The following is a 57671-nucleotide window of genomic DNA, read 5'->3' as shown; positions in this document are numbered from 1 at the left end:
CTGCCGCTGGACGTGCTGATCGGCCTTGGCGCCGGTTCCGAAGAACACATCGACAGTCGCCACAGCCACCATGATCATCACCACGGTGAAGGCGATGACGACCACGATGACCACGATCACGACGCCTTCGATTCGATCTCCATCGAACTGCCGCAAGCCGATGAAAGCCTGCTGCTCGACGCCCTGACGCAACTGGTGGTCAAGCACGGCATCCTCCGTGTCAAAGGTTTCGCCGCCATCCCGAACAAGCCAATGCGCTTGCTGATTCAAGGCGTCGGCACGCGTTTCGACAAGCACTTCGACCGTCAGTGGGGCGCCGATGAAGCGCGCGTCACGCGTCTGGTGTTGATCGGTCAGGAACTCGACGCCGCCCAACTCGAAGCGCAACTGCGCGCTGCGCTCAGCGTTTAAACCATGCACCTGCTCAGGACTCAGCCCGGCGGATTCGTCTCGGATGACAACATTGCCGACCTTGGACAAACCCCCGCCGAGCTGGTGATCCTGTGCAGCGGCGACTCCAGCCTGGCGCTGCTCGCCGAAGCCGCGCAGCAGTTGCCGGAAGATTATCCGAGCCTGCGTCTGGCCAATCCGATGCAGGTGCAGAATCACGCCTCGGTCGATCTGTACGTCGATGAAGTGCTGCGCCACGCCAAGGTGATTCTGATTTCGCTGCATGGCGGCATTGCCTATTGGCGCTATGGTGTCGAGCGGCTGGTCGAGCTGTCCGAGCGTGGTGTGCAGTTGATTCTGGTACCGGGCGATGACCGTCCCGATCCGGAACTCAGCGACTTGAGCACCGTCAACGCCGAGGAACGCGACCGGCTCTGGCAATTCCTGCGTCAGGGCGGCATGGGCAATGCGCTGGATTTCTTCCGCTGTCTGGCCAGCCGTTGGCTCTCCCGCGATTACGCCTGGGAAGAACCGCAGACCCTGCCGCGCACGGCGATTTACCACCCGAATAAAACCAGCGCCGCACTGAGTGACTGGCAAGCCGAATGGCTGCCGGAAAACCCGGTTGCGGCGGTGCTGTTTTACCGCTCGCATTTGCAAGCGGCGAACACCGCGTTCATCGATGTGTTCTGCCAGCGCTTGCAGGCAGCGGGGTTGAATCCGCTGCCGATCGCCGTGGCCAGTCTGAAAGAACCCGGCTGCCTGGCGGTGGTCGAGGATTGGCTGGATGAAGTCGAGGCGGGGGTGATTCTCAACACCACCGGATTCGCTCAGTCCAGCCCCGAAGCGCCGCATCTGCGGCCGTTTCGCCGCAATATTCCGGTGATCCAGGCGATCTGCGCGCAGGACAACGAGCCCGGCTGGCGCGACAGCGAGCAAGGCCTCGGCCCGCGCGATCTGGCGATGCACATTGCCTTGCCGGAACTCGACGGGCGCATCATCAGCCGGCCGATCAGCTTCAAGGATCTGGCCTGGCGCAGTGAGCGCAGTCAGTCCGATGTGGTCTGCTATCGTGCGCAACCCGAACGCATGGATTTTGTCGCCGAACTGGCGCGGCGCTGGATCGATCTGGCGCGGGTGCCGAATGGCGAAAAACGCATCGCGCTGATCCTCGCCAACTACCCGACCCGCGACGGACGCATCGGCAACGGCGTCGGCCTCGACACGCCGGCGGCGGCGCTGAATATTCTTCGCGCGTTGCAGGCTGAGGGTTATCCGATCACGGCAGAGCTGCCGAATAGCGGCACCGAGTTGATCCAGCAATTGCTCGGCGGCGTCAGCAACGATCTCGACACGATTGACCTGCGCCCGTGCCAGCAAAGCCTGGCGATGGACGCTTACCTGACGATGTTCAACGCGCTGCCCGAGGCCAATCGAACCGCAGTGATCGAGCGCTGGGGCGCGCCGCAAAACGATCCAATGTGCCGCGACGGGCGGATGATGATTGCCGGTCTGCGCTTCGGCCTGACCTTCGTCGGCATTCAACCGGCGCGCGGTTATCAGGTTGACCCGAGTGCGGTCTATCACGACCCGGATCTGGTGCCGCCGCACGCGTATCTGGCGTTCTATTTCTGGCTGCGCAATACCTACGGCGCGCACGGCGTGATCCACGTCGGCAAGCACGGCAACCTTGAATGGCTGCCGGGCAAAGGCGTCGGGCTTTCGGAAAACTGCTGGCCGGATGCGTTGCTCGGGCCGCTGCCGAACATCTATCCGTTTATCGTCAACGACCCGGGCGAGGGCGCCCAGGCCAAGCGGCGCACGCAAGCGGTGATCATCGACCACCTGATGCCGCCGCTGACCCGCGCCGAAACCTACGGCCCGCTGCGCAATCTGGAGCTGCTGGCCGACGAGTATTACGAAGCGCAACTGCTTGATCCGCGCCGTGCCCGCGAGTTGCAACGCGACATTCTGCAACTGGTGCGCGAAACGCAGATCGACCGCGAACTGCAACTCGATGCCGGGCTGGACAGCGATGCTGATGCGGCGATCTGGCTACCGCGTCTCGATACGTATTTGTGTGATTTGAAGGAATCGCAGATTCGCGATGGCTTGCACGTCTTCGGTGAGTCACCGACGGGGCGTTTGCGGATTGATACGTTGCTGGCGTTGCTGCGCATTCCACGCGGAGACGGGAAGGGCGCGCAATCGAGCCTGCTGCGCGCACTGGCCAAAGCATTCGAACTCGGATTCGATCCGCTCGATTGCGCACTAGCCGATCCATGGGCAGGCCCACGCCCCGAGCACCTGCAATCGCAAAGCGACGAAGTCTGGCGCACCGCTGGCGATACCCGCGAACGCCTCGAACTGTTTGCCACTGAACTGATTTTCCAGACGCTGCAATCCCCTTGTAGGAGTGAGCCTGCTCGCGATAGCGGAGTGTCATGCGATACAGATTTGCCTGACACACCGCTATCGCGAGCAGGCTCACTCCTACAGGGACCGCGTTGGGCTGAAGTCGGCGCAATCATCGACCACCTGCGCGAAGTCGTCGCCCCACGCCTGGATGCCTGCGGCCCCGCCGAAATGCGCGGCCTGCTCGACGCCCTCAGCGGCCGATTCGTTCCCGCCGGCCCGAGCGGTGCGCCCAGCCGTGGTCGCCTCGACGTGCTACCGACTGGCCGCAATTTCTATTCCGTGGACGTGCGCAACCTGCCGACCACCACCGCATGGCGCATCGGTTTCCAGTCAGCCACGTTGATTCTTGAGCGACACCTGCAAGATCACGGCGATCACCTGCGCCAGCTCGGTTTGTCGGTCTGGGGCACGGCAACCATGCGCACCGGTGGCGACGATATCGCTCAGGCGATGGCGCTGATGGGCGTGCGGCCGGTGTGGGCTACCGGCAGTCAGCGTGTCGACGATTTCGAGATCCTGCCGCTGAGTCTGCTCGACCGCCCGCGCGTCGATGTCACGCTGCGAGTTTCCGGGTTTTTCCGCGATGCGTTTGCCAACCTGATTCGTCTGTTCGACGCGGCGGTGCAGGCAGTAGCGGCACTGGATGAACCGGACGATCTCAATCCGCTGGCGGCAAAAGTGCGCGCCGAGCGTGAGTCTCTGCTGCAATCGGGTCTTGATGAAGAAACGGCGCGGCGTCAGGCCGGTTGGCGAATCTTCGGGGCCAAGCCCGGTGCCTACGGTGCGGGCGTGCAGGGCGCTATCGACGGTCGTTTATGGCAGAGCCGCGACGATCTGGCCGAGGTTTATCTGAATTGGGGCGCCTACGCTTACGGCGGTTCCGACGAAGGCACCGCCGCCCGCGAGCAATTCGTTCAGCGTCTGAGCCAGGTGCAAGCGGTGCTGCAGAATCAGGATAACCGCGAGCACGACCTGCTCGACTCCAACGACTATTACCAGTTCCAGGGCGGCATGCTCGCCGCCGTGGAAAGCCTGCGCGGTGAAGCAACGGCCAGTTATCACGGCGATCACAGCCAACCGGATCTGCCGAAGATTCGCACGCTCAAAGAAGAGCTGAATCGGGTGATCCGCTCGCGGGCGGCCAATCCGAAATGGATCGACGGGGTCAAGCGCCACGGCTATAAAGGCGCGTTCGAAATGGCGGCGACGGTTGATAACCTGTTTGCGTTTGACGCGACGACGCAGTTGATCGATGACCACCAGTACGCGTTGTTGGCGGATGCCTATTTGCTCGATCCGGCGACGCGGGATTTTGTACGTGAGCATAATCCGCATGCGCTGCGCGATATGACCGAACGCATGCTGGAAGCGCAGCAGCGGGGGATGTGGCAGGAACCGGGGGCTTATAAAGAGGCGCTGGAGAATCTGCTGCTGGATATTGAGGAAGATATGTAGCGTCCTCAGGAAAGTCACCCCCTCACCCCAGCCCTCTCCCCCAAGGGGGCGAGGGGGAAAGGGAGCCGATTTGTGTGCTGTTCAGAATCGAAGTCAACTCGATAATTCAGGTCGGCGTACCTTGAAAGAACACCTCGGTCAGTTCCCTCTCCCTCCGGGAGAGGGCTAGGGTGAGGGCCACCCCAACTGACACGCCACCACACCAAGTACACCCACGACCACGACAGAGAAACCCCAAATGACCGACACCCCACATTTTCCCCTCTCCGCCGTGGTCGGCGCCGATGACCTCAAGCTCGCCCTGTGCCTCACCGCCATCGACCCGAAAATCGGCGGTGTGCTGATCGAAGGCCCGCGCGGCATGGCCAAGTCCACCCTGGCCCGTGGCCTGGCTGATCTGCTCGCCAGCGGCCAGTTTGTCACTTTGCCACTGGGCGCCACCGAAGAACGTCTGGTCGGCACCCTCGACCTCGACGCCGCGCTCAGCGAGGGGCGCGCGCAGTTCTCGCCGGGCGTGCTGGCCAAGGCTGACGGCGGCGTACTCTACGTCGATGAAGTCAATCTGCTGCCTGATCACCTGGTGGATCTGCTGCTCGACGTTGCCGCCAGCGGCACCAACCTGATCGAGCGCGACGGTATTTCCCATCGGCATTCGGCGAGGTTCGTGCTGATCGGCACCATGAACCCGGAAGAGGGCGAGTTGCGTCCGCAGCTGCTCGACCGCTTTGGCCTGAACGTCGCCCTCAGTGGCCACACCGCACCGACCGAGCGCGGGCAAATCATTCGTCGGCGTCTGGATTTCGACAGCGATCCGCAAGCGTTCTGCGCACAGTGGGAAGCCGAGCAACAAGCCCTGCGTGTGCGTTGCGAAAATGCTCGCGCTGTCTTGGCCAATATTGCGCTGGACGATGCCGCACTGGCGCAGATCACCGAGCGTTGTTTTGCCGCTGGCGTCGACGGTTTGCGTGCCGATCTGGTCTGGTTGCGCGCGGCTCGCGCCCATGCGGCTTGGCGCGGCGCTGAGGAGATTGGCGAAGAGGATATCGACGCTGTGGCCGAGTTTGCCCTGCGCCATCGTCGGCGTGAGCAAGCGCCATCGAGTCCGCAGCAACCTGCCCAGTCGCCTGCCGAAACCCAGGCCTCGTCGAGCGAAGGGCAGGGCCAGTGGGGCGACCTGCCGGCGCCTGCTCTTGCCACCGGCGCTCGCCGTGAAGTGCCGAGCTGGCCAAAAAAGCCTTAGGCATTCGCCCCCGATCCGACGCGGGGGCGAATGCCAGACCCCGCGCCGGACAGCTGGACAACGGACGCCAAGGCAAGCGCCATAAGGCGCGCAGCGGTACGGTGAATTGGCCGGGTTCGTTACTCAACGGGCGGCCTCGAACGCGCGAAGATCTGCTGTTTCAACTGCGCACGCGCTCACCGCATGAATTGTGGCTGGTGATCGTCGATGCCTCCGCCTCGACCCGCCGCCATCAGGCCTTGAGCGATGCCAAAGGTTTGCTCGCGCAATTGTTCGATGATGCTTACCGGCAACGGGCGCGACTCGCATTGTTGACGGCCAGTGGCTCGGTGCCGAAATGGCAGGTGCAGGGATTGAAGGCGTCCAGCGGCTTGCGGGTGTGGCTGGAAGCTTTAGGTGCAGGCGGTGGCACGCCGTTGCTGGCGGCGCTGGAGCAGGCCGGGCAGTGGCTGACGGTGCGGCGCAAGCGCTTTCCTGCCGAGCAGCAACGCTTGCTGGTGGTGACCGATGGGCGTCTGAAACAGTGGGCGGGATTACCGGCGCTGGCGTGCCCGGGGTTGTTGATCGATATCGAGCGTGGGCCGATCCGGTTGGGCCGGGCCAAGGATCTGGCGACGGCATTGGATGCGCAGTATCGACATATCGATGAACTGATTTCCCTCTGATACTTTCTGTGTCTGGTCGGGCCTCATCGCGAGCAGGCTCACTCCTACAGGGGAACGCATTCCAAATGTAGGAGTGAGCCTGCTCGCGATTGCATCGACCCGGTCTAGAGCCGAACACTCAAAACCCGAATCACTGCTCTATGCTGCACCCAGCCCCAATCACAAGGAGTGAGCGATGCGCGTTGTGGTCAAAAACCCTCAGGACGATTTCCGTGTAAAGGCCTACGCCGGCACCAACGGCGTGCTGCTGGCCATGGATCTGGCCGAATCCCGGCGCAAAGGCCTGTTGGGTTTCGCCATCGAAAAGCAGCAGGGCGGCAAACCCTGGTTGTTCCTGTTCAACAGCCTCACCTTCCCTGGCAAGGCGCATACCTTCCCCCAGTTCCACGCCACCCCAAGCGATAAAGCCCCGCTGCAGAAATTTCGCTGGGCCGATTATGCGGTCAATCCGGGCATGACCCTTCACTATCGCGTGCATCTGGCCTACGGCACCGCGGATGCCGTGTACTTGGGAGAGTCGTTGGAACTGACGATCACCCCCGATGACGGTCACCCGAGCAATCAAAGCGTGATATTCAACCGTGCGGTCGCCGCCAGTCAGGCGTTCCAGCGCAAGTTTCCCGATCTCGACGCGCAGATCAGCGCCAACAAAAACATGCCCATCGGAGCCTGGCCCGATGCGCCGCGGCAATGGTTGGAAAACGGCTTGCTCGCACGATTGCGCGGGTTTATCGAGCGTGCGGTCGATGGTCAGTGGGCGCTGGATATCGCGATTTACGAGTATCAGTTGCAGGCAATCGTCGATGCGGTGAACGCGGCGTTCATGCGTGGCGTAAAGGTGCGGGTGCTGTATCACGCCCGGCCCGATGATGAAGACACCAGGATCAACGAAGCGAGCCTGGCGGCACTGCCTCTCGCGAGCAAACGCGGGCGAGTGACCCACAATATCTTTCACAACAAATTCATGGTCCTCAGCCGCGTTGATGCCAGCGGCACTCATCAGCCTGAAGCGGTTTTATGTGGCAGCACCAATTTCACCGCCAACGGAGTTTATCGTCAGGCCAACGTGGTGCATGTGCTGGACGATGCATCGATTGCCGCCAGTTATCTGCAGACGTTCGAGCAGATCTGGGCGCAGCCGGATGATATCGGCGTTACCCGTGACTGGATTACTGAACACAACCCGATGAATCCGCAGCAACCTTTGTTCGCCGGGTTCTCGCCGCGCACCGGCGGGGCTGATCTGCAGGCGTTCGTGCAGATCATCAGCGCGGCGAAAAAGGACGTGCTGTTCGTCACCGCGTTCTCGCTGCCGGACGCGATTCTTAACGCGTTACTCGGCCAGCCCCACGACGACATTTTGCGTTATGGCCTGCAGAACACTGCCAGCCGCATCACCGGGTTCCACGCCGACCGCAGCGCCGAATTCGCTGCCACCGCGTTGCTCAACACCGGTCTGGAAGGCTGGCTGCGCGAGAACATGAAAGGCCAGAAAGGCAATCTGCTGGTGCACACTAAAGCGGTAGTCACCGACTTCACCACCGACACGCCGACGATCATCAGCGGCAGCCACAACCTCAGTGCCTCAGCGAGCAACGGCAACGACGAAAATTACCTGATCATTCGTGGCGACACCGATCTGGCGGATCGTTACGGCCTGGAGCTGTTGCGATTTTACGAGCATTACCGCTTTCGTTATTTCGCAAAAAAACTGGCGTTGAAGCAGGTGAATCCATTGGCGGTGGATGACAGTTGGACTAACGATTACTACGTCGAAGGGGATTTACGGCAGTTGTCGCGTTTGCGTTTTGCCGGCCGTTGACACGAAGTTGCAATACGCCCCCCGTAGGAGTGAGCCTGCTCGCGATGAGGCCAGCACAATCAACACATCTCTCCAGACTGTACAGATTTTGAAATGATTTGCCGCTGTAGGAAATGTTCCCAAAGCCTGTACGCTCCAAGGCCATTTTTCATTCAGGATTTGCATGAACACCCTCTCGGAGCCTCCCAGTCGCACCTTCCCCTCGCGCCATGGCGCGGTCTTGACGCACTCGCAGCATCCAGTTTTCCGACATCCGACTATCGTTGTTAACGCGGCTCCAGAGCCTTCGCGTTGCGCTTTGCCGTGTCCGGCAGCCTGAATCAACCGAGAGAGATAGAGACGTTTTATGGAATGGTTAGCGGATCCCACGGCCTGGTTAGGCTTGTTGACTTTGATCGTGCTGGAACTGGTGTTGGGTATCGACAACCTGGTGTTCATCGCAATCCTCGCGGACAAACTGCCACCGCATCAGCGTGACCGTGCGCGGATCATCGGCCTGTCGCTGGCGCTGATCATGCGCCTTGGCCTGTTGGCGAGTATTTCCTGGCTGGTGACCCTCACGCAGCCGTTGTTCGAGGTGTTCGACAAGAGCTTCTCCGGCCGTGACCTGATCATGCTGTTCGGTGGTGTGTTCCTGTTGTTCAAGGCGACCATGGAATTGCACGAACGCCTTGAAGGCCATGTCGGCGAACGCACGACCAACGCCGCTTATGCGATGTTCTGGCCGATCGTTGCGCAGATCGTGGTACTCGACGCGGTGTTCTCGCTGGATGCGGTGATCACGGCCGTGGGCATGGTCGATGAACTGGCAGTGATGATGATCGCGGTGATCATCTCGATTGGCTTGATGATCGTCGCGAGCAAGCCGCTGACGCGCTTCGTCAACGCGCACCCGACGGTGATCATGTTGTGCCTGGGCTTCCTGATGATGATCGGTTTTGCCCTGACCGCCGAAGGTCTGGGCTTCCACATTCCGAAAGGTTATCTGTACGCCGCCATTGGTTTCTCGATCCTGATCGAGGTGTTCAACCAGATCGCCCGGGCCCGACGCAAGCGTTCGATGCAAGGCTTGCGACCGATACGCGAGCGCACGGCTCATGCGGTCATGCGCTTGCTGGGCGGGCGCAAACTGGCGGCGGAAGAGTTGGGCGAGGAGATCTCCGACCTGCTCGACGACGGTGACGCGCCAAGTGCCGAACTGTTCGACCGTCGCGAACGGGTGATGATCAGCGGCGTGCTGCAACTGGCCGAGCGCCCGATTCGCGGGCTGATGACCGTGCGCGCCGATGTCGACACGCTTGATCTGGCCGATGACCGCGAGGCGCTTCGTACCCGCTTGATGCACTCGTCCTACTCGCGTCTGCCGTTGATTCGTAATGGTGCGGTGGATGAGCCGTTGGGCTTCGTGCACAAGAAGGAACTGCTCAAGGAATACCTGGCCGGCACCGAGCCGAACCTGGAACATCTGGCGCGCAAGACCATCAACCTGCTCGACAGTTATTCGATCCTCAACGCACTGGAGCAGATGCGCGCAGCCTCGACGCACATTGCCTTTGTGGTCAACGAATTCGGTGATTTTGTCGGCGTGTTGACCATGACCGACATCCTCGAATCGATTGCCGGTGAGTTGCCGGATGCCAGCGAAGTCGAAGGCCCGGACGTGGTCGAGGAGCAGGGCGGGTTTATCGTCAGTGGTGCATTGAACCTGTCGCGCGTGCGCCAGCGCACCGGGTTTGGTGCGCAGCCGACCGAGGACTATCAGACCATGGCCGGGTTGGTGATGAGCCTGCTGGATCGATTGCCGGTGATCGGTGACCGTCTGGAGCTGGAGGGCTGGCAGATGACGGTCAAAGCCGTGGAAGAGCGGCGGGTGACTCGGGTGTTGTTGGTGCGTGCTGCCGCGTAATACTTGAGTTCTCTACTGACTGTCCCGGCCTCTTCGCGAGCAGGCTCGCTCCCACAATGGAATGCGTTTCAAAGGGGGGCGAGCCTGCTCGCGAATGCTTGGGTTCAGGCACCGCAGTATTCACTGATGAAAAGTGTAGCGATCCTTCCCGATATGCTTTGACGCAAACAACGCCCCTTACGCCTTGAGCGCCGCCTGATTCAGCGAATCGCAATCCTCGACCCGGGTCTCACCGATACTGGTGGTCACCGGTCGAGGAATTTCCGCAAGCGAGCACGTGCAACAGTGCGCAGAGTACGAAGTGTCTGACGCAGCCAAGGCAGGTCATGCAGCTGTTTGCGAGGCGCAACGGGCGCTTTGGTCTTGCCGATATGCTCGGCGAAATCCCGTGCGAGGGTTTCTTCGGTGCCGATGCCTTTGAGTTTTTTCACCAGTCTACCGTTCTTGTAAAACAGCACGGTGGGCGTGCCGGTGACCAGCGGATGGCGCGGGGACTCGCTGGTATTGAGCATGTAGATATTGGCGCGATGCCGGTATGGCTCGGCCGTCTGGCGAAAAATCGGCCCGGCCCATTCGCAGGCGGGGCAATGTTCGTTGGCGAAATACAGGATTACCGGGCGCCAGGTTTTCAGGGCTTTGCGGTAGGTGGGCGGCAAAGTAGCGAGAGGGATATTCGCGCTCATCAGAATCTCCGTTTCAGGTGTAGCTGTATCTCTTGACGGTAATCCAGCGCGAGGCGTCCGCCTACTGTCAGACCTGACAGGTGCAACGCGCCTTGTTTTGTGCAGGGCGCCTCGAAATGTGGCGCGAATACCCGGCGTGTGTAGCCTACGGTAGCGAGTCTACTTGGCGTCTCTGGAAGCAGCGGCGCTGTCTGTTTCTGCATCTCTTTGATTTCGAAAACATTTCATTGCACTACAGATTCTCCAACAATCCTGTGGCACACTTTCTGCTGTCTATTCCGTAGTAGCAAACCGTGTTCCGGTATAGCGGAATAAACACAATTCTGGAGTGCTTGCCATGCATCGCCGTCCTTCGTTGTTCAAAGCATGTGTTTTTGTTCTTGCGGCTTCGTCCGCTGTCATGGGTATGGCCCAGGCCGCCGACAGCAAGCTCGACAGTGTTCTGGCCCGTGGCAAATTGATTGTCGGCACCGGCAGCACCAATGCGCCGTGGCACTTTCAGGGCGCGGACGGCAAGTTGCAGGGCTTTGATATCGACATCGCCAGAATCGTCGCCAAGGGTCTGTTCAACGACCCGAGCAAGGTCGAGTTCGTGGTGCAGTCGTCCGATGCGCGGATTCCCAATCTGCTCACCGACAAAGTCGACATGAGCTGCCAGTTCATCACCGTTACCGCCAGCCGCGCGCAGCAAGTCGCGTTCACCTTGCCGTACTACCGCGAAGGCGTTGGCCTGCTGTTGCCGAACAACAGCAAGTACAAGGAAATCGAAGACCTGCAAGCCGGCGGCGACAGCGTCACCGTGGCGGTGCTGCAAAACGTCTATGCCGAAGAGCTGGTGCATCAGGCACTGCCAAAAGCCAAGGTCGATCAGTACGACAGCGTCGACCTGATGTATCAGGCTGTTAACTCCGGCCGCGCCGATGCCGCCGCCACCGACCAGTCTTCGGTCAAATACCTGATGGTGCAGAACCCCGGCCGCTACCGCAGCCCAAGCTATGCGTGGAGCCCGCAGACCTACGCGTGTGCGGTGAAACGCGGCGATCAGGACTGGCTCAACTTCGTCAACACCGCATTGCATGAAGCCATGACGGGCGTTGAGTTCCCGACCTACGCGGCGTCGTTCAAGCAATGGTTCGGTGTAGATCTGCCTTCGCCAGCGATCGGTTTCCCAGTCGAATTCAAATGATCCCGTGAGGGTGGGGCGACCTCACATCGCCCCGCCCAAGGTACTGCTGACCATGAACTATCAGTTGAACTTTGCCGCCGTGTGGCGCGATTTCGACACCTTGCTGGCGGGGCTCGGTCTGGGGCTTGAGCTGGCCTTGGTGTCGATCGCCATCGGCTGCGTGATCGGCCTGCTGATGGCGTTTGCCTTGCTCTCCAAGCATCGCGCCTTGCGGGTGCTGGCTTCGGTGTACGTCACGGTGGTGCGTAACACGCCGATTCTGGTGTTGATTCTGTTGATCTACTTTGCCTTGCCGAGTCTTGGCATTCGTCTGGACAAGATTCCCTCGTTCATCATCACGCTCTCGTTGTATGCCGGGGCGTACCTGACCGAAGTGTTCCGTGGTGGTTTGCTGAGCATCCCCAAGGGCCAGCGCGAAGCCGGGTTGGCCATCGGTCTCGGCGAGTGGCAGGTCAAGGCGTACGTCACCGTTCCGGTGATGCTGCGCAATGTCTTGCCAGCACTGTCGAACAACTTCATCTCGCTGTTCAAGGACACCTCGCTGGCCGCCGCAATTGCAGTGCCGGAGCTGACCTATTACGCGCGCAAGATCAACGTCGAAAGCTACCGGGTGATTGAAACCTGGCTGGTGACCACGGCGTTGTATGTCGCGGCCTGTTACCTCATTGCCATGCTGCTGCGTTACCTCGAGCAGCGTCTGGCGATCCGCCGATAGGAGGCTGCGATGTACGAATCTCCAAGTTGGTTACATGAATTGTGGGTCGCGCGCGAACCGCTGTGGCAGGGTTTTTTGACCAGTGTGCAAGTGTCGGCGCTGGCGATTCTGCTCGGCACGATGCTCGGCGTGGTTACCGGGCTGGTGCTGACCTACGGCAAGTTCTGGATGCGCGCGCCGTTCCGTTTTTACGTCGATCTGATTCGCGGCACACCGGTGTTTGTATTGGTGCTGGCCTGCTTCTATATGGCGCCGGCACTCGGTTGGCAGATCAGCGCATTTCAGGCCGGGGCCTTGGGCCTGACGCTGTTTTGCGGCTCTCACGTCGCCGAGATTGTTCGCGGTGCGCTGCAAGCGTTGCCGCGCGGGCAAATGGAAGCGAGCAAAGCCATCGGTCTGACGTTCTACCAATCCCTCGGCTACGTGCTGTTGCCTCAGGCATTGCGGCAGATCCTGCCGACCTGGGTCAATTCGTCCACCGAAATCGTCAAGGCTTCGACCTTGTTGTCGGTGATCGGCGTCGCCGAATTGCTCCTCAGCACCCAACAGATCATCGCCCGGAACTTCATGACCCTGGAGTTCTACCTGTTCGCCGGTTTTCTGTTTTTCGTCATCAACTACGGCATCGAATTACTCGGCCGGCACATTGAAAAGCGGGTGGCCCTGCCATGACTCAAGCTCAAGTTTCCCCTCAGAATCAGGCGTTGCTGGACATCCGTGGCCTGCACAAACAGTACGGCGCGGTCGAAGTGCTCAAGGGCGTCGACCTGAGCATGCAGCGCGGCAACGTCGTGACGCTGATCGGCTCCAGCGGTTCAGGCAAAACCACGCTGCTGCGTTGCGTGAACATGCTCGAAGAATTCCAGGGCGGGCAGATCCTGCTCGACGGTGAATCCATCGGCTATGACGAGGTCAACGGCAAGCGTGTGCGGCATGCGGAAAAAGTCATCGCCCGCCATCGTGCAATGACCGGCATGGCGTTCCAGCAGTTCAACCTGTTCCCGCATTTGACCGCTTTGCAGAACGTCACCCTGGGCTTGCTCAAAGTGAAGAAAATGCACAAGGACGAAGCCGTCGTCCTCGCGGAAAAATGGCTGGAACGCGTCGGCCTGCTGGAGCGGCGCAATCACTTTCCCGGTCAGTTGTCCGGCGGTCAGCAACAGCGCGTGGCGATCGCCCGGGCCATTGCGATGAACCCGAGTCTGATGCTGTTCGACGAAGTCACTTCAGCCCTCGACCCGGAACTGGTCGGCGAAGTGCTCAACGTCATCAAGGGCCTGGCCGAAGACGGCATGACCATGTTGCTGGTGACCCACGAAATGCGTTTCGCCTTCGAGGTCTCGGACAAGATCGTTTTCATGAATCAGGGGCGAATCGAAGAGCAGGGGGCTCCCAAGGAGCTGTTCGAACGCCCGCAATCGCCGCGTCTGGCTGAGTTCCTCAAAAGCACGCGGTTTTAATTTTTCACTTTTTCAATCAGGAGAAACACCCATGAGCATTACGCGTTACGGCACCGGCAGCACCGCCGCTGGCGGTCAGCCACGCCCATTCGCCCGCGCCGTTGAAGCGGATGGCTGGCTGCATGTGTCCGGCCAGGTGCCGGCGGTGGATGGCGAGATCATTGTCGGCGGCATCGTCGAGCAGACTCACCAGACCATGAAAAACCTGATCGCGATTCTCGAAGAGGCCGGTTACGGCCTGGAAGATGTGGTGCGTGCCGGCGTGTGGCTGGACGATCCGCGGGATTTCAGCAGTTTCAACAAGGTTTTCGGCGAGTACTTCAAACCCGAGTACGCCCCGGCGCGGGCCTGTGTGCAGGCGAGCATGATGGTCGACTGCAAGGTCGAGATCGACTGCATTGCGTACAAGAAAAAGGCTTGAAAATTGCTGCGTTGCTTAGGCCGCAGCCCCTCACCCTAACCCTCTCCCAAGGGAGAGGGGACTGATCTGTATCGATGCGGATTTTGCGTATGACGCTTACATTTACATCGATACGGTCAGGCTCTTTCTCTCTGGGAGAGGGCGGGGGGTGAGGGCAGCAATCCAACTGACACAACACCAAGGGCCAGTTACCATCCGGCGACTTTGAATGGGAACCCACTGAAATGACCGAAGACACCATCAAACGCCGGGCCCGCGGTCTGGACCGGGCGTTCGATATCCTCGATTTCCTCAAGGAGGTCGGCCAGCCGCTGCGTCCGAACGACATCGCCAACGGCATCGGCAGCCCGAAATCCACGGTCTACGAGCTGGTCGCTTCGCTGCTGGAACGACGGATTCTGGAACCGGTGGGCAAGGACGGTCACGTCTATCTCGGCCGGCAGTTGTACTTTCTCGGTCAGGCGCACCTGCGACATTTCGACCTCAGCCGCGAGGCCGATCACGCCTTGCAGGAGATCGTCAGCCAGACCCATGAAACCGCGCAGATGTGCCTGCTCAACGGGCGCAAATACACGGTGGCATTGATGAAGGAGGGCGAGCGGCATTTCCGCATTTCCTCAGACATCGGCGAAAACGCGCCAATCCCGTGGACGGCTTCCGGACGCCTGCTGCTCGCGCACTTGAGCGATCAACAGATCATTGACCTGATCGACGAAGACGACTTCATCCTGCCCGATGGCGAGCGTTTGCCTCTAGAACGTTTTCTCGCGGAAATCCGTCAGGCCGGCATCGACGGATTCTTCTCCTTCGACAGTGTTGCCGACACCTTTACCCATTGCTTCGCCGCGCCGGTAAAAGATCCGCAAGGCGTGGCCATTTGCACCTTGTGCATCGTCGCCCCTCGGGCCGATGCGAAGAACAATTACAACGACTATCGCCGGGTGCTGATCGAGAGCGCCAACAGCCTCGCCCGGCGCATCAACGAATAACCGCGGCTGCCTGCGGCCGCAAAAGTGAGGAGTTCGACCATGACCACTGCCATCAATACTGCCGGGGACAAGGGCGACGCCGCCATCGGTGCGCACCTGACGCGTGACGTCAGCCTGCCGGCGCTGGTGCTGCATCGCGAAGCGCTGGAGCACAACATCCGCTGGATGCAGAAGTTCGTCAGCGACAGCGGTGCGGAACTCGCGCCCCACGGCAAAACCAGCATGACGCCGGTGCTGTTCAAGCGCCAGCTCGACGCTGGCGCCTGGGGCATCACCCTCGCCAGCGCGACCCAGACCCGCGCCGCTTACGCCCATGGTGTGCGCCGCGTGCTGATGGCCAACCAATTGGTCGGCACGCCGAACATGGCACTGATTGCCGATCTGCTGGCCGATCCGTCGTTCGATTTCTATTGCATGGTCGATCATCCGGACAACGTCGCTGACCTCGGCGCCTACTTCGCTTCGCGTGGGGCGAAGCTGAACGTGATGATCGAATACGGCGTGATCGGCGGGCGTTGCGGTTGCCGCAGCGAGCAGGAAGTCATCGAGCTGGCCAAGGCGATCAACGCGCAACCGGCGCTGGCCCTGACCGGAATCGAAGGCTACGAAGGGGTGATTCACGGCGATCACGCGGTCAGCGGCATTCGTGAATTCGCCGCGTCGCTGGTGCGTCTGGCGGTGCAGTTGCAGAACAGCGGCGCGTTCGCGATCGCCAAGCCGATCATCACCGCCTCGGGTTCGGCGTGGTACGACCTGATTGCCGAATCGTTCGAAGCGCAGAATGCGGCTGGGCGCTTCCTTAGCGTGTTGCGTCCGGGCAGTTACGTAGCGCATGACCACGGTATCTACAAAGAGGCGCAGTGCTGCGTGCTCGACCGTCGCAGCGATTTGCACGAAGGATTGCGCCCTGCGCTGGAAGTCTGGGCGCACGTGCAGTCGTTGCCCGAGCCAGGCTTTGCGGTGATCGCCTTGGGCAAACGCGACGTGGCGTACGATGCCGGGTTGCCTGTGCCGTTGCTGCGCTACAAGGCGGGTGTGGTGCCGGCGCTGGGCGATGACGTCGGTGCGTGCAAGGTCACGGCAGTGATGGATCAGCACGCGTTCATGACGGTGGCGCCGGGCGTTGAATTACGCGTTGGCGACATCATTTCCTTTGGTACGTCGCACCCGTGCCTGACGTTCGACAAGTGGCGCGTGGGGTTGTTGGTGGATGAGCAGTTGTCGGTGATCGAGAGCATGGAAACTTGTTTCTAAAGCTTGAGACCGAGTCGCGGCCATTCGCGAGCAGGCTCGCTCCCACACTTGGAATGCATTCCCCTGTGGGAGCGAGCTTGCTCGCGAAGGCGCCAGTCCAGACACCATCGATCAACTAGAGACAGCACAAGATGAACACCCTTAGCCCCTTGGGCCCGAACACCCCGCGCATCGCCCTGATCGGCGAGTGCATGATCGAACTGCAGCAGCGTGCCGACGGCAGTCTGCAGCAAAGCTTCGGCGGCGACACCCTGAACACCGCGGTGTACCTGTCCCGCGCGATGGGTGACAAGGCCCAGGTCGACTACGTCACCGCATTGGGTGACGACAGCTTCAGCGATGCCATGTGCCAGATCTGGTCCGACGAGGGCATTGGGCTCGATCTGGTACAACGTCTACCGGGTCGCCTGCCGGGCCTGTATTGCATTCAGACCGATGCCAATGGCGAGCGGCGTTTTCTCTATTGGCGCAACGAAGCAGCGGTTCGCGACTGTTTCACCACCCCGGCAGCCGAACCGATTCTGGCGGCTTTGCCGGATTACGATGTGCTGTATTTCAGCGGCATTACCCTCGCTGTGCTCGGCGCATCGGGCCGGGAAAAACTGATCCAGACCCTCATCGAGGCGCGGCAGCGTGATGCGCGCATTGTTTTCGACAACAATTACCGGCCACGCCTGTGGGCCACTGTCGAAGACGCGCGGGCGGCGTATCGCAGCGTATTGCCCTACGTTGATCTGGCGTTATTGACGGTGGATGACGAGCAGGCGCTGTTCGGTTTCACCGATTGCGCGGCGGTGTTTGCCGCTTATGCGCAGTTCGGAACGCCGGAAGTGGTGCTCAAGCGTGGCGGCGAAGCCTGTTTGATTCGCTGTGATGACGAGTCATTCGAGGTGCCGGCGCAGAAGGTCGAAAAAGTGGTGGACACCACGGCGGCGGGGGATTCGTTCAGTGCGGGGTATCTGGCCAGTCGATTGCTGGGCGGGAGTCCGGTGGAGGCTGCCGAGGCGGGGCATCAGTTGGCGAGCCGGGTGATTCAGGTGCCGGGGGCATTGATTCCGAAATAGGTTTTGTGTGGCCGCTTGCTGCGCAATCGATCGCGAGCAGGCTCACTCCTACAATTGAAATGCGTTCCCCTGTAGGAGTGAGCCTGCTCGCGATAGGGTCTTAAAGCCAAACACTAATCCCGATAAAACACCTGCACCAGGTGATACCCGAACTTGCTCTTGATCGGCCCATGCACGGTACGCAACGGCTTTTTGAAAATCACCGCATCTATCGCGCCGACCATCTGCCCCGGCCGCACTTCACCCAGATCGCCGCCGCGCTTGCCGGACGGGCAGGTCGAAAATTTCTTCGCCAGCACATCGAACGCTTCACCCTTGGCGATGCGTTGTTTGAGCTGTTCGGCCTCTTCGGCGGTTTTCACCAGAATGTGGCGGGCTTGGGCTTTCATCGTGCGGTACCTGATAACGGGGTGACGGCGGGGCGCGGATTATGCCTCAAGTCACGGAGTTTGGCTGATCATCGTGCGGATCTTGCTGGCCAGCAGCTCAATGGCAAACGGTTTGGCGACCATGTCCATGCCATCCTCGAGAAACCCCTGACGCTCGGCGGCTTTCTGCGCATAACCGGTCATGAACAGCACCTTGAGACCCGGCCGATGCTGACGGGCGACTTCCGCCAGTTGCCGGCCATTCATGCCGGGCAGGCCGACGTCGGTGACCAGCAGATCCACGCGCAGATCGGACTCCAGCAGGGGCAGGGCGGTCTTGGCATCTTCGGCTTCGTAGGCTTGGTAACCCAACTCCCGGAGCAGATCGAGCACCAGCATGCGCACTGCCGGGTCATCTTCAACGACCATCACGGTTTCGCCAGTCGCCGTCGCCGGCGCTTGTTCAACGGGCACTATTGCCGGCCGTTCCGCCTCGACGCCGTACAAGCGCGGCAAGTACAACCGCACGCAAGTGCCTTGGCCCGGCAGGCTGTCGAGGCTGACGTGGCCACCTGACTGCTGGGCAAAACCATAAATCATCGACAGCCCCAACCCGGTGCCCTGGCCAATCGGCTTGGTGGTGAAGAACGGATCGAAGGCCTTGGAACGCACGGACGGCGTCATGCCGGTGCCGTTGTCGCTGACCGCCAGCATCAGGTAATCGCCGGCCTTGACCGGTTCGAGCGTGGTGATATCGCTGCCGTCGAGATAGACGTTGGCCGTCTCGATCAACAATTCACCGCCATCGGGCATGGCATCGCGGGCATTGATGACCAGATTAAGCAGGGCGTTTTCCAGTTGACTGACGTCGGTGCTGACCGGCCATACATGCTCGGCCAGGCGCAGAGTGAGTTCGATCGGATCGCCTTTGGTCCGACGGATCAGGTCCTCCAGCGAATGCACCAGTTCATTGACGTTCAGGGTTTTGCGATCCAGCGACTGTCGCCGCGAAAACGCTAACAGACGATGGGTCAACGCTGCCGCCCGGTTGGCCGATGACACCGCTGCTTCGGTAAAACGACCGATCTCGTCCGCCCGGCCATTGGCAATGTAGCGCTGCATCAAATCGAGGCTGCCGATGATCCCGGTGAGCATGTTGTTGAAGTCATGGGCGATACCACCGGTGAGCTGACCGACAGCTTCCATTTTTTGCGCGTGGCGCAAGGCATCTTCGGCGCGCTCGCGTTCGAACATCTCGTTCTGCAAACGCTGGTTGGCCTGGGCCAATTGTTCGGTGCGGGCGCTGACCCGTTCTTCGAGGGTTTCGTTGAGATTGCGCAAGGCCTCTTCGGTTTTCTTGCGCTCGGTCTCGTCGATCACAAAGATATAGAAGCCGTTGACGGCGCCGTCCGCCCCGTAGCGTGGCAGGTAATTCATCAGCGCGTGACGACTGCTGCCATCGCGATGCGGGGTATACAGGCTGAACGAACACGGCCTGCCGGCCAGCGCCTCGGCAATGTAAGGCAGACGGAGGAAATAGGCTTCTTCGCCAATGACGTCGCGAATCGTGCGTCCGTAGAGTTCCTGTGGCGTGAGGCCATACCAGTCGAGATAAGCCGCGTTGTTCAGACGGAAGCATTCTTCGCGGTCGACATAACTGATCAGGATCGGCATGGCGTTGATGATCAACTGCAGTTCGGTCTGGCTCTGGCGCAACGCCTGTTCGGTGTGTTTGCGCTCGGTCAGATCCAGCGCTGCCCCGAGGAAACGCATGGGCCGGCCATGGTGATCCTTGTAGCAACGCCCGCGAGCGAACACCCAGCGCACCTCGCCATCGGCTTGCAGCAAGCGATATTCCTCAGCGTATTCGGTGCCGTAGGTGATGCAGTGTTTGATGCTGCGCGCGACCATTGCGCGGTCTTCAGGGTGCACGCCTTGCAGGTAATCGCTGATCGGCAATCGGCCAGACAGGCCGGGATCAACGCCATGCAGTTGGGCGAAATGCGCGTCAGCGATAAAGCGATCTTCGCCGATGTCCCAATCCCAGGTGCCGACGGCATCGGTCGCGGCCAGGGCCAGTTGCAGACGTTCCTCGGTTTCGCGTTGCGCCTTGAGGCTTTCTTCGGAGCGTCGTTGCAGCTCCAGGGCGATGCGCCGGCGCTCGTTGGTTTCGATGGCGGTGACGAGGATGCCGGCGACTTGCGCGGTTTCATCACGGATCGGGCTGTAGGTCAGATCCAGCCAGAAGTCGGACTCTTTGCCGTCCCGTTGCAGGGTGAAACGTCTTTCGCTGTAGGTACGTACCTGGCCTTGTAGGACGGCGCTGTAAATCGGGTCGGTAAAGTCGCGCAGCTCCGGCCAGATCTGGTGTGCAGGCTGTCCGAAAGCGTGCGGATGCTTGTGGCCGGCGAGCAGAGCGAAACCGTTGTTGTAGATCTGCGTGAGCTGTGGCCCCCACAGCAACAGCATCGGCATGGGCGAGTGAATCACGATGTCCACCGCGGTACGCAGACTCTGCGGCCAGTTGCCGGCAGCACCCAGCGGTCCGCGACTCCAGTCGGTGCGGGCGATCAGTGCCTGAGCGTCGTCGGTGTTCGGTACAGCATTCATTACATCAGTCCTGAGCGTGGTTCGGTGAGGCGACGTCTATCATTGTTGCAGTTGATCTGCGCCAGGCGCAGGCCATTTTCTGTTCATTGAATGCTTCGCGGGTGCTTTTTGCCATGGAAATCGATGCACTGTTGTCAATTTTGTCCAATAAAAATGGTTCGGACTTGTTCCTTTCCACGGGTGCTCCGCCCAGTGCGCGTTTCGACGGCGTGCTCACGGCGCTGAGCGAGCGTCCTTTCAAGAACGGTGAGACCGCCGCCATCGCCGCCTCCCTGATGGACGCCGAGCAGCGGCGGGAGTTCGACCGGGATCTGGAAATGAACCTGGCGATTTCGCGAGCGGGCATTGGTCGCTTTCGCGTAAACATCTTCAAGCAGCGCAACGATATATCGATCGTCATTCGTAACGTCAAACTCGACATCCCGCGTTTCGCCGATCTGAAGCTGCCAGCGGTACTGCTCGACACTGTCATGCTCAAGCAAGGGTTGATTCTGTTTGTTGGCGCCACCGACTCGGGGAAATCAACCTCGCTCGCCGCGCTGATCGATCACCGCAACCGCCACAGCAGCGGGCACATCATCACCATCGAGGATCCGATCGAGTACATCCATCGGCACCAGCGTTCGATCATCAATCAACGTGAAGTCGGGGTCGATACGCGCAGCTTTCATGCGGCGTTGAAGAACACTTTGCGCCAGGCGCCGGATGTGGTGCTGATCGGTGAAATCCGTGATCGCGAAACCATGGAACATGCTTTGGCGTTTGCCGATACCGGGCATCTTGTGTTGTCGACGTTGCATGCCACGAATGCCAACAAGGCGTTGGAGCGGATTATCAATATGTTTGCGGAAGAGCGGCGGCCGCAGTTGTTGCAGGTGCTGGGCAATAATCTGAGAGCCTTTATTTCGCAGCGCTTGGTGCGCACTGTCGATGGGCAACGAAGGGCCGCAGTGGAGGTGCTGTTGGGTACGCCAACCATCGCCGATCTGGTTCGGCGCGGTCAGTTCGAGGAACTGAAACCAATAATGGAAAAATCCACCGGTCTGGGTATGCAGACGTTTGACGGAGCCCTGTTCGCATTGGTCGCTGAAGGTGTAATCAGTGCGCAGGAAGCTTTGAAGAATGCAGATTCGGTTAATAACTTGAAGTTGCGGATGAAACTGTCCGGAGAGGAAAGTAGTAGCCGTGGTTCAACGCCAGAAGGCTGGGGATTAATGGACTGATTGATGGTTAATCAAGGATGTCGTTGTATTGTTGGAAACAGTGGCTAATGTTTTTAAGGTGGCTTGGCTGTATCAAAGAAAGTAGAACGTCATCGGGCTGAAAATTTCAGTTGGTTTATTTGATGAGGTTCTGGTTGTGAGTGGGAAAGTTAAAAATAAAATATTCTGGTCTTCGGCTGTTGCTCTTTCTGAATGGAAACACAAGGCTGAAGCCGATGGCATCGAGCGTGAATTGGTTCTAGCCCATCTTGAGAATGCGTTGATCAAATACACAGAGAATCAAAAGATCAATTGGTATGCGCATGAGCTGGAGTTGCAGGCGGGATCGTCGTTGTACGAGATATATAACCCTGGCCGGCTTCTGCTCGATGAGTTGCTGAATACCGGCCCGGTGAGGGGGGCGCTTGCCCGGGAAGAAGCGCGCGAACATGATGGGCTGTTACGCGTTACCTCTGAAGGCAAGATGGAAGTCCGTGCCGTCAGAGGCTGGGTGGATCTAGTGGCGGCGCGGCATTTTGAACACAGCGTTCCCACTCGGTCAGCATTGAAGTTGATTGCGGATATAGCAGGCGTGGCCGGTGGTTACATATGGCCTGATAACGATATAACACTCGATCAATGGTTTCGATTTCATGATATTAGCCTGCCCGAGAACACGTTAAAGGTCAGGGAACTTATCGCCTTGTTCAAGTTTGATCCTCAAGCCTATGAGCCTGGCAGCTACTGGGAACACTTTGAAACCGATAATAAAGAATTAATAGCGTTATCCGAGGAACAGTTTTCGGCCATCCGCAATGCCACTGCCAAGTTGATGCCAAGGAAAAAACTCCTGACGGCTCTACACAATGTGACCGGTCGTGCGGCTGTCACGCATGAAAGCGCGGCCCAACGAATCAGCGAATTTGTCAATTATCCGGTTGCGCTGATTCTTGCAGGCGACTATCTGAAGGAACTCGGCTGGTTCGGTGTGAACACAGGGCAGAAGGTCTCCGATGACATCCTCCGGCAATTGCTGATGACGGCAATATTGCTTGATCTGGATCCGTCCATAGGTCATGGCGTGCGGCGCAATTGCGTCGCCGGGATTGATCTGTATGCGCCAAAAAATGTTGATCGTCATCCCTCGCAGATGCTTGAGGAGGTCACGGCTTCTCTGCGAACCAGAAAATGGGTTGACGTTGGCTTGGAGCCGTTGGCGGCTCACCTGCTATTGGCACGTAATGCACCCGAGTTTCTGGTCCGGGAGATTCCATCGTCGATTACCCTGGGCTCGATTGGCTGGATCAATTTGTGTCGTGCCGTGATGCTGATCGAGACTGTAAAAAACGGCGCGACGCGCGTCATGTCCTATGCGCAGATCATGGCTTACGGCGAACTTGAACCGGTCAGTGACGAGCAGAAGCATAAACGTGATCTAGCCTTGATCGACCCGATTGTCGACTGGGCGCTGATCAATCAGATTGTGACGATCGCTGAGCTCGAACAGACGGAGGAAGCCTGCACTCGACGTGCGATTGATGCATTTGACCAGCACTCGGAACAATTCGCGCAAATCGCCAAGGCATTTTCGACACCGTTACCTGACAGAGCAGAGATTGCCCGTGCGGCGTTGAAAATCGCCGCACCGGGTTGTGACACTTTGGACGAAAAAGCACTTTCCGAGAAAGGTGGGCAGCAGGTCATGTCCATGGTCGACCTGCATCAGTCGGGTGATCTGGTCACCGGCCAATGGGATAGGCGTACAGTGCGCCTGGTGACTAACGGGGTGCCCAAGCCGGCCATCAACTACAATCCGTCCGGTGTCAGCCTATACACGCGCTATCCGAACTTGTTGAAACTGGGCTCCTGTGACGTGGAGATGGATCGTCAACTGGCTGTGCATTTCAATGAACTGAAGAGTGCCATGTTGTCCACCGTGAAGCTGGCTCTGGCGCAGATGCCGGAGGCGGATCTGCAAGTATTCATGAATGCCGATATCCATTTTTTCACGGTACGCGAGTCCGCAGTCTATTCTAAGTCGCGTCGGCTGAGTGGCCCCTTGAAAATCGATCTCGATCAAGAAACACGACAAAGCAGAGACGCGGCGACGGGACGTTTTGGCATTGTGATGTATGCAACTTACGAGAATGCTGTCACCTGCTACGAGCTGTTCACATCGCGCGCAGAGTCTCGAAAAAATGACGCCTTGGCCGCTTTCATCAAGCGCGAGCGAAAACTGCAACAACGTTCGAGAATGAGTGCCAGCGGGGATGCAACGTTCCCACTGAGCATCACCGCGACGCAAAGCCTTCCGCTCGATGTAAAACGCTATACCCATGCGTCTGCTGAAGATTCTTCGATTACCAGCAGTATGGCCATCCTCGATTACTTTGGCAGGCTGAAAGAGCCAGAAACCACTTCGACGCCAAAGCAAGGGTTCTATCAAAAATTCAACGATCCGGATATCGCACGTATTGCCGAGTTTCTGGTAGAAAACCGGCCCTATCTGAACAAAAGGGAATTGAGGGAAATAGTTCGTCTACCCACCCCACTCGAGCTCTCCAAGGAGGAGGGCGAGCGATTGCTGACTTATTTCATCGACTTGTTGGTGCCTTTCAAAAAATGCATCGAGGACATCGCCTCGGGTGAGCACGACAAGATGGTTGATGGGTTTTACGGGTGTTTGATGGATGGTATCGGTCTAGTGGGAACGGTGGCGGGCGCCAGCTCAAAAGTGCTGAGCATTTCTGCCAAGGCTATCTCAACGACATCCAAGGCTGCGCGTTTTACCAAGTTGGCATTTACCTCGGCCGTTTCACTTTTCAATCCGCTTGACGGAGTGCCTTCCGGGATACAGGCAGGCGGCAAACTGGTGCATAAGGGCTTGTTGCGTTTTAACAAAAACAGCCATGAACTCGTTGCCAAGGCCAACAGCCAGTTGCACAGACTCAGTGGTCGCCGTCAATCCTATGATCTGATCAGTGCATCCGATAATGTGCATTTGGGGTTGGGTAACTGGAAGCCACATGGCACCACTGGCAACGTCGTTGCTGTTCTGGCAGCACGCAGTGGCAACAAATGGTATGCCTTGAATCGCCGCGGCAATTTGTGGGGCAACCCGTTGAAAGGCTTCACGTATCAAGCCCCCCTACAGTTACCGTACTCACCCAAGACCCTACCAGTGAGTTACACACGCAATTTCATCGAGAAAAGTCTGCCCCGCGCTCGGGAAAAGATCGACAACGCCATCGATGTGATCAGTCGCCATGAGTTCAAGCGAGATGGCGATCTGCTGATGAAAGCCTTGTTTGGTAACACCTCCCAAGTGGCTACTGATCGACTGGTGAATTATCTACGGTTGATTCGCTTTGATTTCGCTGGCTTCTCGATGAGCAATACCATTCTTGATGCTTTTAAAAATAATGAATCCATCGCCTCGTTCGATGTGAACAGCTACAAGCGTTGGAAGAACGCGAGTTCCAGCGACGCAAAAGATATTGCGTTCGTTGAAATCCATACTCGAAACCTGAACAAGCATTTCGTCAATCTGGGGTTCAACCATGATGTGGTGGCAGATGACCTGATCCATGAACTGTTCCACGGCAGTGCGCAGACCGTGGATGTCGGCTACGCCACCGATACGGAGTACACCAGCACCACTGGACAGCGACTGGATGTGGCGCCGTTGTTGAATCTTGCATCTGGTTCCCTGGCTTTGGCGGGCGCTGTCTCAAGCTACAGTTTTCATGAGGTATCCGAAGCCTTTGAGAATGCCGACACGCTTGCACTGGCGACCTCGTTACTGAGCCAGAGGGCGACGGACAAAGACACCTTCGATCGCAACATGACGATCATTCGCAGCGCACTCGACGCCAGTGGCGGTAAAGCGATTGTTCAGCCGGTCGTCATTACGCTAAACAAGCCCCGCTAACGCAGGCGCTGCCGCCTGCGTTTGTTATCAGAGCGTCAGCGTCGGGCTCAAATGCTCAGCTCCAGCCGATCCCGGAACTGCTCCAACGCTTCGGGATTGGCCAGCGCATCGGTGTTTTTCACCGGCCGGCCGTGCACGACATCGCGCACGGCCAGTTCCACCACCTTGCCGCTGATGGTGCGTGGAATGTCCGTCACCGCCACGATCCTCGCCGGTACATGCCTTGGGGTGGTATTGGCGCGGATCACTTGTCGGATACGCTGCTCGAGCGGGTCATCCAGCACCAATCCTTCACGCAATCTGACAAACAGCACAACCCGCACATCGTCCTGCCACTGCTGGCCGATAGCGACGCTGTCCAGCACTTCAGCGACTTTCTCGACCTGACGATATATTTCTGCCGTGCCAATGCGCACGCCGCCGGGATTGAGCACGGCGTCCGAACGCCCGTGTATCAGCATCCCCCCATGCGGCCGTTGTTCGGCGTAATCACCCTGTGCCCAGACACCGGGAAACAGACTGAAATACGACTGCCGCAGTTTTGTTCCGTCCGGATCATTCCACAGACCGATCGGCATCGCCGGAAAATGCCGGGTGCAGACCAGTTCGCCTTTTCCGCCAACCACCGGCTGACCGGCGTCGTTCCAGACTTCAACCGCCATGCCCAGACTCTTGCCCATGTTCTCACCGCGTCGCACGGCGTTCATCGGGTTGCCATTGACGAAACACGAGACGATATCGGTGCCGCCAGACATCGACGCCAGGCACACATCCGGTTTGACGTCACGATAGACGAAATCGTAGCTCTGCGGCGACAGCGCCGAACCGGTGCACAGCAGCGTCTTCAGGGTGCCCAGATCATGACTTTCGCGGGGTTTGGCACCGCTGCTCTCCAGGGTCGCGAGGAACTTGGGGCTGGTGCCGAACACGCTGATACGTTCATCGTCGATCAAGTCGAGCAAGCGCTGATTGTCCGGGTGGAACGGTGAGCCGTCGTACAGCACCACGGCACTGCCAACCGCGAGCGCCGAGACCAGCCAGTTCCACATCATCCAGCCGCACGTCGTGTAGTAAAACAGTCGATCACCAGGACCAAGATCGCAATGCAGGCCGTGTTCCTTGACGTGTTGCAGCAGTACGCCGCCGGTGCTGTGAATGATGCATTTCGGCACGCCAGTGGTGCCGCTGGAATACAGCACGTACAGCGGATGGTTGAAGGGTACCGCGACAAAGTCCGGTTCGCCGCCGATTTGATAAAAGTCATCCCACAAAGTCACTTCGGCGTGAGTCTTGTAAGCCTCGACATGGGCGTGCGGGTGGGCATAAGGCACGATGATCAACTGCCTTAACGTTGGCAGTTGTTCGAGTATTCCGTTGATCTTGTCGGTCTGGTCGATGGTCTTGCCGGCATAGCGATAAGCGGCGCAGGTGATCAACACCTTCGGCTCGATCTGACCGAAGCGGTCGATTACGCCGTGGGTGCCAAAGTCCGGCGAGGAGCATGACCAGATTGCACCGAGGCTGGTGGTAGCGAGCATCGCCACCAGTGTCTGCCAGGTATTCGGCATGCACGCCGCGACGCGATCGCCGAGGCCAACGCCGGCGGCTTGCAGGCTGGCTTGAAACCCGGCGACGTGTTCGGCGAGTTCGGCCCAGGTCAACTGCTCGCGCTGGCCATTCTCCGCCACGCTTACTACTGCCACGGCATCGTCGCGACGACGCAGCAGGTGTTCAGCGAAGTTCAGCGTGGCGCCTGGAAACCACTCAGCGTCGGGCATTTGTGCGCCTTCGCGCAGTACGGCGTCGGGCTGGGTGTGAAAGCGGATATCGAAGGTATCGACGATTGCCTGCCAGAACTCCGCGCGCTGATCGACGCTCCATTGGTGCAGGGCAGGGTAGTCGTCGAGTTTCAGATGATGACGTTGATTGACCGCGCGGCGGAAGGTGTCCATGCGCGATTGGGCGATACGGTTGGCGTCGGGTTGCCAGAGGATGTCGGACATTGTTTGCCTCTTGTTTTATTCATGCAAAAGGTCGAGCGCACACATGACACCTGTGGGAGCGAGCCTGCTCGCGAAGACGTCCGTGCACTCAACGACTTCTTTGGCTGACCCAGCGCTTTCGCGAGCAGGCTCGCTCCCACAGAGGGGGATGGCCGTGCTATTGGGCCAGCCAGCCACCATCAATATTCCACGCCGCCCCGCGCACTTGGCTGCCAGCCTCGCTGCACAGGAACAGCACAAGTTCGCCCAGATGCTGCGGTGTGACGAACTCCAGCGACGGCTGTTTCTCGGCGAGCAGATCATGCTGCGCCTGCTGCGGATCGACACCCTTGGCCGCTCGGTCATCGATCTGCTTCTGCACCAGCGGCGTCAGCACCCAACCCGGGCAGATCGCGTTGCAAGTGACGTTGCTGGTGGCGGTTTCCAGGCCGACCACTTTGGTCAAACCGATCACACCATGCTTGGCGGCTACGTAGGCCGCTTTGCCGGTCGAACCGACCTGGCCATGCACCGAGGCGATATTGATGATCCGCCCCCAACCTTTGGCGCGCATCCCCGGCAGGCTCAAACGTGTGCTGTGAAACACCGAAGACAGGTTGATCGCGATGATCGAATCCCAGCGCTCGACGGGGAATTCTTCCACTGCCGCCACATGCTGGATGCCCGCGTTGTTGACCAGAATATCGACACCGCCGAACTCACGCTCGGCATACGCAATCATGTCGGCAATTTGCGCCGGGTCACTGACATCGGCCGGATGATGACCGACCTTGCCGCCAAACCGGGCGACCTCGGCGATGACTGTCGATGCATCACCAAAACCGTTGAGAATCAGATTCGCCCCAGCCTTGGCCAGGCTCAGCGCGATACCCAGGCCGATGCCGCTGGTGGAACCGGTTACCAGTGCAGTCTTGCCGGAAAGAGTGGTCATGAATACCTCACACAATGCCAGTGGCGTAGAAAGTGCCGATCACTACGAAAACCGCCAGGGTCTTGATCAGCGTAATACAGAAAATGTCTTTATAGGCTTCGCGGTGGGTCAGGCCAGTGACGGCCAACAGGGTGATGACCGCGCCGTTGTGCGGCAGTGTGTCCATGCCGCCGCTGGCCATCGCGGCGACGCGGTGCAGCACTTCCAGCGGAATGTTTGCGGCGTGGGCAGCGCTGATGAACTGCTCGGACATCGCCGCCAACGCAATGCTCATGCCACCCGATGCGGAGCCGGTGATGCCGGCCAGCAGCGTCACGGTGATAGCTTCGTTGACCAGCGGATTGGGAATCTGCTTGAGCCAGTCCGCCAATACCAGGAAGCCCGGCAGCGACGCGATCACCGCGCCGAAACCGTACTCGGAAGCGGTGTTCATCGCTGCCAGCAAGGCACCGCTGACCGCGCTTTTGCTGCCTTCGGCGAGCTTGCTGCGAATGGCCTGAAAGCCGAACGCGAGCACCATCACAATGCCGACCAGCAACGCCGCCTGCACCGCCCAGATTGCCGTCAGTTTGGCGATCTCGGTGGTGACTGGCGTGGCCATGCCCGGCAGTGCGAGGCTGTGGGTCTTGCCGTACCACTGCGGAATCCATTGGGTGAACAGCAGGTTCATGATGCCCACTGCCAGCAGCGGCGACAGCGCAATCCATGGGTTTGGCAGTTTCAGGTCTTCAGCGGTTTCCGGCTCGTTGCGCAGTTCAGTGCCGTAGCCTTCACCGGCGCGCTGCGCCTTGTTGCGTTGACGCTGGAGAAACAGCATGCCGGCGCAGAACACGAAAATCGTGCCGATCACGCCCAGCCACGGCGCCGCCCACGCGGTGGTATTGAAGAACGTGCTGGGGATGATGTTCTGGATCTGCGGCGTGCCGGGCAGGGCGTCCATGGTGAACGAAAACGCGCCGAGGGCGATGGTCGCCGGGATCAGCCGTTTGGGAATATTGCTCTGGCGAAACATCTCGGCGGCAAACGGATACACCGCAAACACCACGACGAACAACGACACGCCACCGTAAGTGAGCAGGGCGCAGACCAGAACGATTACCAGCATCGCCTGTTTGGTGCCGAGCAAGCGAATGGCGGCAGCAACGATCGAGCGGGAGAACCCCGACAGTTCGATCAACTTGCCGAACACCGCACCGAGCAGGAACACAGGGAAATACAGTTTGATGAAACCGACCATTTTCTCCATGAACACCCCGGTGAACGCAGGGGCAACGGCAGACGGATCGGTGAGCAGGACAGCGCCGAGGGCGGCAATCGGGGCGAAGAGGATAACGCTGTAGCCCCGGTAGGCAGCCAGCATCAGCAGCGTAAGGGCTGCCAAGGCAATGATCACACTCATGGTGTGTCTCTCCAGAATTGTTATTTTTGTGGGTGGAACGGGTGTGGGAGAGGCTTTAGCGAGATCTGTGCCAGTTATCTAACACGTTGAAATATAAAGATATTGTCGTGCGGGTAGGGCAGGCTTCAAAGTTTTTGTCTCACTATAGAGACGGCATTAAGTCGAAAAGATCGCAGCCTTCGGCAGCTCCTACAGTGCGGACCCGATATTCCCCTGTAGGAGCTGCCGAAGGCTGCGATCTTTCGATCTTGACGAAGTTTCTAATTAATGAGATCCGCGTCTCTTTATAGAGACTCAAGCAATCCCCAGCGCCACCATCTTCTTGTACAGCGTCGACCGACCAAGCCCCAGCCGAGCAGATGCTTCCGGTACATTTCCGTTGCATTGCGCGAGGGCAGACTGAATCAACTGCCGATCAAACCGCTCGCGTGCCTGGGCGAATGTTTCCTCTGGCACCACCTCAGCCAGTGGGCCAGAACCACGCTCAACCGGCGTCAGTGTGCCAATCGCCGCACGAATATCCTGCTCGCTCAGCATCAAGTCATCACTGAGCAATGCTGCCCGCTCCAGCACATTACGCAGTTCGCGAATGTTCCCCGGCCAGGCATGTTGCCCGAGCAGTTCCAGTGCATCCCGATGCAACTCATGCTGACTGCGCAGCTTCAAGGATCGCTTCGCTGAGTGCAGGCAGATCATCAAGACGTTCACGTAATGGCGGTACCTGGATTGGCAGCACATTGAGGCGATAGTACAAATCGGCGCGGAATTCACCGCGTTTGATCGCCACTTGCAGATCGGTCGAGGTGGCGGCAATCACGCGCACGTCACTCTGAATGACGTCGTTGGAACCGACCGGTTCGAATTCCTTTTCCTGCAACACGCGCAGCAGTTTGCTTTGCAGGGGCAGCGGCATGTCACCAATCTCATCGAGAAACAGCGTGCCGCCCTGGGCGATCTGCAACTTGCCGGTGCGGCCCTTGCGGTCGGCGCCGGTGAACGCGCCGGGTGCGGTGCCGAAAAACTCCGCTTCCAGCAATGCTTCGGGAATCGCCGCGCTGTTGATGCTGACAAAGGCCTTGTGTGCTCGTGGTGAGGCACTGTGAATCGCTTGGGCCAGCAGCTCTTTGCCGGTGCCGGTTTCGCCGAGCAGCAACACCGGCGACTCGGCGCTGGCACTGCGTCGGGCACGGCGTTTGACTTCGAGGCTGGCGGCGCTGGTGCCGATAAAGTGGGCGAAGTTGTATTTGGTCTGCCGGGCGCGCAGCAGGGAGCGGGTCGAAGCCAGTTCTTCCTGCATGCTCAAATACCGTTTGAGCATCGGCGACAGGGTGCGTAACTCGTCGAACAGGGCAAATCCGATCGCGCCGATCACCGTGCCGACGTCGTCATGGATGGGCAGGCGCATCACCACCAGCGGCTCTTTCGGGGTGTCCTGCATGTCCAGAAGGATAGGGCGCCCGGTGCGCACGACTTCGCGCAACAGACTGCCCGGGATCACACTTTCACAAGGCTTGCCGATGGCACCTTCAGCCGATTCGAGACCGAAACGTCGGGCGTAACGTTCGTTCATCCAGACGATATTCGCATCGCGATCGACGATCACCGTACCTTCGCTGGACTGCTCAATGATCTCGAACAGCGAGCGGATCGCCAGGGAGCGAACCCGTTGGTAGTCCTTGAGGCTTTCGGTGGTGTTCATGGAGGCTGATCCTGATTGTGTATGGCCTGTGCCGGCCCCTTCGCGAGCAGGCTCGCTCCCACAGTAGATTGGGTCTTTCCCAAATTTTGTGTCCGGCGTGAACCTTGTGGGAGCGAGCCTGCTCGCGAAAGCCTCGACCCGGTTTCACGCCGAACACATATGACGCCTACCCCGGATGCGCCGCCGCCAACAGCTCTTTGGTATACGGATGCTGCGGCGCATCAAACACCTCATGACTGGCGCCACGCTCGACCACTTTGCCGTCCTTGATCACGATCATGTCGTGGGCCAGGGCGCGCACCACCGCCAGATCGTGGCTGATGAACAGATAGGTCAAGCCGTGTTTTTCCTGAAGCTGGCGGAGCAAGGCGACCACTTGTTTCTGCACCGTGCGATCGAGTGCCGACGTCGGCTCGTCGAGCAGAATCAGCGCCGGTTTCAGCACCAGTGCCCGCGCGATGGCAATGCGCTGGCGCTGACCACCGGAGAACTCGTGGGGATAGCGATGGCGACTCTCGGGATCGAGACCGACCTCTTTAAGCACACGGATGACTTGCTCGTCGCATTCATCGGCCGTCGACTCGCAGTGCACTTCGAGGCCCTCGCTGATGATTTGCGCCACCGACATGCGCGGGCTGAGGCTGCCGAACGGATCCTGAAATACCACCTGCATCTGTCGACGCCACGGCCGCATCTGTTTCTGATTGAGGCCGTCGAGCGCCTGGCCCTGAAAGCGGATACCGCCCTCGGAGTCGAGCAAACGCAGGATCGCCTGGCCCAATGTCGACTTGCCGGAACCGGATTCGCCGACGATGCCGAGGGTCTTGCCACGCTGGATGCTCAGACTGATGCCGTCCACCGCCCGCAGGTATTGCTTGCGCTGGAACAGCCCGCCACCGACGACAAACTCAACCTTAAGATCCTCGACCTCAAGCACGTTTTCGCGCTCATCCCGGGGCAGGGCTTCGCCTTCGGGTTCGGCGTTGAGCAGCACGCAGCTGTAAGGATGCTTCGGTTCGGTAAACAGGGTTTCGCAGGGCGCCTGTTCGACGATTTCCCCGGCTTTCATCACGCACACGCGCTGGGCAATACTGCGCACCAGATTGAGGTCGTGGCTGATCAGCAGCAGCGACATGCCCAAGCGTTGTTGCAGGGATTTGAGCAGCAGCAGGATCTTGCGCTGCACCGTCACGTCGAGCGCCGTGGTCGGTTCGTCGGCGATCAACAGCTCCGGTTCGCAGGCCAGCGCCATGGCGATCATCACCCGTTGCCGTTGTCCGCCAGAGAGTTGATGTGGATAGGCCTTGAGGCGTTCCTTGGGTTTCTGGATGCCCACCAGACCGAGCAGTTCGAGGATCCGTGCCTGCGCCGCTTTGCCGCCGAGGCCACGGTGCAGCAGCAGCGTTTCGCCAATCTGTTTTTCGATGGTGTGCAGCGGATTCAGCGAGGTCATCGGCTCCTGGAAGATCATCGCGATGCGGTTGCCGCGCAACTCGCGCAAGACCTTGGGATCGGCGCCGATCAGTTCCTGCTCGCGATAGCGAATGCTGCCAGTGGTTTGTGCTTCGCTTTCAGGCAGCAATTGCAGAATCGAATGGGCAGTCACTGATTTGCCTGAGCCCGACTCGCCGACCAGCGCCAGACACTCACCGGGGCGAATGTCCAGGCACAGCTCGCGCACCACGGTCTGGCCGTGGAAGGCGACGTTGAGATTACGGATTTCAATCAGGTTGTCAGTCATGGTCACGCTTCAGGATCGAGGGTCGAACGCGTCACGCAACGCTTCGCCGATGAACACCAATAGAGAAAGGATCAGCGCCAGGGTGAAAAACGCCGTCAACCCGAGCCACGGAGCTTGCAGGTTTTGTTTGCCCTGACCGATCAATTCACCCAGCGAAGCACTGCCGGCGGGCATGCCGAAGCCGAGAAAATCCAGCGCAGTAAGGGTGGAAATCGCCCCGGTGAGAATGAACGGCAAGTAACTCAGTGTTGCGTTCATCGCATTGGGCAGTATGTGCCGGAAGATCACCTTGCGATCGCTCAGGCCCAGCGCGCGGGCGGCTTTGACGTACTCCAGATTGCGTCCGCGCAGGAACTCGGCGCGCACGACATCCACCAGTGCCAGCCATGAAAACAGCGCCATGATCCCCAACAGCCACCAGAAATTCGGCTCGACGAAACCGGAGAGAATGATCAGCAGGTACAGCACCGGCAGCCCCGACCAGACTTCCAGCAAACGTTGCCCGAGCAGATCGACCCAGCCGCCGTAGTAACCCTGCAATGCCCCGGCGGCGATGCCGATCAGGGCACTGACAAAGGTCAGCATCAAGGCAAACAGAATCGACACCCGCGCGCCGAAAATCACCCGCGCCAACACATCTCGCGATTGATCGTCCGTGCCCAGCCAATTGACCGATGTCGGCGGGCTGGGAGCCGGTTTGTTGAGGTCGTAGTTCGGCGTATCGTCACTGAACGGAATCGGCGGGAACAGCAGCCAGCCACCGTCCTTGCGAATCAGGTTCTGCACATAATCGCTACGGTAATCGGCCTGAAACGGCAGTTGTCCGCCGAACTCCTGCTCGGTGTGGCGCTTGAATACCGGGAAGTACCATTGGTCCTGATAGCTGACGACCAACGGCTTGTCATTGGCGATCAACTCACCGCCCAGTGTGACCACAAACAGACCGATAAACAGCCACAGCGACCACCAGCCACGGCGGTTTTTCTTGAAGCGCTCGAAGCGCCGACGACCCAGAGGCGAGAGCTTGAACATCAGGCGTTCCTCGCGGCGAAGTCAATACGCGGATCGACCAGCGTGTAACACAGGTCACCGACCAGTTTTATCAGCAGGCCGAAGAGGGTAAAGATGAACAATGAACCAAACACCACCGGGTAATCCCGGGAAACCGCGGCTTCGTAGCTCATGCGTCCGAGACCGTCGAGGGAGAAAATCACTTCGATCAGCAAGGAACCGGCGAAGAACACACTGATGAATGCCTGCGGGATGCCCGACACCACCAGCAACATCGCATTGCGAAACACATGGCCATAGAGCACGCGGCGCTCGCTCAGGCCTTTGGCGCGCGCGGTGACCACGTACTGGCGAGTGATTTCATTGAGAAACGAGTTTTTGGTCAGGATCGTCAGCGTGGCGAAACCACCAATCACCAGCGCCGTCACTGGCAGCACCAAGTGCCAGAAATAATCGGCGATTTTGCCGAGGTTCGACAGCGATTCGAAGTTGTCCGACACCAGGCCGCGAACCGGAAACCAGTTCAGCGACGTGCCGCCGGCAAACAATACGATCAGGAACATCGCAAAGAGAAACGCTGGCATCGCGTAACCGATGATAATCGCCGTGCTGCTCCAGATATCGAAATGACTGCCATGGTGCACAGCCTTGCGGATCCCCAACGGGATCGACACCAGATAGGTGATCAGCGTCGCCCACAACCCGAGGGAAATGGTCACCGGCATTTTTTCCAGGATCAGGTCGGTGACCGTCGCGCCACGGAAGAAGCTCTTGCCGAAATCCAGTTGCGCGTAGTTCTTCAACATCAGCCACAAGCGTTCGTGGGCCGGTTTGTCGAAGCCGTACTGTTTTTCGATGTCCTTGATCAGTTGCGGATCGAGGCCGCGACTGGCACGGGAGGTGCCACTCATGGTTTCGCTGGCGCCGCCACCGACACTGGCGCCGCCGATCCCTTGCAGGTGGGCGATGGCCTGCTCTACCGGGCCGCCGGGTGCGGCCTGAATGATCACGAAATTGACCAGCAGGATGATCACCAGCGTCGGGATGATCAGCAGCAGGCGCCGCAGTATGTAACCCCACATCAGTGCGGCCCTCCGGGTCTGCCACGCGCGATTTTCTCGGCCGTCATCTGTTGATTGGTCAGTGGCGTGCTGCTGATTTCCCACCAGCTCTCGATGGCTTCGTCATTGCTGGCTTGTACTGAGGGTATGCCGAAACGATTCCACCACACCGTCGACGTGCCCGGCGGATAGTAGTTGGGAATCCAGTAGTAATTCCATTGCAGCACACGGTCCAGAGCATGCGCGTAGTGCAGCATGTCGGACTGCGTGGACGCGCGGATCAGACCGTTGATGAGCGTATCCACTGCCGGGTTTTTCAACACCATGTAGTTGTTCGCGCCCGGGTCGTTGGCCGACGCCGAGGCGAAGTAATTGAGCAACTCGCCCCCCGGCGAAGTGCTGACCGGGTAGCCGGTGACGATCATGTCGTAGTCACGACTCATCAGGCGATTGACGTATTGCGAGGAGTCGATACGGCGAATGTTCAGGTCGATGCCGATCTGTTTCAGCGTGCGTTTGTACGGCAGCAGCAAGCGATCCATACCGTTCTGGCTGACCAGGAAGGTGAAGCTCAGCGGTTCGCCCTGGGCATTCACCAGCAGATCGCCATCCGGTTTCCAGCCCGCCTGTTCGAGCAATTCGAGTGCTTGCAGCTGCTTGTCGCGGATCAGGCCACTGCCATCGGTTTTCGGCGCTTCAAAGACTTTGCTGAAGACTTCGTCGGGAACCTGACCGCGCAGCGGTTCGAGGATTTTCAGTTCCTGCGCATCGGGCAGCTCGCTCGCCGCCAGTGGCGTGTTGGAGAAGTAGCTCTGCTGGCGGATATACATGCCGCGCATCATCTGCCGGTTGCTCCACTCGAAGTCCCAGAGCATGGCCAGAGCCTGGCGCACGCGGCGATCGGCGAACATCGGTTTCTGCAGATTGAACACAAATCCCTGGGCCGACTGGGGCGCCTCGGTGGCCAGATGCGCTTTTTGCAGGCGGCCGTCACTCAGTGCGGGGCTGTCGTAGCCGATCGAGTAGCCGGTGGCCGAGAACTCGCGGTTGTAGTCATAGGCGCCGCCACGCAGCACTTGCCGGGCGACGTCGGTATCACCAAAGTACTCGATGCTGAAATGATCGAAGTTGTACAGGCCACGACTGACCGGCAAATCCTTGCCCCACCAGTCGGCGTTGCGCTCAAAGGTGATGCTGCGCCCTGAATCGACTTTACCGACTCGATAGGGGCCGCTGCCCAGAGGTGGTTCATAGCCGCCACCCCCGGCGAAATCGCGGCTCTTCCACCAATGCTCGGGGAACACCGGCAAGGTCGCGATATCCAGTGGCAGGGTGCGGTTTTCATTGCTCTTGAAGTCGAAACGCACGGTCAACGGGCCTTCCACTTCGACGCCTTTGACGTCAGCAAACTGGGTGCGATAACGCAGGCTGCCCTGGGTCATCAATAAATCGTAGGTGTAGCGTACGTCTTCGGCGGTAATCGGCTTGCCATCAGCAAAACGTGCCTTGGGATTGATGAAGAACCGCAGTGACAGACCATCGTCCGAGCGCTCCATCTTTTGCGCGACCAGTCCGTAAACCGTGTAAGGCTCGTCCAGCGAACGCTGAGCCAACGGCGAATAGAGCAAACCATCAATCTGCGTGACGCCGATGCCTTTGTCTATATAAGGAAGAACATGATCGAAGTGGCCGATCTCGATGGCCGAGCGGCGCATAGTTCCGCCCTTGGGCGCTTGCAGGTTGGTGTAGTCGAAGTGACTGAAGCCGGCAGGGTACTTGGCGGGTTCGCCATAAACAGTCAGCGCGTGTTGCGGTGCAGCGTTCGCGCCGGTGGCGCCCGTCAGCAGGGCGAGGGCGGTGAGCATCAATGTGGGGAAAACCAGTCGCATTGTCAGCCTTGGAACCGGGAAATCGATAAGCGCAAGTTGTACGCGAGAGGCGCGCCAGTCGCCAGCCGTATATGTAACTGAAACACAACGGCCCACCAGAAGGCGGGCCGTTGGTAGGCAATCAGGCGACGGATCAGTCCTGACGGCTGGTGACTTCCAGCAGGTGATAACCGAACTGGGTTTTCACCGGACCTTGCACGACGTTGATTGGCGCGCTGAAGACCACGGTGTCGAATTCCTTGACCATCTGGCCAGGACCGAACGAACCCAGATCACCGCCCTGACGGCTGGACGGGCAGGTGGAGTTGGCTTTGGCGACATCGGCGAAATCAGCGCCGCCTTCGATCTGGGCCTTGAGTTCGTTGCACTTGTCTTCGCTGGAAACCAGGATGTGGCGGGCAGTGGCTTTAGCCATGGGGAAACTCTCCAATCTATTTCAGTAAAGTGTGGAGCCTACCGGATTCAGTGGGCGAATTCTCGGCAAAGTTCCGTTCGATTGTCCGTGGCTTTGCTCAGAGATTCGCGGCGTGCAGACGTTCGGCGTGTTCAACGTACAGTTCAATCGGGTCGGGCAGGGTAGTGATGGTGCTGTCTGTGCGGCGCAGGCTGCCCAGATGGTCCAGCGGATAGTCGGAGCGGATAACCTGCCCCAGATGAGAACTGAAGCGGCCGACGAAACCGTCATTCTGCTGCGTCTCGGTCATGAAGTATTGCGATAGCGCATGGCAAATGTTCCGTGTCGGATCGAGTGTTGAAGGACTGTGAGCCGGCAGCACGCCGCTCCATGAGTAATAACGCACACCATTGACTAGCGCCGCGCCTTGGCCGCCCCAGCTCCCGGGCAACCCCTGAGGAAACTTGTCGTTGAAATCGCCCACTCCTTCTGTCGTCAGGGCATGGAGTGCTGCCAGTGCGTTTTGCGGCAATCTCGCATTGCCGCTGAGCAACGAAAGAAAGTTGCCAAACAGGGTCGCCACATTCTGTGCGACCGCCTCGGGCAGTCGCCCAGGCACTAGCGCCTTGCGCAGAAAGTCAGCCAGCTCCGAGCCATGGTTTGGGCCACTGACGGAGGTCACCGAGGCGACGGCGTGTGGTGCGAGCGCGGCAGCGTAGCGAGCAGCCAATGCGCCCTGGCTGTGTCCAATGAGATTGACTTTGTCAGCACCTGTGCCCCGCAAGACACGATCAATCTGTGCGAGCAGTTGTTCACCTCGTATTTCGTTTTTATGGGTGGCAGAGAGGTGCGGAACAAACACTCGGCTGCCGCCGGCTTTCAGCGCGTTCTTTACGTCATGGAACAGCTCGAAATGACCGATGCGCTCAAATCCGAACAGGCCGTGTACCAACAGGACGGGATAACGAGTTGAAGCATTCCGTTGCATGTTCTTACCTTTTTCGCAGAAGTTCATCGGGGAGTCCGGGGGCCACTCTAAAACACTCATCCCGTTGACGAAGTAAGAAGAGGCTTCTATTGGCCGTTGAATATGGACTAGGGGTTGTAAGAATTTTCAGATACTTATGAAATCCGAATCGGAAGTTGCGGCCGTCTTTCGTCTGGTTGATAGCAGTTCTGTGCAGTTTGCCTACCCAGCTGGAGGCTTTTGCCGGGGGCCTGCGGCGGATCGGGCTGACATCGAAAATGTGAGAGCGCGCGTTAAATGTTGGCTGTCGACGCCGTCCACCGATACGGCGTTTTTTCCAAGGAATGGAGCCACTAATGCACACGCATGAAGTCGAGTTTTGCTACCGGATGCGCCACCCCGTCAGTCCCTGTGTGGCGAGCGAACTGCTGCCAGCAGCGATCCTCGATTGTCTGGAGGGGGCGGTGCTTGACCCTTCTCTTGGCAGAGTCGTTGCCCGTATTGCCCCTTATGCAAACATGGCCTGTGGCGATCAGTTGCTGTTGAGTTGGGACGGTCTGGATATAGAGGGCTTCGCTTATCAGCATGAAATGGTGCGCTATGTCAGCGAAGCCCAGGTCGGCAAGGATGTCGTATTCGTTATCAAAGGCATGCACATCGCCGCACTGGATGGCGGTTCGCTGGAGGTTCACTGGAAACTGCTCAGTGCAAGCTCATCAGTCCCAGCGTCATCTGCACGCGTGCAATTGTCTGTGGGAGATACACGGCCGCAGCTGCTTGCGCCAATTGTCGAGGGGGCGATAGCGGGAACACTGGATCCGCAGCGGGTGACAGAAGGCACGCTTATCGTGCTCCAGCCTTACGCCCGCATGGCGGTGGGGGATCGTGTCACATTGCTGTGGGGCGCCGACGCATTGCCGGCGACGTTCAGCGACAGCCTGAAAGTCGAATCCTTTGCTGTCGCTGACGTGCTGTCATTCTGGGTTGACGGGGCGCATATCGCTGCACATCTCGGTGGTGAGGTGTCGGTGCGCTATCGAGTGGAACAGTCCGATGGCGCGGTTCGAGAATCCGAGTCGGCAATAATCCTCGTCACTCCGTTCCTTCGTGGTGAGCTGGAGGCTCCCGACGTGCTGGAGGCTGAAGATGGCGTGTTGCTGAAAGAAGACTCAGTCGATGGTGTCACCGTCGTGATCGGTAATGCCCGGACGCAGGAAGGTGAGCTGGTTTATCTCAAGTGCGACGGCGATCTTTTCAATCATCGGGATGACCGTGAAATTACGCGGGAAACGGCGGGAAAGCCGCTGATCTTTATCGTGCCGCACCGATTCTGGCGTGAGCACGATGGCACGACCGTGCGGGTAGCCTACACAGTTGAGCGTCTGGACGATGTCAGTCAGGACTCTGCTGCCACACCGGTGCGAGTAGAGGCGTAGCGGGATCGACCAGCCCTCCGGTTTGCCATGAGTCCGGAGGGTTGGTCTGGAAGTCAATCTTTGGCGTGTTCGGCGAGGCGCTGGGCGGCGGCACGCAGCAAGTGTTCTGTTGCGCTGAAACCGAGGCAGCCATCGGTGATTGAAACCCCGTAGCGCAAGGATTCGGTCAGCGGTTGGCAGCCTTCGAACAGGTGAGATTCAATCATCATGCCGATCAGCGCGCGGTCACCTTGCAAGCGCTGCTCAAGCACTTCGTTGAAGACGCCTGGCTGACGCAATGGATCCTTGCCACTGTTGGCGTGGCTGCAGTCGACCATGATTCGGCTCGGAATCTTCAGTCTGTCCAGATCAGCGTGGATTTTTGCCACGCTCTCGCGATCATGGTTCGGCCCTTTGTGGCCCCCGCGCAGTACCAGATGAGTATCGGGGTTACCTGACGTTTGAATGATGGCCGGATGACCTTGGCTGTCGACGCCGAAATGCCGGTGCGGATGGGCGGCCGAACGCATGGCGTCAACCGCAATGGCGCCGCCGCCGTCGGTGCCGTTCTTGAAGCCGACCGGCATGCTCAGTCCACTGGCCATTTCACGGTGGATCTGCGATTCAGTGGTGCGCGCGCCAATGGCCACCCAGCTCAACAGGTCATCGAAGTAACCGGCGGCCATCGGTTGCAGCAGTTCTGTGGCCACCGGCAAGCCGAGGCGGATCATTTCCAGCATGAGTTCCCGCGACAGGGTGAGACCGCCAGCCATGTCATCACTGCCGTCCAGATGCGGATCGTAGGCCAGGCCCTTCCAGCCGACCGTGGTACGCGGTTTTTCGACATAGGCGCGCATCACCAAGAGCATTTCGCCGCTGACTTCTTCAGCCAGTCGAGCGAGCTTGCCGGCGTACTCAAGTGCGGATTGGGGGTCGTGGATAGAGCAGGGACCGACGATGATCAGCAGACGCTGATCCTGGCCATTGAGAATGGCGCGAACCGCTTGGCGATGGGCGGCGACTTGCTTGCTCAGGGCATTGCTCAGGGGCAATTGCTGTTTGAGTTGCAACGAGCTGGGTAGACGCAGAGTCAATGCTTCGTTGGCAGGGTTCAGGGTGGACAGTGGCAGAGCAGAAACGGACGAGTTCATATTCGGTCTTCCTGGGCTGGCGGCGGGTTCGTCCCGCGCGCTCGGCCCTATTGGGGTGTTCGACAGTTGGCCGTATTGGCTATATGTGTGTGCTTGCCACCTGTAGGTGACCGATCGGAGGCGGCAGGCTGTCCCGAGCGGAAGCTGGTAAATCGCCAGGCGCTAAAGCTGTCGTAACGGTAATAAGTGGCGTAGTTCATTTCGTGAATCCTCAAAGTGTCTGGTGTGTTGCTGAAAAATCAGGGGCTGAAAAAACAAAACCCCCGGTCGGGAGGCCGACCGGGGGTTGAGAATTCTCTGGTAGGCGACCCGTTGTTATGGGCGCCGTTTGGGTATCAGGCGCGCCAGTGGCTAAACCAATACCCAAAATAAAAGCTGACCGGAGCACAAACGCCATTCACCCGGGCAGCCGCAACCGAGCGCAGGGCGCTGGCGGTACGAAGCTGTGAGAGGGCGTTGAACATGGTCTGTCTCCGATGAATGCGCCGAGCTTACTAGAGGCCGATACGCCTCAGCAATCAGAAATTGCTATCGCGTAATCAACAAAACGCCTATTGCCAGGCGCACGCAAGAGTGGCGACACTCTGGGTTTTGCCTGATTACCAAGGATGAACCGTGTCGACACTGACCATTGCTGCTGCCCAGATGATTTCCATTGCCGGTGACCTTCCCGGGAACATTGCCCGACATTGCCGCTTCATTGAGGCAGCAGCGGAGCAGGGTGTTGAGTTGCTGGTTTTTCCCGAATTGTCGCTGACAGGCTATGAAGGACAGGACGCGGCGGCATTGGCGATTGCCCCGCAAGATGCTGTGCTGCGTCGCCTGAGGGATTTGGCCCGAGAGCGTGGGGTGACTGCCGTTGTCGGTATGCCTATCCGGTTGGAGGGCAGTTTGTCGGTGCTGATCGGTGCCCTGGTGCTGGGCGCTGACGGCTCTCTCGGTGTTTACAGCAAGCAGCATTTGCACACGGGCGAGGAGCTTGTTTTTGCACCTGGTTTCGGTGGCCCGACCCTGAATATCGCCGGGAGCGTCGTGTCGTTGGCGGTGTGCGCGGATTTCACGCATTCCAGTCATGCTGCGACGGCCGCAGATAAGGGCGCTGGCTTGTACGCCGCCGGTGTTTTGATCAGCGAGAAAGGCTATGCGGCCGACACGGCGATACTTCAAGGCTACGCTCGGCAACACTCGATGGCTGTGCTGATGGCCAATCACGGTGGGCTGACGGGCGGGTGGCAATCTGCGGGGCGCAGTTGCATCTGGTCTGAGGATGGTTCATTGATTGTCGCAGCAACGGGGGCTGGGGATCTTTTGGTTGTCGCCCGACGTAACGAAGGTGTTTGGCAAGGGGGAGTTGCTCCTGTTGCGCAAGCCCAATGACATTCCAGTTACGGCTTGCGGTTCTGGAAGATCTGCCTTTTGCCCGCGATCTCACCTGTCAGAACATGCTGCGCTATTACATTCACCATGACTTGTTATGGCAGGACGAAGCGTTTGACGTAGCGTGGCCGGGGCGGCAGAACTGGCTGATAGTGCAAGGTGATGTGCCGGTGGGTTTTCTCAGCCTCAGCCGGGACATGCGCGCGCTGTACATTCGTGAATTGCAGATTGCTGAAGCGTTTCAGGGGCGAGGTGCGGGTTCCTGGGCGATTGATCAGGTTATCGGCATGGCCCGCAAAGAAACACGCCCGGCTTTGCGCCTGACCGTATTCGACAATAATCCGGCGAGAAACTTGTATGAAAGAAAAGGCCTACAGGTTCGGGGCACGGATGAGTGTTTTCTGCGAATGCAGCTTGATATAAGTACATGTGTGCTCTGAAACCCACGGCCGGCAAGCCCTCAATGACGAATTGAAACTTTTTAAATGACGCTTTCCGCTAGGTCTGTGGGGGACTTTTTGCTAAGGTGTCCGGCATCCCAATATGACCATATCGCGAGGTGTCTGCTTGATTAGGGTGCTAGTGGTCGATGACCATGATCTCGTTCGCACAGGCATTACACGTATGCTGGCCGATATCGATGGCTTGCAAGTGGTTGGCCAGGCCGAATCCGGGGAAGAGTCCCTGATCAAGGCCCGAGAGTTGAAGCCCGATGTGGTGCTGATGGACGTCAAGATGCCTGGCATCGGCGGCCTGGAAGCCACGCGCAAACTGTTGCGCAGTCATCCGGATATAAAGGTGGTCGCAGTAACGGTGTGTGAAGAGGACCCGTTCCCGACACGCTTGCTGCAGGCTGGTGCTGCGGGTTATCTGACCAAAGGCGCGGGCTTGCCGGAAATGGTCCAGGCCATTCGCCTGGTATTTGCCGGCCAACGCTATATCAGTCCGCAGATTGCCCAGCAATTGGCGATCAAGTCCTTCCAGCCGTCCAACGACTCTCCCTTCGATGCCTTGTCCGAGCGGGAAATTCAAATCGCCTTGATGATTGTCGGCTGTCAGAAGGTACAGATCATTTCCGACAAGTTATGTCTGTCGCCGAAAACCGTGAACACCTATCGCTACCGTATTTTCGAGAAGCTTTCGATCAGCAGCGATGTCGAGTTGACACTGTTGGCGGTTCGTCACGGCATGGTTGATGCCAGCCTCTGACCATGACTGAAACATTCGATTCCGGCGCTTTTCTGTCGACAGTCAGTGGGCGCCCGGGCGTCTATCGCATGTTCGACAGCGATGCGCGCCTGCTGTACGTGGGCAAGGCCAAGAACCTGAAAAAACGCTTGGCCAGCTACTTTCGCAAAACCGGTCTGGCACCGAAGACCGCCGCGTTGGTCGGGCGCATTGCGCAGGTCGAAACGACCATCACCGCCAACGAAACCGAAGCGCTGCTGCTTGAGCAAACGCTGATCAAGGAGTGGCGGCCGCCGTACAACATTCTGTTGCGCGACGACAAATCCTATCCCTATGTTTTTCTGTCCGACGGCCAATTTCCGCGCCTGAGCATTCATCGCGGGGCGAAAAAAGCCAAAGGCAAATATTTCGGCCCCTATCCGAGCGCCGGCGCCATACGCGAAAGCTTGAGTCTGCTGCAAAAGACCTTCTTCGTTCGCCAGTGTGAAGACAGCTACTACAAGAACCGTACCCGTCCATGTCTGCAATATCAGATCAAACGCTGTAAAGCGCCTTGCGTCGGGCTGGTCGAGCCCGAGATTTACGCCGAAGACGTGCGCCACTCGGTCATGTTTCTTGAGGGGCGTAGTCACGCGCTGACCAACGAACTGTCGACGGCGATGGAAGAGGCTGCGATCAACCTGGAGTTCGAGCGAGCCGCCGAGTTGCGGGATCAGATAGCGTTACTGCGCCGGGTTCAGGATCAGCAGAGCATGGAAGGCGGCACGGGGGACATCGATGTCATTGCGGCATTCGTCAATCCGGGCGGCGCCTGCGTGCATTTGATCAGTGTCCGTGGCGGGCGCGTGCTGGGCAGCAAGAATTTCTTCCCGCAAGTTGGAATCGAAGAGGATGTGTCGGAAGTCATGGCCGCGTTTCTTGGCCAATATTTTATCAGCAGCCCTGAGCGCGATTTGCCCAGCGAACTGATCGTCAACGTTGTGCATGAAGATTTTCCGACGCTGATCGAAGCGATCCATGAACTGCGTGGCCGCGAATTGGCCATCAGTCATCGGGTGCGCGGTACTCGTGCGCGCTGGCAGCAACTGGCCGTGACCAACGCCGAGCAAGCGTTGGGCGCACGCCTGGCCAACCGTCAACACACCGCCGCGCGGTTTGAAGCCCTGGCCGAAGTGTTGAACCTGGATGAGCCGCCGCAGCGTCTGGAATGCTACGACATCAGTCATTCCAGTGGTGAGGCCACGGTTGCTTCCTGTGTGGTGTTTGGCCCGGAAGGCGCGATCAAGTCGGACTATCGGCGCTACAACATCGAAGGTGTCACGGCGGGTGACGACTACGCCGCCATGCACCAAGCCCTGACGCGACGTTTCAGCAAACTCAAGGAAGGCGAGGGCAAGTTGCCGGACATCTTGCTGGTGGACGGTGGCAAGGGTCAGTTGTCGATGGCTCGCGATGTTCTCAACGAGTTGGCCGTGCCGGATCTGATTCTGCTCGGCGTCGCCAAAGGCGCTACTCGCAAGGCGGGCTTCGAAACGTTGTATCTAAATGATGCGGCGCACGAGTTCACCTTGCGTGGCGACTCGCCGGCGCTGCACTTGATTCAACAGATCCGCGATGAGGCGCACCGCTTCGCTATTACAGGACACCGCGCACGTCGTGGCAAAACCCGCCGTACGTCAACGCTGGAAGGCGTTGCGGGCGTCGGGCCGACCCGGCGTCGTGATTTGTTGAAACATTTTGGTGGATTGCAGGAGCTGTCTCGTGCAAGCATCGAAGAGATCGCCAAAGCCCCGGGGATCAGTAAAAAGCTCGCAGAGTCGATTTATGCAAACCTGCATAGCGAGTAGAATGCCCCTTCACCTCGTAGCCAGTTGTGCCGATGAATATCCCTAATCTGATTACCGTTCTACGCGTCCTGCTCATCCCGATCTTCATTTTGCTGTTTTATCTGCCTTACCAGTGGAGTTACATGGCGTCCGCCTCGGTGTTTGCCTTTGCGGCAGCGACGGACTGGCTGGACGGTTATCTGGCCCGTCGTCTCGAGCAAAGCACTCCGTTCGGTGCGTTTCTCGATCCGGTCGCCGACAAACTCATGGTCGCAGTGGCACTGGTGCTTCTGGTCCAGGAACACGGCAATCTCTGGCTCACTCTGCCGGCTGCTGTCATCATCGGTCGCGAGATTGTGGTGTCGGCCTTGCGTGAATGGATGGCCGAACTCGGTGCCCGTGCCCACGTAGCCGTTTCGAATCTCGGTAAATGGAAAACCGCCGCGCAGATGCTCGCGTTGGTGATCCTGCTGGCCAATCCGAAGGACTTCAGTTTCTGGGTTATCCTGGGTTACGCGTTGCTGATGGTCTCTGCTGGGCTGACATTGTGGTCGATGGTTCAATACCTTCGCGCAGCTTGGCCGCACCTGAAGACCGATGTTGAAAAGAAATAAAACTTTTTTGAATCAAGGGGTTGACGGAGCTTCTTAATTCTATAGAATGCGCATCACCAAGCGGGAATAGCTCAGTTGGTAGAGCACGACCTTGCCAAGGTCGGGGTCGCGAGTTCGAGTCTCGTTTCCCGCTCCAATTTGTACAGTGTTTGTTGTTGTGCTACTGACAGCAGATGCTTTGAGGCCGAGTAGCAAAATGGTTATGCAGTGGATTGCAAATCCACCTACGCCGGTTCGATTCCGACCTCGGCCTCCACTATAAACAAGCTCCGTAGATCCATGATTTACGGAGCTTTTTTATTTGCACTGCGCTGCAAGATTTAGTCTTGAAAAACGGCCATTGCGAACTTGCTTCAACGGGAAGTGATGTATATATTTCCCGCTCTGTTGTTCAAGGTTGGATCCTGTCAGGATCTCGACTTCTGAAGCAGAAAGACAGCAGTACCGCGCTACCGCCCGAATGGCGAAACTGGTAGACGCATGGGACTTAAAATCCCCCGCTCGTAAGGGCGTGCCGGTTCGATTCCGGCTTCGGGCACCATCTTGAATCAAGGGTTTGCGGGCGAAAGCTGATGCAAGCCCTTGTTTGTTTCTGGGTTAGCAATCCAGGTCATAAGCGCGCCGGAATTGGCGCACCCACACTCCTTGGGCTTTAGGTAAAGGAAAGGGAATCCGGTGGCTACAATCGGCAGGTTGCAGGGCGTTCCGAAAAGATGCCCGGACGTAGCCGGGCTTGTATGGAAAAATTCAGCGCGAGTCCACTTCTTTCGAAGAGCGAGATGAAGATCGTTCACTTCGTCTCTTAAGCCAGCTGAAGAACGCGTGCATCGGGTGCAGGAAGGCGGCAAGCACGCCGATGAGCATGATGATGAAGATGGCAACAAGCGGGATGCTTTCGTGCGAGAACATGGTGGGTTACTCCTGTAGTCACTATGTCGGAACCCGCAGCCTAGACGCATCGAGCCATGTTTTCGATGAACGTATGTTCATCCTTCCGTGCCTCATCTGTGCTACAGCGAGGCTCAGCAGATCGGCGGGATTCAGTCCACGAGAATGTTCGGACAGTGCCGCGTTGCGCCATGAATATCAAAGGCCTGCATGAGTTTTCTCATGCAGGCCTTTTTCGTGCCTTGCAAATACGCACTGCTAGACGAATGCTTGCCCGCTGAATCCACGAGGCAAGCGCTGAAGACCGGCCATTGTTGTCAGGCGGTCGATCCATTCTGCGCGCCAGTTCGCGGCGCCGTGCGAGGCTTTGGCCTGACGAGCCATTCGGCGAGTGGCGTTGCGCTGATCCTTTCGTGCCTGTTTGTAGGCATCGGTATTGCGGCAACTGCGGCATTTCACACGATTGAGTTCGCGGCTTGCCGAAAGTTGTTTGCCTTGGTGCCCACAGGCCAGATGCCCGTCGACGTTGAAATGGATAACCATCACTGTCTCCTTTGCGACATGTATGAGTTTTGACAACTCATGCACAGCGCCGTTCGGCGCTTGGACTCAGGCAAAAAACACCCGCATGCGGGCGGGTGGGAGGATTGCTGTCCATAGAAGTGATTTCACTGTAGGCGTGCAGATGCGGTCGTCAGGTCAAAAATGCAATCGCTGGAGAAGTAACCAGAACAGGCGCACGTGCGCGCGGTGACCGACGTGTCACCGCTTGGAGGCAAGTTCCTGAGATCGTGGCGAAGTCAGAAGTTATCTGAACCGAGGCAGTGGCCGATCAAGTGGTTTGAGCGCAGATAGCGTATTGCGAATCAGCGGAGCATCTTTTTCGATGTCGTTCAGCCGGTCACGTATGCGTAGGGCGGTAGGGTGTCCGCCTTGGTGATCGACCCAGTCGGCGATCTCTTTGCAGGCGGCCGCGAGGCGCGCTTGCCGAGCGTCGAGCAAGGTGAGGAGGGTGGTGATGGACTCTTTTTCGGACATGGAACACCTCCGTTCTATGAAACCTGAGCTGCAGCAAACAGCCCGCGTGTTGCGAGCCTTCTGCCGTGGGGCGCTGCTCCTTCAGCTGATTTCAGTATAGACCCGCTTCTGATCGGCATCAGACGGAAGACTGGCGTGCCGGTGATGGGGAGCTGGCTGCGTTGAGGCGTTTGCATTCACGTCGAGCGTCCTCTTCCGCGTCAAAGCCATCGCCGATGAAACCGCCAGTGCGTGTATCGCAGATGCGAAACCAGCTACACGCATCGGCTGGATCATGCCGACTGTCTCCGGCGCGTCGACCATAAATGGTGATCTTCTTGCAACGCTTCACGACGAAAATGTCTTCCATGGCGTCACCGCAGCTGATTCGTGTCAGATCAACTATAGAAGCCCTTGGCAAACGTGCAAAAAATAGACAGCTCAGCTCATCGGTTTCCAGCGCCAGCCTTCGCGGTGCCAGGTCAAATCATGGCTTGGGTTTAACGCCCGTAGAAATGCCTGATCGTGGGAAACCACGACAATCGCTCCAGGAAATGTCCGCAAGGCTTGTTCGAAAGCTTCCACTGAAGCCAGATCAAGATGATTGGTGGGTTCATCCAGCAGCAGTAATTGCGCAGGCGTCTGGCGCCACAGCGCCAACGCAAGTGCAGCTTTCAGTCGTTCACCACCACTGAGGGCAGCGCAAGGCCGGGTGGCACGTTGCGCATCCAGTTGCAGTTGAGCGAGGAAGGTGCGCAACGTGCCTTCGCTCAGAGGCGTTTGCTGTGCCAGCAATTGATCAACAATGGATGTATCGGGATCCAGCAGTTTCAGCTGTTGATCGAGAAAGGCAAAAGGCACATGCGTGATGCACTCGCCGCTCACGGGTGCCCACTCGCCAGCCAGCAATCTCAACAGCGTTGATTTGCCGCAACCGTTAGGACCGCTGACAGCGATGCGCATCGGCCCTTGAATGGCGAGATCAAGTCGAGTGCTGAGCGCATCTGCCGGCAACCATGGCAAGCAGGCGTTGATTAGCGTGCTCACCCGGCGGTTATTCGGAACCACACTGCCCGGTAGATTGATCAGCACGCTGTCGTCCGTCAGGACATTGGCGTACGCCTCACGAACGCGCTCATCCAGATCGGATTTGCGTGCCTGATGGCCGACCTTTACGTGTCCCACGATGTCCCGCGCGGCCGCTTTCATCGCCGCCCGTTCGAAGCCAGAAGCGTTGGCAGTTTGCGCATTGCGCCGGCTGCCAGCCGCGTGGCGCTGAATCGTATCGTGCTCGCGCTGCAGTCGCGTACGTTCGCGCTGACGCTCGCTGAGAGCCTGATCAAGTTGCGCCTGCGCCGCTTGTCGATGTACTCGGCGATGCTCGGCGAATTCCGAAAACCTGCCGCTGAAAATGGTTGCCCCCAGAGGCGTAAGTTCGACGATTCGCTGCATGTGTTCCAGCAGTTGCCGGTCATGGCTGACGACAATCAGCCCGCCATGCCAGCGATCAAGCGAGCTCATCAGCCATTGTCGACCGGCGGTGTCGAGGTGATTGGTGGGCTCGTCGAGCACCAGCAATTGCGCCTGCCTCAACAGCGCACCGATCAGGGCAATTCTGGCTTGCTGACCACCGCTGAGGTGTTCCGTCAGATCCGCAGCATTGATGTCGGCCAACCCGGCATCATCGAGCATCTGCCGCAAGCGCTCCGCCAGATCCCAGCGTTCGCCGATCAAGTCGAAATCTTCGGTTATGGCACAGCCGAGTTTCAGTCGTTCCAGCGCGCTGAAAACTGTGGCCGTCCCTGTCGCGTCGGCTACGGTTTGCCCAGATGTGGTGATGAAGGTTTGTGCAACGTAGTGTGCAGAAGTCGAACGTATCACGCTGCCGGAAGTGGGTTGCAAATGCCCGGCGATCAAGCGTGCGAGCACACTTTTGCCAACACCATTGCGCCCGACGATAGCGGTCGGTTGACCATCGAAATTGAGGTTCAGGGCTTCGAACAGTGTTGCGCCGTTGGCGAACTGAAAACCCAGTTGATTCAGGGAAACGAGTATGGTTGTACGCGAGACGTGAGTCATCGGCACCTCGAAAAAATGTCGTGAAAACTGACAAGCGCCTGAGGCGGCGTGTCGCGATTACATTTTTAGAAGGCTGAGTTGTTCACTTCTGCGGTCGTCCGAAAGAGGGGAAGGTGGCTAGCCTAGATGGCGCGGCGCAGCAGATCAAGGCACGTCGGTCATTTCGCTCATTCGCTCAAGAAACATCGCCAACGCCACTTCCTCGGCACGCAAGCCCTTGCGCACGCGCGGACGTGGCAGTTCAGCGAGGGCGCCGAGCATGAATTTTTCTACCACGGCGGGGTGGATGTAGCATTTTCGGCAGACCGCCGGGGTGTTGCCCAACTGCTTGGCGACGCCTTTGACCATCTCTACCACATGCCGTTTGGCTTCGGTCTCCGACTCCCATTGCAACTCGCGCAACACCGCCAGAGCCAAAGCGCTACCGGCCCAGGTGCGGTAATCCTTGGCGGTGAAATCGGCGCCGGTCAGGGTTTGCAGGTAGGCGTTGACGTCAGAGGAGCTGACAGAGTGTCGCTCGCCGTTTTCATCCAGGTACTGAAACAGGTTCTGTCCCGGAATCTCCAGGCAACGCTTGATAATCCGGGCCAGGCGTCGATCCTTGACGGTGATCTGATGCTCAATGCCGCTCTTGCCGCGAAACTGGAACAGGATCGCGCTACCGTTGACCTCGACATGTCGGCTACGCAGGGTGGTCAGGCCGTAGGAGCGGTTGTCGCGGGCGTATTGCGTGTTGCCAACGCGGATCAGCGTGGCATCGAGCAGGGTGATCACCGTAGCCATGACCTTGTCGCGACTGAAGCCGGGCGCCGCCAGCAGCGCTTCCAGTTGCTTGCGCAATTTAGGTAACGCCAGACCGAACTCGCGTAGCCGCGAATACTTGTCGGCATCGCGCACTTCGCGCCAGCGCGCGTGATAGCGATATTGCTTGCGGCCACGGGCATCACGCCCGGTGGCTTGCAGATGACCGCGCGGGTCGGGGCAGATCCACACGTCGGTATAGGCTGGCGGCACCGCGAGGGCATTGATGCGTTTGATTTCGTCCGGATCGTTGATGCGTTGGCCCGAAGGTTCGAAATAGCTGAACTTGCCACGCAGTTTTTTGCGGGTGATACCGGGCTGGGTGTCATCGACGTAATGCAGGTCGGATGGCAATTCGGCGATCAACTCGGTGTCGGGCATGGCGGTTTCCTTCGATGGCGCGGCGGTCTGTAAAACGATTGACCGCACGCCATCGCCGTCGTGCCGAATGATTCAGGCGAGGACCGCGACCGCTTTGATCTGCGCCCACAATCGCTGGCCCGCGTGCACGCACAATTGATCTCTGGAATAACGCGTGATGCGCGCGAGCAGCGGGGTGCCGCCCGCATCGAGACGAATCAGCACGTGCGAGGCGTTGTCGGCTGATTGTTCACTGATCACTGTCACCGGCAGTCGATTAAGAATGCTGCTGAACTCGCTGTTCTGCAGGGTCAGGCTGATATCCCGGGCGTGTACTTTGCAACGCAGTGTCTGGCCGACCTTCATCGGTGCATGTGTTACGCGAATGCTCATCTCGGTGGCCGGCAGTTGCAGGCTCAGGAGCTGATATTGCGCATCGTAAGCACTGACCTGGCCTTCAATGATCACACCCGCGTCATCGCCCATCGCCATCGGCAGGTCGAGGCGCGCGAGGGTTTCACCGATCGGGCCGCTGGCCAGCGCTTTACCTTCGCTGAGTAACACCAGATGGTCCGCCAGCCGCGCAACTTCGTCCTGCGCATGGCTGACGTACAACAGCGGAATTTCCAACTCGTCATGCAGACGTTGCAGATACGGCAGGATTTCACTTTTGCGCTGGCTGTCGAGAGCGGCCAATGGTTCGTCCATCAACAGCAGTTTCGGGCTGGTCAGCAGCGCGCGGGCGATGCCGACGCGCTGGCGTTCGCCACCTGACAGATGCTGAGGATGGCGCTCTAGCAAATGACCGATGCCCAAGAGTTCGGTGGCCTGCGCCATGTCGACCCGACGCTGGGACTTGGCGATGCGCTTGAGGCCGAATTGCAGATTGGCCAACACCGACAGGTGAGGAAACAGGCTGGCTTCCTGAAATACATAGCCGAGCGCGCGTTTATGTGGCGGGACGAAAATGCCGTTGTCGCTGTCCTGCCAGACTTCGTCGTTGATCTGGATAAAGCCCTGTTCGGCGCGTTCTAGCCCGGCGATGCAACGCAGGCAGGTGGTTTTACCTGAGCCGGAATGCCCATAAAGCGCGGTCACGCCGCGTCCCGGCAAGTTCAGGTCGACGTCGAGGTTGAAACCCGAATAAGCAATGTTCAGACGTACATCAATCATCAATCAGCTCCAGCCTGCGCGGGTCTTGCGGCTGGAGTACAACGCCAGCAACACCAGAAACGAGAACACCAGCATCGCCCCGGCCAACCAGTGCGCCTGGGCATATTCCATCGCTTCGACGTGGTCGTAGATCTGTACGGAAACCACGCGGGTCTTGTCGGGAATGTTGCCGCCAATCATCAGTACCACGCCAAATTCACCAACCGTATGTGCGAAGCCAAGAATAGCTGCGGTGATAAATCCGGGGCGCGCCAGTGGCACAATCACGCTGAAAAATGTGTCCCAGGGATTGGCGCGCAAGGTCGCGGCCACTTCCAGAGGACGGGTGCCGATCGCCGAGAACGCGTTTTGCAACGGTTGCACCACGAACGGCATGGAATAGATCACCGAGCCGATCACTAGCCCGGTAAAGCTGAAAGTCAGGGTGCCCAGGCCCAGCCATTGGGTGAACTGGCCGAGAAAACCGTGCGGCCCCATCATCAGTAACAGATAGAAACCTATTACGGTCGGTGGCAGTACGAGGGGCAGGGCGACGATCGCCCCAATCGGGCCGCGCAACCACGAGCGGGTACGCGACAACCACAGGGCAATCGGAGTGCCGATAACCAGCAGGATCGCGGTGGTCAGGGACGCCAGTTTCAGGGTAAGCCAGATCGCCGCGAAATCGGCACTCGTCAGCGACATTTTAGAGCTGGTAACCGTAGGACTTGATCACCGCAGCGGCTTTCGGGCCTTTGAGGTATTCAACCAGTGCCTTTGCAGCGGCGTTGTCTTTGCCTTTATTCAGAATGACCGCGTCCTGTTTGATCGGGTCGTGCATGCTCGCAGGGACGATCCATGCCGAACCGCTGCTGACTTTGCCGTCCTTGTAGATCTGCGACAGGGCGACAAACCCCAGTTCGGCGTTGCCGGTGGAGACGAACTGGTAAGCCTGCGTGATGTTCTGGCCTTCAACGATCTTGGCTTTGGTGGCTTCGGCCAGTTTGAGTTTTTCCAGCACTTGCGTGGCGGCCAGGCCGTACGGCGCCGCTTTCGGGTTGGCGATGGACAGGTGCTGATACTCGTTGTTTTTCAGCACCTCGCCTTTGGCATCGACATAACCTTCTTTCGCCGACCACAACGCCAGGGTGCCAATGGCGTAGGTGAAGCGCGAACCTTTGACGGTGTCGCCTTCTTTTTCCAGTTTCTCCGGGGTGGTGTCGTCAGCGGAGAGGAACACTTCAAATGGCGCGCCGTTCTTGATCTGGGTGTAGAACTGGCCGGTGGCGCCGTAGGCGGCGACCAGTTTGTGCCCGGTGTCTTTCTCGAAATCGGCGGCGATGGCCTGGATCGGCGCGGTAAAGTTGGCTGCCACCGCCACCTGTACTTCATCAGCCTGAACAGTGCCGATGGCGAAGACGGCGAGCAATGAGGCCAGGCAGGTAGGGGCAAAACGTGATGCGCGAGTGGTCATGTAACAGCTCCGTTGTTGGCGGGTGCAGAGGGCAGTTGTTGTTGGAGGTGGAGGTGGAGGTGGAGGTGGAGGTGGACTGCGCCGATGCGAGGGTGTATTCGCTATATAGAGAAATATATAGCGAAATACCGCCAAACAGGAAGTGTTGGTTAAAGCCAAAGTGAGGATGCTTGAATCCTCACTCCGTTTAGCGTCACTGGCGAGTGAGTTTTGCCAATGCACCTTCGGCCAATTGCCGGGTCAGTTCAGCGCTGCCGATGTCTTGGCCGAGAGTGAATGCCTGACCCGCCCAGAGGTTGGCAAATTCGGCTTCGTTGATCGCTCGCAATGGCATCAGTGCACCACCGGCCAAGGGAAATGCAGGTGCCGTCGGCGACATCGGACCCAGCTCACGCATGACGCGGTTGAGAATACCCCGCGCTGGTCGCCCGGTAAAAATATTGGTGATCGCCGTTTCGCTCTCTTTGGCGGTGCGCAGCGCTTTGTGGTGAGCTGCGCTGACTTTCGCTTCCGGCGTGAACAGATAGGCTGAGCCGACCTGTACTGCCGAAGCGCCCAGCAAGAACGCCGCCGCCACACCGCGAGCATCGGCAATCGCCCCGGCAGCGATCACCGGCACTTTCACCGCATCAACCACCTGAGGCACCAGGGCAAACGTGCCGACCTGACTGCTCAGATCATCACTGAGAAACATGCCGCGATGCCCGCCGGCCTCGTAGCCCATGGCGATAATCGCGTCGCAGCCGTTCTGTTCCAGCCAGATCGCTTCATCGACCGTCGTGGCCGATGAGAGAATTTTCGCCCCGGTTGCCTTGACCCGCTCGAGCAAGGATTTCTCTGGCAGACCGAAATGGAAGCTCACGACTTCAGGTCGAAACTCTTCCAGCACTTCACAGGCTGCCGCATCAAACGGTGCCCGATTGGACACCGGAGTCGGTGCAGTGAAATCCACGCCCAGTTCGCGGTAATACGGTTCCAGCAAATGCTTCCAGTCACTTGCACGTTGCTCATCGGCCGGCGGTGGCTGATGGCAGAAGAAGTTGACGTTGAAGGGCTTGTCGGTGTGCTGGCGAATGGTGTTCAGCTCTTCGCGCAATTGCTCGAGGCTCAGCATCGCTGCCGGCATCGAGCCCAGGCCACCGGCATTGCACACGGCGATTACCATGGACGAATTTGTCGCGCCGGCCATCGGGCCCTGGATGATCGGCAGTTCAATGCCGAGCAGGTCAAGAATGCGCGTGTCTGGCCATTGGCTCATGAAGGCGGTACTCCAAACTATGAAAGGCAAAGCCGGTTTTTTAGCAGTAAAAGCGGATCCGCAGCCAGTTCGAAATTCAGAACAACCCGTGCAGTTTTTCAGCGTCGATGAAATCCACCACCGCCTCCGCCGCCAAACGAGTGATTCATGAATTGCGAGGAGTTGTGAAAATTGTTGGTGCGCTGGTTGCCGAAATTGCGTGCGGCGGATTCACGGTTGAGGTTCTGCAACTGCGCATTGTTATTGACCGGTGCCGTGCGAGTCGCGCCGCCCCCGACCATCGATTGCCAGCCGTTGTCGGTCTTCTTGTACACGTTGCCGTCGTGTCCCGCGTAGACGTTGTCGCCCACGCGTGCCGCACCGCCATTGCGCCCGCGAACACCGCCATATTGAGTGGTGTTGCCGGTGTTGGGGTTGTACACGGCACCACGATTGGCGGTGACCTGCGTGCCGTTACGCGCATTGCCGGCGGTAACGCGTTCGCCGGCAATGGCGCCGCCGTTTGGCCCGACTGCCACGCCACTGCGCCCTGCTGCGTAGTTGCCGGTGTAGACGTTATGCACGGCACCGCGTTGACCGGCAGCCGCGACGCCAGTGCGTGAGTTATAGGAAGAACCCACCTGACCGGCCCAGCGATTCCCGGTCCAGGCGTTGTACCCAGCGCCCGAGCGACTGACCGTCGCGAGATTACCCCACTGATGGTAGATATTACCGGTGGTACCGGCCCAGCCACCCGGACCCCAGGCCACCGCGCCACCGCGATAACCGTAAGCGGCGCCACCCCAGGCCAGTGGCGCCGGATACAGGTGCGGTCCCCAGGCGTAACCCCAACCGTAATTGCCCCACCACGGGTACGCGCCCCAACCCCAGCCCATCGCCACGGTGCTGCCGCCCCAGCTCCAGCCGAAACCGAAACCGAAGGTCCAGCCCGTCCACGGCGTGTAGCGAATGGCGACGCCGAAACCGTAAGTCACCGGCGCGCCATACCAGACGCCGCCCACCCAAGGCGTGTAGGGATAACCGGTGCCATACACCACGACGCCCGTGGCCGGATCCAGATTTGAACCCTGATAACCCGGCGTGTAGCCGACCACCACGGTATCGCCGCTGGACTCGTAGACTTTGACGTAGGTGAGGTAATGCATGGGCGAACTCGGTGGGATCGAATAGATCACCGCCGGCACCGAGCTGGCCACAACCCAGGGGCCGGTTACGGTAGTGGCAGTGAACCAGATACCGTTTTCCACCGCGTACCAACTGTCGTTGTCGACACGGATGATGGGCGTGGCGCTGTTGACCACATATTGCAGGGTTGTCGTGTTGATAGCCTTGAGCTGCGGTTCGCCATCGAATTGTGGCGTGGTCATTTTCACCGCGCTTTTTTTGATCGCCGACGTCTGTGGAATGGTCGCGGCAATCGCCGCTTCCTTGGCTTGCGGGGTGCCGGCAACCGAGGCTTTGACGTTTTCTTTCGGGCTGTCGTCGGGGATGTTGGCGAAATCTGCCGGAAGCTTGTCTGCAGGGGTGAACGTCCACGGGCCATTCATATCGGTGGCGCGAAACCAGCGCCCGGAGATCAGCACATAGCTGTTCTGGTCACCGATTTCCTTGAAGATGTGCCCGGTGGTATTGGTGACATACAACAAGCCTGTGCCCTGAATCGGCGACCATTGCACCGCGCCGTCAGTGACCAGCAATTCAGTCGGCGTGGTCGCGACGAAAATCTTTGGCTGTGGTGGCTTGGCAAGGCTGGGGACCTTGTCTTTCGGGTCGCTTTGTCCGGTCAGCAGATCCACTTGCCGGCTCTGAATGGCGGTCTGCTTGGCTTTCTCCAGTTCTGTCGACGGTGAGGCCAGGCGCGTGTAGGCACCATCGAGCTGGTCGGCGACCATCCAGCCATCGAAGACGTGCAGATAATGTTTGCCTTGCGCGTCCTTCAACAATAGCGGTCGCGTGTTGATCACCCGCTGCAGCGCAGTACCCTCTACCGGTCGGTAGGCCGCATCGCCATCGATATAGACGAGCAGGGCGGGCACGTCGGAACTGATGATGGTCGGCGGTGTGTTTTCCAGGGGGGCGCTGTCAGCTTTCTGCTCGGCGGACAGTACACCGACGGCCGCTTCGAGTTGATCCAGCGAGATGGTTTTCTTGCGGTTCCCGGCATCTTTTTGCAGTGCCGCGACCCATGTGTTGGCTT

General features: G+C 58.9%; 46 protein-coding genes, 3 tRNA genes and 1 pseudogene (2 of these 50 cut by a window edge). 25 read left to right on the top strand and 25 right to left on the bottom strand.

Annotated elements, in window-relative coordinates:
• From cobW to PspR84_RS16620, 6 genes are all read left to right on the top strand, one after another.
• Positions 1 to 411: the end of a cobalamin biosynthesis protein CobW gene (gene cobW, locus PspR84_RS16645; RefSeq protein ID WP_034154301.1), read on the top strand. It extends 663 nt beyond the left edge of the window; only the last 411 of its 1074 coding nucleotides appear in the window; the start codon falls outside the window, past its left edge; the stop codon is at positions 409 to 411.
• Positions 412 to 414: 3 nt separating this feature from the next.
• Positions 415 to 4263, top strand: coding sequence for a cobaltochelatase subunit CobN (gene cobN / locus PspR84_RS16640; protein ID WP_160058261.1), 3849 nt, complete (start codon positions 415 to 417; stop codon positions 4261 to 4263).
• 238 nt (positions 4264 to 4501) lie between these two features.
• Positions 4502 to 5503: an AAA family ATPase gene (locus PspR84_RS16635; protein ID WP_160058259.1), complete on the top strand. Its 1002-nt coding sequence runs from the start codon at positions 4502 to 4504 to the stop codon at positions 5501 to 5503.
• A gap of 2 nt (positions 5504 to 5505) precedes the next feature.
• Entirely contained in the window at positions 5506 to 6168 is a 663-nt protein-coding gene (locus PspR84_RS16630) for a VWA domain-containing protein (RefSeq protein WP_238785324.1), read from the top strand.
• A 175-nt stretch (positions 6169 to 6343) separates the two neighbouring features.
• Complete coding sequence (locus tag PspR84_RS16625; protein WP_160058257.1) at positions 6344 to 7990, top strand: phospholipase D-like domain-containing protein; 1647 nt, start codon at positions 6344 to 6346, stop codon at positions 7988 to 7990.
• Between the two features lie 346 nt (positions 7991 to 8336).
• Complete coding sequence (locus tag PspR84_RS16620; protein WP_160058256.1) at positions 8337 to 9896, top strand: TerC family protein; 1560 nt, start codon at positions 8337 to 8339, stop codon at positions 9894 to 9896.
• A 245-nt stretch (positions 9897 to 10141) separates the two neighbouring features.
• Here PspR84_RS16620 and PspR84_RS16615 read toward each other — a convergent pair whose 3' ends face one another.
• A complete protein-coding gene (locus PspR84_RS16615) occupies positions 10142 to 10579 on the bottom strand; it encodes a thioredoxin family protein (RefSeq protein ID WP_160058254.1) in 438 nt (145 codons plus the stop codon).
• A gap of 337 nt (positions 10580 to 10916) precedes the next feature.
• Between PspR84_RS16615 and PspR84_RS16610 the strand changes: the two genes are divergently transcribed.
• From PspR84_RS16610 to PspR84_RS16575, 8 genes are all read left to right on the top strand, one after another.
• The gene (locus tag PspR84_RS16610) at positions 10917 to 11765 is read left to right on the top strand and encodes a transporter substrate-binding domain-containing protein (RefSeq protein WP_160058252.1); all 849 of its coding nucleotides are present in this window, start codon (positions 10917 to 10919) and stop codon (positions 11763 to 11765) included.
• A gap of 52 nt (positions 11766 to 11817) precedes the next feature.
• Positions 11818 to 12480, top strand: coding sequence for an amino acid ABC transporter permease (locus PspR84_RS16605; protein WP_003225455.1), 663 nt, complete (start codon positions 11818 to 11820; stop codon positions 12478 to 12480).
• A gap of 9 nt (positions 12481 to 12489) precedes the next feature.
• Positions 12490 to 13152, top strand: a complete 663-nt coding sequence (locus PspR84_RS16600) for an amino acid ABC transporter permease (protein WP_095047813.1) — start codon at positions 12490 to 12492, stop codon at positions 13150 to 13152.
• Positions 13149 to 13940 carry an amino acid ABC transporter ATP-binding protein gene (locus PspR84_RS16595; RefSeq protein WP_160058250.1) on the top strand — a complete coding sequence of 264 codons (792 nt, stop codon included), beginning with the start codon at positions 13149 to 13151 and terminating at the stop codon, positions 13938 to 13940. The genes PspR84_RS16600 and PspR84_RS16595 overlap by 4 nt, the downstream gene beginning before the upstream one ends.
• 31 nt (positions 13941 to 13971) lie before the next feature.
• Positions 13972 to 14361 (top strand): RidA family protein, encoded by a 390-nt coding sequence (locus tag PspR84_RS16590; protein WP_160058248.1) that lies wholly within the window; start codon positions 13972 to 13974, stop codon positions 14359 to 14361.
• 224 nt (positions 14362 to 14585) lie between these two features.
• Positions 14586 to 15350: an IclR family transcriptional regulator gene (locus PspR84_RS16585; RefSeq protein WP_160058246.1), complete on the top strand. Its 765-nt coding sequence runs from the start codon at positions 14586 to 14588 to the stop codon at positions 15348 to 15350.
• Between the two features lie 39 nt (positions 15351 to 15389).
• The gene (locus PspR84_RS16580) at positions 15390 to 16604 is read left to right on the top strand and encodes an amino acid deaminase (RefSeq protein ID WP_160058244.1); all 1215 of its coding nucleotides are present in this window, start codon (positions 15390 to 15392) and stop codon (positions 16602 to 16604) included.
• 131 nt (positions 16605 to 16735) lie between these two features.
• Positions 16736 to 17668 carry a sugar kinase gene (locus tag PspR84_RS16575; RefSeq protein ID WP_160058242.1) on the top strand — a complete coding sequence of 311 codons (933 nt, stop codon included), beginning with the start codon at positions 16736 to 16738 and terminating at the stop codon, positions 17666 to 17668.
• 113 nt (positions 17669 to 17781) lie between these two features.
• Here the strand turns inward: PspR84_RS16575 and PspR84_RS16570 are convergent, their stop codons facing one another.
• The gene (locus tag PspR84_RS16570; protein WP_007912322.1) at positions 17782 to 18057 is read right to left on the bottom strand and encodes a peptidylprolyl isomerase; all 276 of its coding nucleotides are present in this window, start codon (positions 18055 to 18057) and stop codon (positions 17782 to 17784) included.
• Between the two features lie 51 nt (positions 18058 to 18108).
• Positions 18109 to 20646: a PAS domain S-box protein gene (locus PspR84_RS16565; protein WP_160058240.1), complete on the bottom strand. Its 2538-nt coding sequence runs from the start codon at positions 20644 to 20646 to the stop codon at positions 18109 to 18111.
• A gap of 113 nt (positions 20647 to 20759) precedes the next feature.
• On the opposite strand from PspR84_RS16565, the gene PspR84_RS16560 reads away from it, so the two are divergent.
• Positions 20760 to 21869 carry a PilT/PilU family type 4a pilus ATPase gene (locus PspR84_RS16560; protein WP_160058238.1) on the top strand — a complete coding sequence of 370 codons (1110 nt, stop codon included), beginning with the start codon at positions 20760 to 20762 and terminating at the stop codon, positions 21867 to 21869.
• A gap of 136 nt (positions 21870 to 22005) precedes the next feature.
• The gene (locus tag PspR84_RS16555) at positions 22006 to 25779 is read left to right on the top strand and encodes a hypothetical protein (RefSeq protein ID WP_160058236.1); all 3774 of its coding nucleotides are present in this window, start codon (positions 22006 to 22008) and stop codon (positions 25777 to 25779) included.
• 47 nt (positions 25780 to 25826) lie between these two features.
• Here the strand turns inward: PspR84_RS16555 and PspR84_RS16550 are convergent, their stop codons facing one another.
• The 10 genes and pseudogenes from PspR84_RS16550 to PspR84_RS16505 all read right to left on the bottom strand — a co-directional run bounded on the left by PspR84_RS16550 (position 25827) and on the right by PspR84_RS16505 (position 38895).
• On the bottom strand, positions 25827 to 27782 hold the full coding sequence (locus PspR84_RS16550; protein WP_160058234.1) for an acetoacetate--CoA ligase: 1956 nt from the start codon (positions 27780 to 27782) through the stop codon (positions 25827 to 25829).
• A 157-nt stretch (positions 27783 to 27939) separates the two neighbouring features.
• Positions 27940 to 28713, bottom strand: coding sequence for a 3-hydroxybutyrate dehydrogenase (hbdH, locus tag PspR84_RS16545; protein WP_160058232.1), 774 nt, complete (start codon positions 28711 to 28713; stop codon positions 27940 to 27942).
• 7 nt (positions 28714 to 28720) lie between these two features.
• Positions 28721 to 30112 carry a GntP family permease gene (locus tag PspR84_RS16540; RefSeq protein WP_160058230.1) on the bottom strand — a complete coding sequence of 464 codons (1392 nt, stop codon included), beginning with the start codon at positions 30110 to 30112 and terminating at the stop codon, positions 28721 to 28723.
• A 294-nt stretch (positions 30113 to 30406) separates the two neighbouring features.
• A pseudogene (locus tag PspR84_RS16535) lies at positions 30407 to 31811 on the bottom strand (sigma 54-interacting transcriptional regulator).
• A gap of 166 nt (positions 31812 to 31977) precedes the next feature.
• The gene (locus PspR84_RS16530) at positions 31978 to 33552 is read right to left on the bottom strand and encodes an ABC transporter ATP-binding protein (RefSeq protein WP_160058228.1); all 1575 of its coding nucleotides are present in this window, start codon (positions 33550 to 33552) and stop codon (positions 31978 to 31980) included.
• Positions 33553 to 33561: 9 nt separating this feature from the next.
• Entirely contained in the window at positions 33562 to 34584 is a 1023-nt protein-coding gene (locus PspR84_RS16525; protein ID WP_160058226.1) for an ABC transporter permease, read from the bottom strand.
• Positions 34584 to 35645 carry a microcin C ABC transporter permease YejB gene (locus PspR84_RS16520; RefSeq protein WP_160058224.1) on the bottom strand — a complete coding sequence of 354 codons (1062 nt, stop codon included), beginning with the start codon at positions 35643 to 35645 and terminating at the stop codon, positions 34584 to 34586. Before PspR84_RS16520 ends, PspR84_RS16525 begins: the two co-directional genes overlap by 1 nt.
• A complete protein-coding gene (locus tag PspR84_RS16515) occupies positions 35645 to 37513 on the bottom strand; it encodes an extracellular solute-binding protein (RefSeq protein ID WP_160058222.1) in 1869 nt (622 codons plus the stop codon). The genes PspR84_RS16520 and PspR84_RS16515 overlap by 1 nt, the downstream gene beginning before the upstream one ends.
• 133 nt (positions 37514 to 37646) lie before the next feature.
• The gene (locus PspR84_RS16510) at positions 37647 to 37928 is read right to left on the bottom strand and encodes a peptidylprolyl isomerase (RefSeq protein ID WP_160058220.1); all 282 of its coding nucleotides are present in this window, start codon (positions 37926 to 37928) and stop codon (positions 37647 to 37649) included.
• Positions 37929 to 38025: 97 nt separating this feature from the next.
• Entirely contained in the window at positions 38026 to 38895 is an 870-nt protein-coding gene (locus PspR84_RS16505; RefSeq protein ID WP_160060105.1) for a triacylglycerol lipase, read from the bottom strand.
• Positions 38896 to 39230: 335 nt separating this feature from the next.
• Between PspR84_RS16505 and PspR84_RS16500 the strand changes: the two genes are divergently transcribed.
• The gene (locus tag PspR84_RS16500; protein ID WP_160058218.1) at positions 39231 to 40310 is read left to right on the top strand and encodes a hypothetical protein; all 1080 of its coding nucleotides are present in this window, start codon (positions 39231 to 39233) and stop codon (positions 40308 to 40310) included.
• A 53-nt stretch (positions 40311 to 40363) separates the two neighbouring features.
• Here the strand turns inward: PspR84_RS16500 and PspR84_RS16495 are convergent, their stop codons facing one another.
• Positions 40364 to 41440 carry a 3-deoxy-7-phosphoheptulonate synthase gene (locus tag PspR84_RS16495; RefSeq protein WP_160058216.1) on the bottom strand — a complete coding sequence of 359 codons (1077 nt, stop codon included), beginning with the start codon at positions 41438 to 41440 and terminating at the stop codon, positions 40364 to 40366.
• Positions 41441 to 42055: 615 nt separating this feature from the next.
• Between PspR84_RS16495 and PspR84_RS16485 the strand changes: the two genes are divergently transcribed.
• From PspR84_RS16485 to PspR84_RS16450, 8 genes are all read left to right on the top strand, one after another.
• Positions 42056 to 42817: a carbon-nitrogen hydrolase family protein gene (locus PspR84_RS16485; RefSeq protein ID WP_160058212.1), complete on the top strand. Its 762-nt coding sequence runs from the start codon at positions 42056 to 42058 to the stop codon at positions 42815 to 42817.
• Positions 42814 to 43257: a GNAT family N-acetyltransferase gene (locus PspR84_RS16480; protein ID WP_160058210.1), complete on the top strand. Its 444-nt coding sequence runs from the start codon at positions 42814 to 42816 to the stop codon at positions 43255 to 43257. The genes PspR84_RS16485 and PspR84_RS16480 overlap by 4 nt, the downstream gene beginning before the upstream one ends.
• Before the next feature lie 127 nt (positions 43258 to 43384).
• On the top strand, positions 43385 to 44026 hold the full coding sequence (gene uvrY, locus PspR84_RS16475) for a UvrY/SirA/GacA family response regulator transcription factor (RefSeq protein ID WP_016984198.1): 642 nt from the start codon (positions 43385 to 43387) through the stop codon (positions 44024 to 44026).
• Between the two features lie 2 nt (positions 44027 to 44028).
• On the top strand, positions 44029 to 45852 hold the full coding sequence (gene uvrC / locus PspR84_RS16470) for an excinuclease ABC subunit UvrC (protein WP_160058208.1): 1824 nt from the start codon (positions 44029 to 44031) through the stop codon (positions 45850 to 45852).
• Between the two features lie 32 nt (positions 45853 to 45884).
• Positions 45885 to 46445 carry a CDP-diacylglycerol--glycerol-3-phosphate 3-phosphatidyltransferase gene (pgsA, locus tag PspR84_RS16465; RefSeq protein ID WP_007950102.1) on the top strand — a complete coding sequence of 187 codons (561 nt, stop codon included), beginning with the start codon at positions 45885 to 45887 and terminating at the stop codon, positions 46443 to 46445.
• 60 nt (positions 46446 to 46505) lie between these two features.
• Positions 46506 to 46581: transfer RNA gene (locus tag PspR84_RS16460), tRNA-Gly, on the top strand.
• A 46-nt stretch (positions 46582 to 46627) separates the two neighbouring features.
• A tRNA-Cys gene (locus tag PspR84_RS16455) sits at positions 46628 to 46701 on the top strand.
• A 198-nt stretch (positions 46702 to 46899) separates the two neighbouring features.
• Positions 46900 to 46986, top strand: a tRNA-Leu gene (locus PspR84_RS16450).
• Between the two features lie 206 nt (positions 46987 to 47192).
• Here the strand turns inward: PspR84_RS16450 and PspR84_RS29485 are convergent.
• The 11 genes from PspR84_RS29485 to PspR84_RS16400 form a co-directional block, all read right to left on the bottom strand.
• Entirely contained in the window at positions 47193 to 47354 is a 162-nt protein-coding gene (locus tag PspR84_RS29485; protein WP_174244458.1) for a hypothetical protein, read from the bottom strand.
• A 237-nt stretch (positions 47355 to 47591) separates the two neighbouring features.
• Positions 47592 to 47876 (bottom strand): hypothetical protein, encoded by a 285-nt coding sequence (locus tag PspR84_RS16445; RefSeq protein WP_160058205.1) that lies wholly within the window; start codon positions 47874 to 47876, stop codon positions 47592 to 47594.
• A 264-nt stretch (positions 47877 to 48140) separates the two neighbouring features.
• The gene (locus tag PspR84_RS16440; protein ID WP_007912278.1) at positions 48141 to 48371 is read right to left on the bottom strand and encodes a hypothetical protein; all 231 of its coding nucleotides are present in this window, start codon (positions 48369 to 48371) and stop codon (positions 48141 to 48143) included.
• 118 nt (positions 48372 to 48489) lie between these two features.
• Positions 48490 to 48720 carry a hypothetical protein gene (locus PspR84_RS16435; RefSeq protein ID WP_160058203.1) on the bottom strand — a complete coding sequence of 77 codons (231 nt, stop codon included), beginning with the start codon at positions 48718 to 48720 and terminating at the stop codon, positions 48490 to 48492.
• A gap of 71 nt (positions 48721 to 48791) precedes the next feature.
• Positions 48792 to 50429, bottom strand: a complete 1638-nt coding sequence (locus PspR84_RS16430; RefSeq protein ID WP_160058201.1) for an ATP-binding cassette domain-containing protein — start codon at positions 50427 to 50429, stop codon at positions 48792 to 48794.
• Positions 50430 to 50573: 144 nt separating this feature from the next.
• On the bottom strand, positions 50574 to 51611 hold the full coding sequence (locus tag PspR84_RS16425; protein WP_160058199.1) for a DNA topoisomerase IB: 1038 nt from the start codon (positions 51609 to 51611) through the stop codon (positions 50574 to 50576).
• Positions 51612 to 51683: 72 nt separating this feature from the next.
• Positions 51684 to 52763 (bottom strand): molybdenum ABC transporter ATP-binding protein, encoded by a 1080-nt coding sequence (gene modC / locus PspR84_RS16420; protein ID WP_160058197.1) that lies wholly within the window; start codon positions 52761 to 52763, stop codon positions 51684 to 51686.
• Positions 52764 to 52766: 3 nt separating this feature from the next.
• The gene (gene modB / locus PspR84_RS16415; RefSeq protein WP_160058195.1) at positions 52767 to 53447 is read right to left on the bottom strand and encodes a molybdate ABC transporter permease subunit; all 681 of its coding nucleotides are present in this window, start codon (positions 53445 to 53447) and stop codon (positions 52767 to 52769) included.
• Position 53448: 1 nt separating this feature from the next.
• Positions 53449 to 54216: a molybdate ABC transporter substrate-binding protein gene (gene modA, locus PspR84_RS16410; protein ID WP_160058184.1), complete on the bottom strand. Its 768-nt coding sequence runs from the start codon at positions 54214 to 54216 to the stop codon at positions 53449 to 53451.
• 193 nt (positions 54217 to 54409) lie between these two features.
• Entirely contained in the window at positions 54410 to 55474 is a 1065-nt protein-coding gene (locus PspR84_RS16405) for a nitronate monooxygenase (protein ID WP_160058182.1), read from the bottom strand.
• 98 nt (positions 55475 to 55572) lie between these two features.
• Positions 55573 to 57671, bottom strand: the 3' portion of a protein-coding gene (locus PspR84_RS16400; RefSeq protein ID WP_160058180.1) for an autotransporter. 340 nt of this gene lie beyond the right edge of the window; 2099 of the gene's 2439 nt are visible here — the last part of the coding sequence; the start codon falls outside the window, past its right edge; the stop codon is at positions 55573 to 55575.

The organism is Pseudomonas sp. R84 (assembly GCF_009834515.1).
Classification (GTDB): Bacteria; Pseudomonadota; Gammaproteobacteria; order Pseudomonadales; family Pseudomonadaceae; genus Aquipseudomonas.
This window is presented reverse-complemented; position numbering and strand designations above follow the sequence as displayed.

Bases quoted from the DNA above. Each gene is read 5' to 3' on its own strand.
- cobN (WP_160058261.1), top strand. From the start codon at position 415: ATGCACCTGCTCAGGACTCAGCCCGGCGGATTCGTCTCGGATGACAAC.
- PspR84_RS16635 (WP_160058259.1), top strand. From the start codon at position 4,502: ATGACCGACACCCCACATTTTCCCCTCTCCGCCGTGGTCGGCGCCGAT.
- PspR84_RS16625 (WP_160058257.1), top strand. From the start codon at position 6,344: ATGCGCGTTGTGGTCAAAAACCCTCAGGACGATTTCCGTGTAAAGGCC.
- PspR84_RS16620 (WP_160058256.1), top strand. From the start codon at position 8,337: ATGGAATGGTTAGCGGATCCCACGGCCTGGTTAGGCTTGTTGACTTTG.
- PspR84_RS16615 (WP_160058254.1), bottom strand. From the start codon at position 10,579: ATGAGCGCGAATATCCCTCTCGCTACTTTGCCGCCCACCTACCGCAAA.
- PspR84_RS16610 (WP_160058252.1), top strand. From the start codon at position 10,917: ATGCATCGCCGTCCTTCGTTGTTCAAAGCATGTGTTTTTGTTCTTGCG.
- PspR84_RS16605 (WP_003225455.1), top strand. From the start codon at position 11,818: ATGAACTATCAGTTGAACTTTGCCGCCGTGTGGCGCGATTTCGACACC.
- PspR84_RS16600 (WP_095047813.1), top strand. From the start codon at position 12,490: ATGTACGAATCTCCAAGTTGGTTACATGAATTGTGGGTCGCGCGCGAA.
- PspR84_RS16595 (WP_160058250.1), top strand. From the start codon at position 13,149: ATGACTCAAGCTCAAGTTTCCCCTCAGAATCAGGCGTTGCTGGACATC.
- PspR84_RS16590 (WP_160058248.1), top strand. From the start codon at position 13,972: ATGAGCATTACGCGTTACGGCACCGGCAGCACCGCCGCTGGCGGTCAG.
- PspR84_RS16585 (WP_160058246.1), top strand. From the start codon at position 14,586: ATGACCGAAGACACCATCAAACGCCGGGCCCGCGGTCTGGACCGGGCG.
- PspR84_RS16580 (WP_160058244.1), top strand. From the start codon at position 15,390: ATGACCACTGCCATCAATACTGCCGGGGACAAGGGCGACGCCGCCATC.
- PspR84_RS16575 (WP_160058242.1), top strand. From the start codon at position 16,736: ATGAACACCCTTAGCCCCTTGGGCCCGAACACCCCGCGCATCGCCCTG.
- PspR84_RS16570 (WP_007912322.1), bottom strand. From the start codon at position 18,057: ATGAAAGCCCAAGCCCGCCACATTCTGGTGAAAACCGCCGAAGAGGCC.
- PspR84_RS16565 (WP_160058240.1), bottom strand. From the start codon at position 20,646: ATGAATGCTGTACCGAACACCGACGACGCTCAGGCACTGATCGCCCGC.
- PspR84_RS16560 (WP_160058238.1), top strand. From the start codon at position 20,760: ATGGAAATCGATGCACTGTTGTCAATTTTGTCCAATAAAAATGGTTCG.
- PspR84_RS16550 (WP_160058234.1), bottom strand. From the start codon at position 27,782: ATGTCCGACATCCTCTGGCAACCCGACGCCAACCGTATCGCCCAATCG.
- hbdH (WP_160058232.1), bottom strand. From the start codon at position 28,713: ATGACCACTCTTTCCGGCAAGACTGCACTGGTAACCGGTTCCACCAGC.
- PspR84_RS16540 (WP_160058230.1), bottom strand. From the start codon at position 30,112: ATGAGTGTGATCATTGCCTTGGCAGCCCTTACGCTGCTGATGCTGGCT.
- PspR84_RS16530 (WP_160058228.1), bottom strand. From the start codon at position 33,552: ATGACTGACAACCTGATTGAAATCCGTAATCTCAACGTCGCCTTCCAC.
- PspR84_RS16525 (WP_160058226.1), bottom strand. From the start codon at position 34,584: ATGTTCAAGCTCTCGCCTCTGGGTCGTCGGCGCTTCGAGCGCTTCAAG.
- PspR84_RS16520 (WP_160058224.1), bottom strand. From the start codon at position 35,645: ATGTGGGGTTACATACTGCGGCGCCTGCTGCTGATCATCCCGACGCTG.
- PspR84_RS16515 (WP_160058222.1), bottom strand. From the start codon at position 37,513: ATGCGACTGGTTTTCCCCACATTGATGCTCACCGCCCTCGCCCTGCTG.
- PspR84_RS16510 (WP_160058220.1), bottom strand. From the start codon at position 37,928: ATGGCTAAAGCCACTGCCCGCCACATCCTGGTTTCCAGCGAAGACAAG.
- PspR84_RS16505 (WP_160060105.1), bottom strand. From the start codon at position 38,895: ATGCAACGGAATGCTTCAACTCGTTATCCCGTCCTGTTGGTACACGGC.
- PspR84_RS16500 (WP_160058218.1), top strand. From the start codon at position 39,231: ATGCACACGCATGAAGTCGAGTTTTGCTACCGGATGCGCCACCCCGTC.
- PspR84_RS16495 (WP_160058216.1), bottom strand. From the start codon at position 41,440: ATGAACTCGTCCGTTTCTGCTCTGCCACTGTCCACCCTGAACCCTGCC.
- PspR84_RS16480 (WP_160058210.1), top strand. From the start codon at position 42,814: ATGACATTCCAGTTACGGCTTGCGGTTCTGGAAGATCTGCCTTTTGCC.
- uvrC (WP_160058208.1), top strand. From the start codon at position 44,029: ATGACTGAAACATTCGATTCCGGCGCTTTTCTGTCGACAGTCAGTGGG.
- pgsA (WP_007950102.1), top strand. From the start codon at position 45,885: ATGAATATCCCTAATCTGATTACCGTTCTACGCGTCCTGCTCATCCCG.
- PspR84_RS29485 (WP_174244458.1), bottom strand. From the start codon at position 47,354: ATGTTCTCGCACGAAAGCATCCCGCTTGTTGCCATCTTCATCATCATG.
- PspR84_RS16445 (WP_160058205.1), bottom strand. From the start codon at position 47,876: ATGGTTATCCATTTCAACGTCGACGGGCATCTGGCCTGTGGGCACCAA.
- PspR84_RS16440 (WP_007912278.1), bottom strand. From the start codon at position 48,371: ATGTCCGAAAAAGAGTCCATCACCACCCTCCTCACCTTGCTCGACGCT.
- PspR84_RS16435 (WP_160058203.1), bottom strand. From the start codon at position 48,720: ATGGAAGACATTTTCGTCGTGAAGCGTTGCAAGAAGATCACCATTTAT.
- PspR84_RS16430 (WP_160058201.1), bottom strand. From the start codon at position 50,429: ATGACTCACGTCTCGCGTACAACCATACTCGTTTCCCTGAATCAACTG.
- PspR84_RS16425 (WP_160058199.1), bottom strand. From the start codon at position 51,611: ATGCCCGACACCGAGTTGATCGCCGAATTGCCATCCGACCTGCATTAC.
- modC (WP_160058197.1), bottom strand. From the start codon at position 52,763: ATGATTGATGTACGTCTGAACATTGCTTATTCGGGTTTCAACCTCGAC.
- modB (WP_160058195.1), bottom strand. From the start codon at position 53,447: ATGTCGCTGACGAGTGCCGATTTCGCGGCGATCTGGCTTACCCTGAAA.
- modA (WP_160058184.1), bottom strand. From the start codon at position 54,216: ATGACCACTCGCGCATCACGTTTTGCCCCTACCTGCCTGGCCTCATTG.
- PspR84_RS16405 (WP_160058182.1), bottom strand. From the start codon at position 55,474: ATGAGCCAATGGCCAGACACGCGCATTCTTGACCTGCTCGGCATTGAA.